Source organism: Roseospira marina, from assembly GCF_014197855.1.
Lineage (GTDB): Bacteria > Pseudomonadota > Alphaproteobacteria > Rhodospirillales > Rhodospirillaceae > Rhodospira > Rhodospira marina.
This window is the reverse complement of sequence record NZ_JACIGJ010000015.1, coordinates 51,956-96,412: the sequence shown is the minus strand read 5'-3', so window position 1 is coordinate 96,412 and position 44,457 is coordinate 51,956. Positions and strand designations below refer to the sequence as shown.

Here is a 44,457-nt window from a genome sequence, read left to right as displayed (position 1 = left end):
GGGGTTGTGCAACCGGCCGCGACGTTCTCGCGGGCCTCCTCGGCGATCCTCTGGGACGGTGCTGCGTTCCAGGCGGTCGGTCCCGACGTGCCCCGCATCGAGGCCGGCGCGCTGCTGATCGAGAGCGCGGCGACCAACACCGCGTACCAGTCCACGGACATGGCCGTCTTCGCATCGAGTTCCAGGTTGTTCACTCGGCTCGAAAGCGCGGGAGTCGGATCCTGGGCTCGGCTGACCGCCGCCACCGACGGCACAGCCCAACTGATCGCCGGCGCCGACGCCATGACGGTCGGGGCGACCTACACGTTCTCGTGCTATGCCCGCGCGGGGACACGCGATCAGATCTTTTTGCAGGGCCGGGAACATCGGTATCCGAAAACGAACTTTGACGTGACATCGGGGACGATCATCTCCGAAGCGTCCGAATACACCAGTGTCATCACCCCGCTGACCGGCGGCGCCTATCGGTGCGCCATCACCTTCGTCGCGGACGCCACGACGCCGTACATTCTCGCGCTCGGGTTCGCGGCGCTGGCCGGGGAATCAGCCGATTTTTACGGCCGGCAGGTTGAGCGCGGGCCGCGGGCCACGTCCCTGATCGCGACCGGCGATGGCGCCGCGACGCGCGCCGCCGACGTCCTGACGTTCACACCCGCGACCACCGGCACCGCGTCCTTGATCGGCACGGCCGCCGACGGCACCGCATACCCGGCGGGCGCCCCTCACATCGTGGGCGTCTCGCCCGGCGTGCCCTGGACCGCTCCGCCCGGCCGCTGGTCGGACGTGTGGGTCATGGAGGCCGCGGTCCAAGCGGGCAATCTTGAATGACCTGGCGAGGGTCCCAATCAAAACGAGTTGGCCCGAATAGTCTCTGGCCTCAATCTGTTGTTGCTGGTACAATACATCAGGTTTGATTTATGGGCGGTGACATGACGACTCCCGAACAGGGCCTGACGGTGTTCCGCACCGAGATCAATGCCCGCATCGAGAATATCGAAAAGTGGTTGGAGCGCGTCACTGTCGCGGTCGAGAAGCTGACGGAGAACCGTGAGCGGATCGTCGTGCTGGAGCTGAAGCTGAAGGCTGAACTAACTCGGCAGGACCGGGAGATCGAGCTTTTGCATCAGGAGATGACGAAGATCGCCGAGGTGTTGGCTAACATCCGTAAGGACAATACGCGTCAGGCGGTCAGCATCGCCAAGCTGGACGTAGTGAAGGGCGGCGCCTTGGCGGTGATTGGCGTAATACTTGGCGGCGTCGTGACCTACTTTGTCAATCTGTGGAAGAGCTGATGTCGCTGTTCGTCACCTGGATTCTCGGTCTTTTCGGAAGACGCTCTATAAAGCTCGTGGGTGCGCTTTTTGCGCTCGTCGCTGTCGTTGCGCTCGTGCTGTACGTGACATCGCTCAGGGACGCGCTCAACGACGCCCAGAGCGCATTCCGCGACGAACGTCGCGCACGCATCGAAGCTGTCGCCCAAAGCGACTTCTGGAGAGCAGAACATGACCAGGCGACCCGGCGCCTTGAGGAGCTAGTGGCCGCCGACCGAGCCAGTCAGGCACGCATCGCGACGCTGACCGGAACCCTTGCACGGCTCGATCTGGAGGCGCCCCGTGATGACCAAGTTGCCGATCGTCTTGGTGCTGCTAATGCCGATCTTAATCGGTTGCTCCACAACGCAACACGTCTCAGCGCCGGAGCTGGTTCCCATTACGCACCCCGAGACTCCCCGTCCGGTGGCGCTGGAGAATGAAACCTTTTCGTTGTCCGAGAATGGGCGATATTGCATGACGCCAGAAAGCGTCCGGATCATGCTCAGGAACAAAGCCGAACTTCTTCGCTGGGTCGAGGAAGCACAGAACATTTTGAATTATTACCAAAGCATGTAGATAGGGCAGGTGCGGCACGGCGCCGCTTAAGAGTCGTGAATTTATTAAGATATATAGCTAATATATTACTTAATAGGGAAGCGGCGAGGGCACGTCCTGCGGTATGTTCCGCTAGTTTAGTCAATTATGACTTATGAGGAAGAAGAGCGATGCGGGATATGGCGAAGGATACTTGGGATCTGTCTGAATTGCGTCCAGAAAGCCCGGCTACTCACGGCGTGACGGTCGCGCCCAATGACGTCGCGGATCTCGCGTTCGTCTCGCGCGCCCTTTACATCGGCGGTCAGGGCGACGTTACCGTCACCATGCTGGGTGGCGAGACCATGACCCTGAAGGCGATCCAGGGCTGGGCGCCGCTGCGCGTGACCCGCGTGATGGCCTCTGGCACCACAGCCACTCATATCGTGGCGGTGTGGTAATGCTCGGCTTCGGTTTCAACGTGAGCGCAGCGGCCGTTCTAGCAACACATGCGCCGATCGAGATCGTCGCGCCGACGCTGGGCGAGGCCCTTGCGGACGTGGCTATCGACGGCACGAGCAGCCTCATGGTTGAGACTACGCCGGCCTTCAAAGGTCTGTTATTGACCTATGCGCTCGTCTTGGCGCCGGCCTGGATGACGATCAACGAAGACACCGGTCGTATTACTGGGATTGCGCCCAATAGGGACGCGACCGGTGTCGTGACGGTGCGAGCAACGAACCGCGCCGGCAGTGTCGAGATTATGTTCAACTACGCCATCATGGCGATAGACATTGTGGCGCCGAGCGGCCACACGTTGAGGACCGGTGCGCCCCGATATGGTGCCTCGACGGCCGTGGCCGTCGAGGTGATGCTGGAAAACGTCGAGATCGGCGCAGCCTGGCGGCTGCATGTGTCCTCGGCCGGCGGTGGCGATCCAATCGTACTGACCGGTACGACGGCAGCCGCGAACGAAATCTTCGACATCGACGTTTCGAGCTTGTCGAGCGGACTATTGACGCTCTCGATAGTCGTGAAGGATGCCGCGGGCAACGAAGCTCTGCCAGTCACCACGACGACGATGCTGGACAAAGTCGGGCCAAGCCTTGTGACGCTTGTGGCCGAAGCGCGAGATTCAACGACGTTTTCGTGGACCGCGTCCGCGAGCGAGACGGGCACGCTGAGGTGGGTGGCGATCCCGGACGACGCGATGACGCCGAGCGTTGAGGAGGTGCTGAGTGGTCAGGCAGCCGGCGGCTTGGCTCCTCTTGCTTCAGGCTCGGCTGTTTTGACGACCGGTTCCAACACGGGCTTCGGAACGGGGCTGCCGTTCGGCCGCAGCGTAGTGCTGGCGTTTGCGGCGCGCGACGACGTGGACAACGCCTCGGCCTTGGTCACGACGGTCAGCGTCGTCATGCCGCCGCCGCCGCCGCCGCCGCCACAGCTTGTGGATCAGGACGTGAATATGGGGGCGCTAACTCGCTCGGACGGCGGAGTGCGGTTGTCGAGCGCGTTGGTCAACAAGGGCGGCCCGATAGAAGGTTGGACACTGAGCGGCGTAGATGCGGACGCTTATCGGATCGACGGCGAGCGTTTGTATCCGGCGAGCACCGGCGGCGTCGCGGACGGACATGTGCTGACCATCACTGCCACGGGGCCGGGCGGCTCCAACTCGGCGACGGTCACGATCATCGCCGTGGGCGCCATGGCGCGCGCCTATTCGGTCGCCTCGGTAAATGCGGCCAGCGCCGCATACGGCGCGGCTCGTGGCGGAGATTCCGTCTTGTTCGCAGGCGGCCTGTATTTGATGGCCGACGGCGGACGTATAAGCCGGTCTGGCGCGCCGAGCGAAGCGAGTAGAGAAAACCCGGTCATCATTGGTGCGCATCCGCAACAAGAGGTTCAACTCACAGGCGTACGTCTCGACCCGGGCGATGCTGGGCCAAACACGTCGCTTTTCACGACGTTCCGTGGTTTGAGTTTTGTCGACGACCTGACGGGTGACGCCGTCGGACGCCCCAGCTTATTGGAGATCGAGGGCTGGGACGTCAGTGTCGAAAGCTGTCTGTTTATCTCGAATTGGCAGGAAAATACGGCACCAAACGCGCGCGTGGCGATTAGAACGATGTCTCGTGCGGATCGCCTTCGGGTTGTTGATTGCGAGTTCGACGGGTGCTTACAAGGCATTAACTTTGAGGGCTATGACGTATATTTTTCATACCTTGTGATGCGGCGAATTTTAATGGACGGCATCTTCGCGGGTATCTGTTCCAGAACGACAATTGAGAACTGCGCAATTGTCGATAAGGCTTTGAGCTACGTGGCGATCGACGTTACGTCGATCCGTCCGAATCCGAATAATCCCGCGAAGACCGATCTTGTTCTGACGAGCGCGGCCGATTTGGGCCGGGCCAAAGGCTGGACGCTTTATGGCCTCAGCGATGGTGCCGGAGCACTGGAAGGTTGGTTCGTCGGTGACAACTACACGCTGAACGGCGACACACTGACTATCTCCTACGACAGTTCGGATCTGCCGCTTAACGCGACCTGTGTCATTCAGGGCGATACCGGCAAATACGGCGATTGTATTCAGTTCGCGTCGCGAGATGTCGGGCAGCAGGACGATGTGACGATACAAGGCTGCTTTCTTGGTCGGGGGCTGGGGCCGAAGTATGTTAGCGGAGGCCGGGGCATTTACGGCGGCTTGACTGACAAGGCTATTCAACTCAGAAAGCGCTGGCGGATCGTGAACAACTTGATCGTTGTGGCGCGAATTTGCGGTCTGTCGGTAGATGACGTGCAGGATTCTACGATCCGTCACAATACGGTCCTCAATCCTCTTGGTGCGTTGCCGCGTGATGGCGTGTCGGACGCGCGAATCATGATCGGCGGGGAGATCTCGGCGAACAACGTTGTTATAGACAATATCGCCAACGGCATTTCCGCGCCAGCGGACACGATTTTGTCGAACAACATCACGCTGCCTCTGGATCGAGATTTCGAACCGACGGTGGCCGATATCGCAGCTTACCAGAGCGTGTTTCGGGGTCCGATCCCGGTCACGAACGGCGGTCTCGACCCGAAAGTCTACCGTCCAAAGTCGGGCCTTACCGCAGGTTGGGGCGCTGTAGAGCCGGCTCGGGTGGACTTGGTTGTTGAGGGGGTTGTGCAACCGGCCGCGACGTTCTCGCGGGCCTCCTCGGCGATCCTCTGGGACGGTGCTGCGTTCCAGGCGGTCGGTCCCGACGTGCCCCGCATCGAGGCCGGCGCGCTGCTGATCGAGGGCGCGGCGACGAACGGGGCATATCATTCCGCGGATACATGGATTCTGTCGTCCAGCTTCGGCACCGTTACCAAAAGTGATGATTTTGGGGTCGGAGCCTGGGCAACGTTGACCACCAACGAAGATAGGAACGCTCAGCTTCTTGGTGCAGCCAGTGGTATGATTGTTGGCGAGATTTATACGTTTTCTTGCTATGCGCGTGCAAAAACACACGATGACATATTTATACAAGGCCGGCAAAAAACTAGTTATCCGAAAGCAACTTTTGATCTAGCAAATGGTATGGTTGCTGAGGAAAAGAAAGAGTACAAGAGCGTTATTAAAAACATGAAGAACGATATTTATCGTTGTTCTATTACTTTTGTGGCCGATACCGCCAAGTTTTATATCCTTACGATTGGGTTCGTGGCAGAAGCGGGGAGTTCTGTTGATATATATGGCCGGCAGCTTGAGCGCGGTTCACATCCCACATCTTTAATCGCGACCGGCGAGGGCGCCGCGACGCGCGCAGTTGACGAATTGACCTACACGCCCGCAACCGATGGTACGGTGCGTCTGGTTGGTACCGATGTCGACGGAGCTGTTTATTCGACTGCTGTGCCGCGGATTGAGCTTCTCACCTCTGGGATGCAGTGGACCGCGCCGGCAGGTCTATGGTCGAACATTTGGGCGGAAATGACATGATGGAGACCCTGTATCTGTGGGCGCCGGATGAGGCCGCGTTGATCGCCGCCGCTGTCGAGGCCCTGCCCGAGCTGCTGGACGGCGACACCTGGGTGGTGCGCAGGCCAGACAGAGAGGTTGGATATCCACGCACAGCGGACGGCGCGGTGATGCTCGATGTGATCGGTATTCAGCCGTGGGAGATCGAGCCAGTTTATGACTCGAATGGCCAGAAGACGACGAGTGGAGTTCGGGCCGCTGGTTTTCACACCAATCTGATGTATCGCGCGACCGGCGAGGCTCGCGCTCAGGCGCTTCTCGTAGCGTTGTTAGCCCGGGGTGGCGAGCAGCGTCATCCGGATACGCCGGTACGCATCTGGGCCGGAATCTAGCGGCAAGTAACGTGGATGGTAGACGTATGACTCAAAAGATCAATCAGAATGGATTGAGCCTCATCAAGCGTTGGGAGGGGTTTCGCCGACGAGCGTACCTGTGTCCGGCTGGTAAATGGACGATCGGCTTTGGTCACACGGCTGGCGTTAAGCGCGGCGATACGGTCACCATGGAAGAGGCTGAACGCCTGTTGAGTGAGGATCTGACCGCCGCCGAGCGGGCGGTTCGCGAGCTGATCAAGGTCGCGCTGACCGAGAATCAGTTCTCAGCTTTGGTGAGTTGGACGTTCAATCTCGGCCGTGAAAATCTGCGCACCTCCACGCTGCGTCGAAGGCTCAATGCCCGCAACTACGGCGCCGTGCCGGATGAGATGCAGCGGTGGAATAAGGTGCGGGATCCAGAGACCGGCGCGTTGGAGGTCAGTTTGGGTCTGGTCCGGCGTCGAGCCTCCGAGGTTGATCTGTGGATGTCGAAGGACGGCACGGTTGCCGAGGACGGCGACATGCCGCAAGCACCCGAGGCGATCGAAATCAAGTCGCTCGCCAAGTCGCGCACAGCCATCGGGTCGGCTACCGCCGGCGCCGGCGGTGCGGGTCTGGTGGCAGACTCCGCGCAGGAAATCATTCAGGCCGCACAGAGTGCCGAGCAGCACATCAACACCGGGACGTGGGTCGGTCTCGTTCTCGGTACCATCATTCTTGTCGCCGCAGGTGTGGCCTTTTACGCACGGATTGATGACTGGCGGAAAGGACGTCGCTGATGATCGGGCCGCCCACGAGGCGGCCTTTTCATTGAACCGGAACCAAATCGACATAGTGCAGGACCGCCATGGCCCGGAAGATTTCCCAGCCCACTCGGGCGCAAAGTCGTGAGCAGAAAAAGATGAGAGTCCGTGACGCGCGCAACGCCGAACCCCTGTTGAGTCTGGTGCGTGAGCAGGAGGCGCGCGAGATGACGAGAGTGAAGCCGAGCCGGGCCGATACCACGGAGTACGCGCCGGCCACGCCGAACCAGGCGCTCTACGACCAGTTTATCACCACGAAGGAGATCGTGTTCGGTCTCGGCGTCGCGGGCACGGGCAAGACCTGGTGGAGCGTCAAGCGGGCCTGCGCGGCGCTCATGAGCGGCGAGATCAGCACGATCGTCTGTACCCGGCCGGCGATCGAGGCCGGCGGCAGCCTGGGATATCTGCCGGGCACCCTGGAGGAGAAGTTCGCGCCCTACTTCCTGCCCGTGCGCGAGGCCCTGGAGCAGTTTCTCGGCTCGGGGCACTACACCTACCTGGTCGAACACGGTCGCATTCAGGTGACGCCCCTGGAGTTCCTGCGGGGCGTTACGCTCAACAACACCTGGGTGATCGCCGACGAGATGCAGAACGCCACGCGGACCCAACACAAGCTGCTGCTGAGCCGGTTCGGCCAAAATTGCAAGATGATCCTGAACGGCGATCCCGAGCAGTGCGACCTGCCGAACATCGGCATGTCCGGCCTGCACGATGCCTGGATCCGGCTGCGCGACGAGACGGGCGTGGGCGCTGTGCATTTCGAGCCCAACGACATCGTGCGCTCGGGGATGTGTAAGACGGTCATTCTGGCCTACCGGCGCCCCGTGCCAGAATCAGCACTGTGCGAAAATCGCTATATGCAAACAGTCGAGAGTGAACGCGCTGGTCTGGAGAGGATGCTCCGGGCCAGCTAACATGGCCGGATGCAATGATTCCTGAAACCGAAACACTGGGTGCCTTTCCGGGCGCCCAACGTTCCGCAGCCGCGTGCGAATACGTGATGATCTCCCGTATTCCACGCGAGCGTCTTGAACCCGAGCGTGTTCTTTTCCAGCACAAGTGGTTCGACTATCGCTTCATGCACCCGACGATGGCGACATCGTACTATGCGCAGTGCTACAAGGACGTTTACAGACGGCTGTTCGCGCGGCACATCGACCGAGACGTCTCGCGTTACGTCGCCGGCATCAAGTTGGGCGATATCTTCGCCAAAACGGATGATGAGAAGCTGCTGAAGTCGCAGTCGGGCACGATCTCGGCCTGCTGGCGCGGCCGGCAAACCGCGGACGCTCTGGGTATTCCGTATCCGCTCTTCATCGAGCTGGCCATGACCAAAGCCCTGAGCTGGCAGCGCAAGTACATGCCGCGGCCGCAACAGCTCTACTCGGATCAGATCATCGAGGCGGTCGAGGGCGGCTGGCAGGAGCGAACCAGGGGCCGCTTCATCATCGCCCAGGATCCGCGTTACCGGCTCAATGCCTGGGCCGGCACGCCCGCACAGATCGCTCATGAATCCTGGGTCTGCACGCAGATCATCCGCCGCAGCCCCGGCACCCAGCTACATCTTCTGGAGCAACATCTGACGGTCGACCCGCTGATCCGCGAGGAGGCGGCGCGCGCTCGGTTCGACGGCGCCCTGGTGAATGAGGCGTTGGGATTGCGCTGAGCAATTTTCCACGCACAGATAAATCAAATATGATTATATACTCAGATGCACGCGCACATCACAGGAGGACGCTATGCGTGACCGAAGTGAACAGAAGCCGGTTGTACCGAAGCCGGCGCGGCCGCGCCCGAAAGCCTGGACCCATCAGGGCGAGCTGAAGGAGTTGATCGGCCAGAAGGTCGAGATCGAGCTGGCGGTCGGTGGCGATCTGCGTCAGCGCGTCGGCTTCTTACTCGCGGCGGACCCCTACACGATCAAGCTGCGGCTTTCCGGAAATCGGACGGGCGAGGTGCGCACGTTCTTCAAGTCGGCGCTTCTTGACTATCGGGTGGTGGAATGACTGAGGCGGCCGCCGTGGCGGAACCGTCCGAGGCGGAGCCCGAGACAGTTCGCTATGAGTTTGGCGAGGAGTTCCAGGCCAAGATCGTCGCGCTGTCGATGCGCGATCCCTCGTTTCTGGCGCGCACGACGGGCCTGGTGCGGCCGGAGTATCTGACGAACGTGGGTTATGCGACCCTGTTTGATTTGGCCGCCACGCACTTCGACAAGTTCAAGGGGCCGCCGGATCGCGCCACGCTGGGTGTGCTGCTGAAGGAGGCCGTCGCCACCAAGAAGATCCGCAAGGACATCCTGGATGACGTCAAGGACGCGGTGCGGGGCGCGTTCACAGCCGATCTGTCCGGCGGCGCGTTCGTCGTCGAGAAGGTCAGTGAGTTTGCCCGTGAGCGTGCGGTCGAAAGTGCCATGCTCAAGTCGCTGGAGCTGCTGGAGCGGCGTGATTTCGGCAAGATCGACCGCCTCATGCGCGACGCCCTTCTGGTCGGCGCGAACGAGGCGGATCAAGCCTATGACTACTTCGCCACGATCGAGGGTCGCACCGAGACGCGCCTGGCCATGGCCGCCGGCACACACGCCTACAACGGCATCACCACGGGCATCGCGGAGCTGGATGCCATCCTCTATCACCGGGGATGGGGCCGCAAAGAGCTGTCGCTGATCATGGGGCCAGCCAAAGGCGGCAAATCGCTCGCCCTGGGCCAGTTCGCCCAGGCGGCCGCGCTGAGCCCCAAAAAGTACAACGTGCTGCTGGTCACGCTGGAGGTGTCGGCGCCGATCTACGCGGATCGTCTGGACTCGGCGCTGTCCGACGTGGCCATGAAGGCTCTCAAGGACAACCCGCACTCCGTTCGTTCCGCGATCGAGAAGGCCCGTGCCAACGCCGGCTTGTTGAAGATCCATGAGTACCCGACCGGCACGCTAAAACCGTCGCAGTTGCGGCGGCTGCTCGAAAACTACCGGGCGCAGGGCATCATCTTCGATCTGGTGGTGGTTGATTACGCCGACATCATGGCGCCGGAGTACCGCTCGGACAACGACATCTCCAACTTTCGCTCAATCTACATCGACCTGCGCGGCATCGCGTCCGAGGGCAACCTGGCCATGCTGACCGCGACGCAGACGAACCGCGAAGGCGCCAAAAAGGTCACATCGTCGATGACGGACGTGGCCGAGGATTTCAACAAGATCCGTACAGCCGACATCGTGATCTCCATCAACGCCACGCAGGAGGAGAAGGACACCGGCGAGGCGCGTCTGTACTTCGCGGCGTCGCGCAACACAGAAGATGGCTTCACGATCCGGATCCAGCAGGATCGGAGCCGGATGAAGTTTATCAAGAAGGTCTTGGGTCGGGAGTGAGCCATGAAGATCGGCGACGGATTCCGATACCGTGGTGACGAGTATGCGTTCGCTACGCCGTTTTTGCGCAGCCGCGGTGCGAAAATAAAAAAATGGCTGCTGCCTACATTCGATGACAGTTCAGGAATGCGAGCTTGGACCAATAAGTCATTCCCGGCGCTCACGCCGTTCGTACTAATCGACATTGAAACGAAGCGCAAAGGCGCCAAGGGTAGGGACTTGGCGGACCTGTACGTGTTCGCACGGGTCGATGACGATGGACGCAAGATGACGGATCAGACCGGCATTCTTATAGCGGACATCAACGAAAAATTCATGAAGGACACGACGGTCGGTCTAACCCTTGGCATCAAGGCGTTCGATGATGAGGGCGAGTACAAGACGGCCGAGCCGACCCGGATCGACGTGGCGGCGGAGATCGCGGCTAATCCAGCCTGGGGCGCGTTCTGATGGGGGACCTTGAGGAGCTGTTGGACGCCTTCGACATCGAGGCGTACCTGGACGCCGAGGGCCTGACCTACAAGATCAGCTCCGGGCAGAGCGGGCAGCAGTTAAACCTGAAGGAGTGCCCGGTCTGTGGTGACACGCGCTGGCGCGCCTACCTGAACGCTGAGACGGGCCTAGGGAATTGTTTCGTCTGTGACGCCACGTTCACCAAGTGGAATTTCGTGCGCGAGCATCTTGGCGGATGCAGCAACGGCGAGATTTTCCGGCACATTCGCGATGCGACGCGCGATCAGGGATGGCGGCCGCGCCGGACGCTCGTCGTGGCAACGGAGAACACGGCCGAGATCAAAATCCCGACCTCAATTCCGCTGCCTCATGAAGGACAGAACCTGATCTATCTGGAGCAACGCGGGTTCGATATCGACCTCGTGCGCGCCTTCGGACTGAGTTACTGCCAGGATGCGTGGTGGAACTACACCAAGGAGGATGGCAGCCGCGGCGGACAGAATTTCGGCGGTCGGGTCATCATCCCGGTCTACGACCTGGACGGAGAGTTGGTGACGTTCCAGGGGCGCGACGTGACCGGCACGAGCGACCGCAAGTACCTGTTCCCCGCGACGCTGCCGGCGACGGGCCGCTTCCTCTACAACGGCCACAACGTCCTGCACACGCGCCGCGTGGTGGTTGGTGAAGGTGCGTTCGACGTCATGGCGCTCAAGAAGGCCATCGACGGTGGGTCGGCGCTGCGCGACATGGTGCCGGTCGGCACCTTCGGCAAGCACCTGTCGGTCAACGACAACGGTCGCGACCAGGTGGGTGCGTTCCTGGCGCTGCGGCGAGGTGGGGTGCGCGAGGTGACGATCTGCTGGGATGGAGAGCAGGCGGCCCTGGAGGCCGCCTGTCAGGCCGCCACGCTGCTGAGCGGCATCGGCCTGGCCGTTAAGATCGCTCTGTTGCCGAAGGGGTGCGATCCGAACGAGGTGCCGTCGGATGTGCTGCGTCAGGCGCTCATTCAAGCCAAGCGCGCGACCGCGGCGCAGATCGTGCGTTGGCGTTTGCGAAATCCCTACAGGAGATAAATCATAAATGATTCATCTCCGCGTGATTCTTGCTATATAAAGTCTGCACGCATGATCACGTCGGAGGACGTAATGGAAATTACCGTTACAAAAACAAAGATGGAGCACGCTAGCGGCACCAAAAGCTATCAGATTTTGGTTGTCGAGGATCGAAATAGTCCAGGACGCGACATCGTATTCGGCAAGCAATGGGGCAAGAAAGGCGCGGCCGGTCAGACCCAATTCGAGATTCACAAGTCTCGGGTCTTGCCACATAAGCGGCAAACCTTGCAGTGTCAGAAAGAAGGGCGCGGCTACGTCGTCAAGAGCAACAGGGAGCAGACCTGCACGTCGATCGCCGAGCTGCGCAACGCCATCGGCGTGCGTATGTGGCGGGACATGTTGGATCCGCTCCTGACGATTTTGCCCGAACACGCCGCGGAGCTGCGCGGCGCCGGCGCCGGCACCGGAAGCTCGGCTCGCTGGGACGAGGATGGAACGTCGCTCGGGCCGGCGGAGAGGGTGCCGCGGCACGCCCAGGTCGAAGCCGAGCTTGAGCGGACGCCGGCGGAGCTGATCGAGGAAAACGCCAATTGGGGAATGTTTTGATGGACACGTTCGTCTACAAGCGCGGCATGTTGGCGCCGCAGAACATGGCGCGCATGACATGCCCTGTCTTTCCACTGGATGTTGAGGTTCGAACCTGCTTCCGGGTCCATGATCTGTTCATGAAGGGCAAGCCGCACCCGAAGCGGGCCGGCTGCAACGCCTGTATGGCCGCCGGCAAATGTCCGGCGCGTCTGATGGTGCAAGAGAGCATTCGGGCGCCACGGCCCGTCTACTTCTCCGAGACGCCGGCGATGGTCACGTTGTCCGACGACATTCTCGAAGATGTCGGCTGCATCGTTGTTTCGTCCAAAATGATAAATCAATTTGGATGTACCTCGAAGGAGGTCGCATTCATCGAAGCCGCGACAACGCCGCGGCACGAGGTGGCTAAGACGAAGCGCCGTCGCGGTGCGGTCCAAGCCCCGAAATCCACTCTCACGCCGCGCCCCGCGCATGACGACGCCCCGGCGGCCGCCGAAACCGGCGACATGGCCGCCGCGGTGACGGCGGCCGCCGTACACATGAAGGAAGCATCTTGATGGATGGTTACATGGTTCACGGCATTCTTGAGGACATCGCCAAGACGTCCTCGCGCACTGAGAAGATCGCCATTCTTGGCCGGCACATGAGCGATCCCGTGTTCAAGCGGGTTCTCGTGGCGGCGTACGATCCCTTCGTGACCTATGGCCTCACCCCGCCGAAGTGCGTCGGCGCCGGCCCGCAGTCTCTCACGATGGATTCGAAGTTTTGGACCGTGCTGGAGCAGTTGGCGAGCCGGACGATCACCGGGAACGCGGCGCGCGACCTGGTGCAGGAATGGCTGCTCGATGTTCTCGACGAGCCGAGCAGCAAGGTCGCGACCATGATCTTGAACAAGGATCTGCGGTGCGGCATCACGGCCAAGTCCATCAACAAAGTGGCGCCGGGCATGATCCCGGAGTTCACCGTCATGCTGGCGCACAAGTTCGAGGATAAGCGCATCAAGACGTGGCCGGTCGCTGTCGAGCCCAAGCTCGATGGCCTGCGAACGGTCATTGTGGTGAACGACGCCGATGTTCAGTTCTTCTCGCGCACCGGCAAGCCGTTCGCCGCTCTCGATCACCTGGCGCCGGTGATCCTGGCGACGCTGAACAAGGCGCGTGCGGTCCTGGACGCGCCGGACTGTCCGCTCGATGAGAAGCGGCGCGAGGCGTTCTCGCGCATGTTGGGCAAGCATGGTCTCTCGGTCGTGCTGGACGGTGAGGGTGTCGCCGGCACGTTCAACGAGACGACGGGCGCGCTGCGGCGAAAGAGCGAGGCCGCGAGCGACACCGTGCTGAACCTGTTCGAGGTGCTGCCGCGGCGCACGTTCATGGCGAACGACGTCGTGCCGCTTCCCTACACGCTGCGGCGCGCCTTCGCTGAATGGGTTCTGATGCACGCGCCGGAGAATGGGCCGCTGCGCCTGGTGTCGCGCTACCTGGCCAACTCGCCGGCCGAGATCCAATCCTTCTATCAGAGCTTCCGCGATCGGGGCCTTGAGGGCGCCATCGTCAAGCCGATGAGCGAACACTATCACAAGAAGCGCCACTACGGCTGGATGAAGATCAAGGCGCAGGAAACTCTCGATCTGCGCGTCATCGGTGCGTTCGAGGGAACGGGCAAGTACGAGGGCCAGCTCGGCGGTTTGATCGTCGATCACAGCGGCGTGGCGGTGCGCGTCGGCGGTGGGTTCTCGGATGAGGAGCGCGTGCGTCTGTGGGAACGGTTCCAGGCGGACGATGAGCGCGGTCTGACGGCGGATCCGCTGACTGAGGCGTTCGCGACGGAGGCGTTCGCGAAGGGTTGCACGGCCCTTGGCCATCTGATCGAGGTCGAGTATCACGAGAAGACGCCGGACGGCTCTCTGCGGCACCCCCGGTTCGTCGACTTCCGCGACGACAAGGACGATCTATGGAAGGAGGCGGCGTAATGCTGGATCTGGGGCCGATCGAGAGCCGACTGCGACGAGCCGAATATGCTCGTCGCAGTCGATCGGCGGCCGCGCGGAACCTGTCATGACGCAAGCATCTCACTCCATGCCGACGCGCCCGCTGATGGGCTGGCGCACATGCCCCAGTTGTGGCGGAGCCGGTCGCGACGGGGTACTCGGCTTCGCGACCTGTGAATACTGCGGTGGGATCGGTAAGGCCACCGCGCCTCTTCATAGATCGCGTCCGCGCGGCCGGAAAGTTCGCTCCTGGACAGAATGGGCCACGCTCTGCACGTCCTGTATCCCCAACATCGGTCTTTTGGTGGCGGAGGTTAAGCGTCTTCGAAACGAAAATGAGACGCTGCGAAAACAAAAGGCGCTCAAATAAGTATTGCGCTCCGCGTCTTTGCTTGCTATAGTCTTTCTTCCCTGATCAAGGTCAGGGCCTCAGTGTTCTCCGTATATGTGCAATGGGCGGCCTTTGGGCCGCCCTTTTTATATGAGATTTTTGTAGGGTTCGATTTCTTTAGCGGTCGCCACGAGCCCGCATTTACGTAAAGCGTCGAGGTATTGATCGGCGTGTTTCGGCGGGTTCTTGAGACGCTCTCGTATCGTTCGAACAGCTTCGAGAAAAAGGCTTTTGCTTAGGTGAAATTGGTCAACCAGGAAGGCGTCGGGGTGACGCGCTTCCAAATCCCATTGTGCCAGAACGTCGGGCGGGAAATCGCGGAGATTGTTCGTGACGATCAGATCGGCACGACCCTTGATGGCCGCAGCCAGAACGTGCCGATCGTTCTCGTCAGGCAGAACCAAGCCCTCGATCAGAGGTTCGAAGCCGGTGACGCGCGCGTCTCGCGCGTGGGACTCCAGCATCTCGCGGGTTCGGTCGAGAACAGCCCGGGTCAGATCCGGCCGTCCTCGCAAAACCGCCGTGATCCATTCCTCATGAACGGTGTCGGACCACCTCGGTCTGAAGAGGTCCGACACCGCAAGTTCCATGAGAAGATCCCGCATGGGCGCGGGAAATAGGACGCACGCATCCAAAAAGGCCGTGAACTGATTCAAAACTCAGTATCCCATGTTGTATTCCTGGGCTTCGGCGGCCAGCGAATCAAGCACGGCGCGTCGGGCGGCGTCGTCCCTTTTCTTATAGTCTATGATGTCCTGGCAACGCAGCCTGCGGTGCCTTCCAACTTTTCGGTGCGGAATCTCTCCCTTGTCGATCAGGTTGTTGAGATAGGGCCTGGATACGTTCAGCAAGTCGGCGGCTTGTTGGGTGGTGAGTTCGGCATCCAGCGGAACGAGGGTAACGGCACGGCCGGCGGCCATGTCGCCCAGGATGTTGACGAGCAGGTCGAACGCCTCGATCGGCAACTGGACGGCGCTCTCTTCGTCGCCTCGGCGTACCGAGAACTCGACCGGCCCCGTCTCGTGAATGATGGATGCAAGAGCTTGCCCCGACGCCCGAGCGAGGTCGATATCCTCGGCCGTCGGCGGGGAAATGTGAGCTAGTGCGTTCATGTGCCTCTCCCTGCACACGGTGACTTTCGCCGGGCAACGATCTTACGCCTCGAAAATTCGGTTTTCAAACGCAATTAACGAAACCAACGCAACGAACGCAGCACGCTTAGAAGTCCACCAGCTTCTCGTGAACCTCGCTGTTTGCCTCAATGTACTTCTGGGTTGTCGCGAGATTCTGATGACGCAGCAGCACCTGCACGTCACGAATGGAACCGCCGGGCGTCTGCATGGCGCGGCGTGCCGCGAGGGTGCCGAAGGTGCGCCGGCCGCTGTGTGACGAGCAGCCCGTCAGCCCCGCCTTCCGGTAGAGCCGATAGAACAGATAGCCGATGGCGTCGGCGCGCATGTGATAGGGCTCGTCGAGCGGCGCCGATCGCGTCGTCTCGCCGGCGCTGGTGCCCCGCCCCGTCGCGGCCGCCTCGGCGCGCTCAGACAGAATGAGCGGCCAGTTCGGCAGACCGGGCGATTTCTGGAGCAGATCGAAGAGAGCTTGACGCAGCTCGGGGTGAATCGGGATCCGGCCGCCGCTGCCCTGCTTGCAAATCCGGTCCTCCAGATTGATGTGCGTGCCGACGTCGCCCGAGGGACCTAGGACATGTCGACGCTTGAGACCGGCGATCTCCATGCGCCGCAGGCCGGCGCGGACGGACAGCAGCACCACGACGCGATCTCGGTGCGGGTAGCGCGAGCCGGCACAGGCGTCGAGCAGCGTCGGGAGATGACGCTTAGGATCCAGAATTTGCGCTTGGCGACCTTGGCGGGCCATTGACACGATCCTCTCGCTTTGGCGCCGCGGTTCGATTGGGCCTCAAACTGAGCGCATAAGGGACATTATGCGCTCAGTCGTGCGAATCCTAGCATTTTGCGCACGTTCTCGACGCTATAGACGCGCAGCAGTGCACGCGCGTATAACGAATTAGCGAAAGCACGAACTCGCGCTTTGACGCGCTGGCCGTCGTCACGTTCGTGCCCTTTCTTGTCGCTATATGGTATAAGCGCCCGTATGTGGGCCAGGAAGCTCTTCCACGATCGCCCGGACTATAGAGCCCGCGCAATCGCCAAGCTCGGGATTTGGAAGATACCGACGCTTCTGACGCACGATCCAGGATTTGGTCGAGAGTCTGCATCGCGACGTCACGGAATTGAGCGCGCTCAGCCTGCTGACACGCTCGGGCGGCCAGATCCGGATACCGAATAGCGCACTCAATGTCCGGCTCACTCTGCACAGCGTCGGTAAGGTCCAAGCCGTACTCGTTCTGTTCGCCGACCTTCTGTCTCGGAGCGACGAAAATGCAGTCTGCGACTCGGAACACCGCACTGGGGCGAAAGTTGCCCACAGACTCGCCTTGGAACTTTCCGACGCATCGATTTATCCACAGGGTGAGTTTGGACCTTACCGACGCCACCTTTGGACCTTACCGACGCGACTCGCGGTTATCCACAGGCGAATCGAGTTATCCACTGGAACTTACCGACACTGTTCCATTATAGGAAAAACCCTAATAGTACCGTCGGAAAGGTCCAACTGGACATCTCGACCTGTGGATGTTTTGCTTTTGAGGGTTTGCTAGGGCGGAGATTGAAAAAATGGGTGAGATACACAACCTCATCCTCTTGCACGGGCGTCATGCCGCGAAGGACATGATCGACCTGGAACAGAGACATTTGGTAGATCCGGCAGCGCGAGTTCTGGCAGACGAACACCGGAGCCTCAATCTGATCTATTCCGGTTTCTCGCAAACCTCGCTTCCCCTGCGCACACCCAAGGAAACCGTGTGGCGACGCTCTGGGGCCAACGTAACTCTACTGATCGAGTCCGGCATGGAAGAGGACGGCGAGACCCCGGTGGGTCTGCCGGCCGGCGCCAAAGCGCGCATGATACTGATCTATCTCCAGACCCGCGCCAAGCAAACCAACAGCCGCCGCGTCGAATTGGGCCGGTCCATGGCTGAGTGGCTTCAGAACATGGGCATCGCCGCCGGTGGCAAGACCTACGCCGAGGTTCGGCGTCAGGCTCGCCGCATCAGCGCCTGCAAGCTCACCTTCTTCCTGACGACGGAATCCGGCGGCGTTCAAACCCAGCTTCGGCACAATGGCGGGTTTGTCGATGATGAAATCCTCATGACCAGCTCCAATCCGCGTCAGCTCGTGCTGTGGAATGAAGAGGTGGTTCTCAACGAGATGTTCTATCGCAGTCTTTTGCAGCATCCTGTGCCGCTGCTTGAGGCCGCCGTGCGGGTCTTGGCTAGCAAACCAATGGCCCTAGACATCTACTGTTGGCTCGCATGGCGGCTGCATATTCTTGACGAGCCACTGAGTCTATCCTGGTCTGCGCTGTACGGTCAGTTTGGTGGCGGCATGAGCCTGCTGCGTCAATTTCGCCCCGAGTTTCAAAGGAACTTGGAACACGCCCTGGCAGCTTATCCCGAGGCCAACGTCACGGTTCAGCCGGGCGGCATCGTGCTGGCGCCGAGCAGATCGCCGATTGATACGAAATCCTATAAGGCGGCCAAAATTTTATAACTTCCCGCTGTTCAAGTGCGACGCGGGCGGTATATCTTTGATAGATCAAGTTTGACTCAACGCTTGCTCTGGATAAAAACCCAATGTACGTTGATCAAACAATCATACGTGATTAAACAGAAAGGAGAGAGGTCATATGCCCGGTTTAGAAGCTCATCCGGCGGGTGATCCGTCGAAGACTCGTATTGCGCATTTTTTGGATGAGCGACTGACGAATCTCCAGGGTGTCAAGACGCAGCGGCAGATCGCGAAGGAGCTGGGCTATGACCGCGCGAACATCGTCAGTATGTTCAAGCGCGGGGACGCTAAAATTCCCCTCGATCGACTGCCGGCACTGGCGCGAGCCATTGATGTCGATCTCGCGCATCTTTTGCGACTTGGTCTTGAGCAGTATTGGCCCGCCGATGATCGGGCGTGGTACGAACTGAACAGCATCATGAAACGTGTCGTATCCGAAAACGAAATGGCCATCATTGAGTACATCCGCACCGTTTCCAATGAAGGAAACCCGGCGCTGGATGACGATGTGCGCCAAGGTCTCAAGGAGGTCTTTTCGTCCAAGTGACTACCCATTCCTGTCAAACAGAGCCGAGGGTATTTTCGACCCTCGGCTCTCCGTCGTGAGTGAGGACTAAATGGAGACTAATACGGTGACAGAAACTCGCCGGATCGAGGAAACGCCTTCGGATAAGGCGTTCGCACTGGAAGGAAACCTGACGAATAAGCAGGTGGCAGTGAGTAATTGGACGCGGTTGGTGTGGGGGCTCGACCCCGACGGTGAAGAGGTCCAGATTTTGTACGGGCCGTTCGAACCTGCCGTTGTTGTAAGGTAAATCAAATTTGATTAACAAGAGACAGTCGGAACGCTCGCATTTCCATCTGTCTCTTGTTTTACTTGATAAATCAAATCTGATTAGAGGCTGCAATGAATCAAGACATTATTACACTGCGCGACGCCTGCACACAGGTCACACAGTTGCTCGCGGGCAGGGGAATTATCGTCACACAGCGCGGTCTCTCGGCGTATGTCGAGACGGATGCACGCACGCTTAAACCGAAGCGCGTCAACATCCCGTTCATCCCGGACAACGCCACCGAAGCGTTGATCCTGGGTATTCAGGGCTTCATTGACCACGAGGTTGCGCACATTCTTTTCACGGACTGGTCGGTCGTGAAAGAAGCGGGCGAAATTAACAAGCGGGTCGGCGTCCTGCACAACGTCGTCGAGGACACGTTCATCGAGCGTATGATCTGGCGAAAGTTTCCAGGAAGCGCCTACAACCTCGAAAAGCTTCACGGTTTCTTCATCGAGCATTTGACAAAGCCGGCGCTTGAAAAGGCGTGCAGCCACCCGAAGAAGGTTCTGTCCGTGTTGCTGGTGCCGGCGATGCGCGCCTGGGCCGGTCAGCGCGCCTTCCAGGCGTTTCTCGATGAAGAGGATCGCTGGTCGCTGATCACCGATCCGGTCGACCGGATCGGTGATCTAAAACTTGATGTGCCGAAGATCCGAGCCTCGCGAGAGGCGCTCGATCTAGCCATCAAGATCGACGAGGCGCTGAACACGCCTCTCGAAGCGCAGCCGGAGTTTAGCATGGAGGGCGAAGGCGAAGGCGAAGGCGAAGGTGAAGGCGAGACTGGAAAAAAGCGCAAGGAGCCGGACAAGAAGGCAGACGACGAGAAGGAGCCGAAGACCGAATCTACCGATAGGCCGATGTCCGAGCCGGATAGCGAAGGCGAGCCCAAGCCCAAGTTCGAGTCGGATGAGGGCGCCGACGAAACTGACACCGGTGGCGATGCGGATGAGGGCGCGGACGAAACTGACACCGGTGGCGATGCGGATGAGGGCGCGGACGAAACTGACACCGGTGGCGATGCGGATGAGGGCGCGGACGACGGCAGGAAGGGCAAGACGCCGACGACCTGGGCCGACGACCTCGACGCTGAGAGTCTGAAGGGTATGGACTTCGACGAGGGCGCGTCAAAGATCATCGGCGACGCCGCTGCCGACGCCGCCGCCGCCGCCGAATACCTGATCTACACGCGCGATTGGGACCGGACCGAGACGTTCAGTTTTTCGGAGCATGCGTTCAAGGACGTATGGATGACGCGGCTGGATGACGAGACGCGCTCGATGGTCGGCGTCATGCAGAAGGACATCGAGCGGCTGATGGCCGCGCGCAGCCAGATCACGCATGTGCCGGGCTACCGTAGCGGTCGCCTTCACAGTGCCAGTCTACATCGGCTCGCGACGAGGGACACGCGCGTCTTCCGGCGCCGGCAGGAGAATCGGTCGATGGATACCGCGGTGTCGCTGCTGGTCGACTGTTCCGGGTCGATGCGTGGCCCCAAGATGAAGATGGCGATGGACGCGGCCTATGCTCTGTCGCAAACGCTGGAACGCGTGAACGTCCGGCACGAATGCTTGGGTTTCACGACAGACGGGTTTGGTATAGCACGACACCGGGGCCTGTCCGGGACGCTGCTTGAAGCGGAAGAGAAAAAAGCAGGGCGCCATTTTTCGCGCATTGAGCCTCTGTATATGCCGATCTTCAAAGGGTTCGAGGATCGTCTGACGGCCGAGGTTCGACGCCGTTTCGCGGCGGCGCCGCATGTCTGCGGTCTCGCCAACAACGTCGACGGCGAATGCGTGGAGATCGCCGGTCAGCGGCTGCTCAAGCAGCGGGCCAGTCGCCGCGTTCTGATCGTGCTGTCGGATGGCGCACCGTGCGCCCAGGGCAGTTCTTCTGATCAGATTCGCCATCTACGGAACACGATCAAAAACCTAAGCGTGGCCGGCGTCGAGACGGTGGGTATCGGCATCATGTCCGATGCCGTCGAACACTTCTATCCGAAGCGCGTCGTGTTGGACACGCTGAGTGCGCTGCCCAGCCAGGTGATGAAGGAGCTGCGCGCGATACTCCTGCAAGGGTAAATCAAAATTGACTTGATGACCCGTCGTGTGTCGCGTAAAACATACATAGTCGCTCGCACACGCGACAGGGTGTAACGCACGGAGAATACAGGGAAATGTCGGGCAAAATTTTGTGTCAGGTCTGCGGCGCCAAGGTACATATCATCAAGAAGCATCTCGCGGATTGCCACCCGGAGTGGGACGTCGCGCGGTACATGCGGGAGTACCCGGATGCACCACTGTTCAGTTCGCAGGCTGAAGAGTTGGTCCGTCGCCGTCGCGCCGAAATGAAGACCTCGGCGGCTGAGGCGATCGACGACACGGTGGTTGCCATGCCAACGCGCAGTCGCGACACCAAGCAGAAGATGCACGAGCTGTTCGGCTTCGGTGAAGTGCCGGGCGCACTCAACGCGCGCGGCGGGTCGATCATGGTCACGCTCAAGGGGTCGAGCAGCTACGATGACATGATCCCGGCGCTCGATCCGAACTACGTGTTCGAGCTGGACCTGACCAAGACGGTTCTCATGGCGCTGGAGCTGAACATGGCCACCTATTTGTGGGGCTATCACGGCACCGGCAAAACCTCGTCGCTGCGCAACATCTGCGCCGTCACGCGGCGGCCCTGGGTACGCGTCCAGCACACTATCAACACCGAAGAGGCGCACATTGTCGGGCAGATGCTCGCGCGCGATGGCTCGACCTACTTCGAGCCGGGTCCGCTGACCCTGGCAATGAAGTACGGTTGGGTCTACTGCGCCGACGAGTACGATTTCGCCATGCCCGCCGTGCTGTCGGTCTATCAGCCGGTGCTTGAAGGCGAACCGCTCTACATCAAGGAGGCGCCGGCCGAATGGCGGCACATCGAGCCGCATCCGGACTTCCGTTTCGTCGCGACCGGCAACACGAACGGCTGCGGTGACGAGACCGGCCTCTACCAGGGCACGCAACTCGGCAACGCCGCCAACTACAGCCGCTTCGGCGTGACCGAAGAGGTTGTCTACATGACGGCGGATATCGAGGCGGCCATCGTGACGAGCCAGGCGTCGATCAACATCAAGGATGCCAATAAGATCGTGGACTTCGCCAATCAGGTGCGCGAGGCGTTCAAGGGCGGTCGCGTCAGCTCCACGATCAGTCCGCGTGAGTTGATCAACGCCGGTCGGATCGGCCTAGCGCGCGGCTCTAACTGGCGCGCCGGTCTCAAGCTGGCGTTCATGAACCGGCTGTCGCGCGTCGACAAGGAAACGATCGACCAGTTCGCGCAGCGTGTGTTCGGCTGATGAAGGCTAAGATCACCGAGGATCCGCTGGACCCAAAGGCTGTCGAACATCTTGTGAACACGCTCGCCTGGCGCGTCTCGCGGCGGATGACCGCTGCGGGCGCGCGCCTCGTCGAGAGCGCCGACATTCGTCAGGAGATTTGGATCGCCTGGACGAGGGCGCGCGACAGCTACGATCCGACCTCTAAGGTTCCGTTCGGTGCCTACTTTTGGCGCGGTGCCATGCGCCACATGAATCAGTGGTGCCGACAGATGGAACAGACGGACGTCAAAATTTTTGGTTTGAGCCTGGACGATCAGCTCACGGACGACGCCTCGTTGCACGAGGTCGTGGAAGACACGAGCGTCGTGTCGGCCGAGGAAAATGTCCGTCTGAGCGAGCGCCGATCGCGCGTGTTGGCGAAACTCTCACCTTTGGCGCGACGCTTTTTGGAGCTGCTGGAGAGCCCGCCGCCCGAGCTGTACGCCGAGATCCAGGCGCTGCAAGACCGCATGGCGTGGGCGCGCGAGCGGAAGGTTCGCGGCGGCCGCGGCAGCACCACCACGCGTGTCACCACGGCCTTTGTTGCAGACGTGATGGGCCTGGATCGCATGACCCGGCGCACCGTCTACAGGGAACTTGAGTCTTGGAAAAGTAGGTAAATCAGAAATGATGGTAGACAGCTCCCTTAGACCAGGCTGTTACGGCAGCGTCGTGGCGTTCGATGCGCGTGCGCCCGAATGCGCCTCGTGTCCGTTCGCTGAGGCATGTGGGCCGCTGTCGGCCAAGCATCGCAAGGTGCTGTACGAGCGCCTGGGTATTGCTGATCTGCCGGGTGTCGGGGCCAAGCGGCCGAAGCGGAAGGTGGAAGAGCCGAGCGGATCGCGCGCGCTGATGCCGGCCCTGCCCCGCAAGGTTCAGGCGATCGTTGATCGGATCGCCGAGAAGGGTGTCGACGTCGGCGGCGAGTTGCGCGCTGGTCGGAACCCCTTCAGCCGCAACTCCTTGAAGATCGCGGCGCATCTGCTGATGCGCCTGGACGGCGGCTTTGATCGCGACACGCTGCGCACCTGCCTTCAGACCAAGCTCGACTGGTCGGAGAAGACGGCGCGTGCCCATGTCACACAGACCTTTCACCTGATGCCGGCGCTTGGCGTGGCCGAGGTACGCAATGGTCGGCTGGTGAGGACGTTTGATAAATGAGCGCAACAGTCCATTCGATGCTCGCCACGCGGTCGCACTTCTCGCTGGGCGAAAGCACTCTCACGACTGAGGCGGTGCTCGACGAGGCGAAGCGCGTCGGTGCCACGGCCATTGGCTTGATCGACACTATGTCGATCTCGGGCATGATCGACGTGTCCAATCGCTGCACCAAAGAGAGCATCACGCCGATCATCGGCTGTCGGCTGCGCCTGGTCGACGACATCACCTGGCGCCGGGTGCGCGGCGAGAACAAGACGAAGGCGCCGCCGGAATATTGGATCACATGGCATGTGCTGTCGGCGGCAGGTCTGACGGCGCTGTATCGGCTGCTGACCAAGGCCAACGACGCGGAGCATTTCTACGAGACCGCCAAGCTGCTCGTCTCTGACGTGATCGGCGCGCTTTCAAGCGTGACAATGGATGACGTCGCAATCGTCACAAGCGACGTCTACAGCGTCGTGGGTCATGAGAACGCTGCTGAGATACTGCGCGACATGATCGACGCGCTGAGCGTCGAAAACGTCTACCTGCAACTCACGCCGATCGACCTGCCGTACTACGACGCCATGAACATGCGCGCGCTTGCGCTGGCGAAGGAGCTGGGCGCACCGACGCTGGTCGCGCGGCCCGTGCTGTATCCGAAAGACGGCGCCGATGTCCAGGAGGTCCATCAAGGCATTCTCCGGCGCACACAGATCACGGACGTCTGGCACTGGTCCAACGTCGAGCGCGGGCTGTACGCGCTGACGGACATTGAGCTGGGCCGTGAAACGGCCCGCACCATCAAGCGACTGCGCGAGCGATATGAGGGGGAGGTGCCCGTAAGCACTTGGACGGAGGGGCTGCGCAACACGGCGCATCTGGTCGAGCGGGTCACGTATCGCTGGGCGAAGTCGCCTGTCAGCTTGCCCAAACTAGTCGAGGATGAACCGAAGGCCGTTCTGGCCGCCTGCAAGGCCGGCTGGAGCGAGAGGTTTGGTCGGCCGGTGTTTGGACACCGGCCGGACGCGGAGGCGCTGGAGCGGCTCTATAAGCCCCGTCTGGCCTATGAGTTTCGAGTCCTGCGCGATCTCGGATTCTGCGGCTACTTCCTGCTCGTGCAGGATCTGGTGCGCTGGGCCAAGGACAGCGGGATCCGCGTGGGGCCTGGACGCGGATCGGTCGGCGGCTCCTTGATCGCCTATCTGATGGGCATCACCGACTGCGACCCGATCCGCTTCGACTTGCTGTTCGAACGGTTCATCAACCCGGAACGTAGCGATCTGCCCGACGCCGACCTCGACTTTATGTCGGCGCGACGGCACGAGGTCATCCAGTATCTCGCCGACAAGTACGGCACCGATCGCGTCGCCGGCATCAGCAACTACGGCCAGCTCAAGGGAGCCTCGGCGCTTCGCGACGTGGGGCGCATCTGCGGGCTGAGCGAGCGGGACTATGCCTGCTCGAAGCTGGTGCCGAAGGAGCATGGTCAACCGATCGGTCTCACGGAGGCCGCAGACCAGGTTGGCGAGATCGCGGCGTTTCGTGACGCGAATGCCGACGTCTGGACGGTCGCCACGTCGCTCGAAGGCGTGATGCGCAATCTCGGTCGCCATGCCGCGGGCGTCGTGGTTGCCGGCTGCGATCTGACGGAGCGCGCGGTCGTGGAGAGACGATCGGGCGAGGCGACGGTCAATTGGGACAAGCGCATCGTTGAGGATCAGGGCCTGGTCAAGATGGACATCTTGGGTCTCGAAACCCTCGATGTCGTCGCACGGGCGCTCGACTATATTCGTGAGCGTCACGGCAAGCGCATCAATCTGATGGCCATCCCGCTCGATGACGAGGCGGTGCTTCAGGCGTTCGCCGAAGGTCGTACGGTCGGCGTGTTTCAGTTCGAAAGCGGCGGTATGCGCCGTCTGCTCAAGAGCCTGGGCGCGGAAGGCATCACCTTCGAGGATTGCGTGGCCGCGACCGCCCTGTACCGACCCGGTCCGATGGATTCGGGCATGATGGACAGCTACGTGAACCGCAAGGCGGGCACGGAGGATGTCCTGTACGAGCATCCGAAGATGGCCGACGCCCTGAACAAGACCTACGGCGTGATGGTCTATCAGGAGCAGGTCATGCAGATCAGCCGGGACCTGGCTGGCTTCTCGATGGCCGAAGCCGACAAGCTCCGCAAGGCAATGGGTAAAAAAGACCCCAAGCTGATGGCGGAGTATCGCGACAAATTCGTCGAGGGCTGCGATGCGCAAGGCACCTTCGATGAGACGCACGCCGGAGCCCTGTTCGACAAGATCGCGGCGTTCGCCGGCTACGGTTTCAACCGCAGCCACTCGGTCGAGTACACGCTGATCTCCTATCAGTCGATGTGGCTGAAGGTGAACTATCCCATTGAGTTTATCGCAGCCTGTTTGTCGTTGATGAAGGAGGACAAGCTGCCGGCACTGCTGGGCGAGGCGGAGCGGCTGGGCATTGAGGTGCTGCCGCCGAACATCAACCAGTCGTCCGGCAAATTCGAGATCCTGACCGACACGACGCTGCTAATCCCGTTCAATCGGATCAAGGGCATCTCGGACAATACGACGAACGCCATTCTGGAGGCGCGCGCCGCAGGTCCGTTCACCTCGGTCGAGGATCTGATCGAGCGTGTCGAGCGGCGCAAGTGCAACATCAAGCACCGCACGTTACTGGAGGATGTGGGTGCGTTCGCCGACATCGTGCCGGGCAGCCTAGCGGCGCGCCATCCTGACCGCATTGCACGGCAGAAAGAGCTGATGCCGGGGCTGGTCAACGCCATCGTGCCGATCCGGCGCGAGATGACGGTCGACACCGACGGCCGCCGTCAACTCGGTCGTCTCGTCAAGATGTATCAGGACGAGGGGTTGGGCCTGGTCAAGCCGTACCTCGGGCGTGACGCGCGGTTCATGGTCATCACCGACGCGCCGACGAGCGGCGAGGAGCGCGTCGGATCCTTCGCGCACTCGGAAAGTTTCACGTCGATAGCAACGGCACTCGCGGAGGCGGGCTTGGCGCGCAACGACGCCTATTGGACGGGGCTTCTCAAGCGCCCGAAGACGGGGTCGACCATTCCACATGAGAACATCGAGACGTTCTGGCCGATCCTGGCTCAAGAGATCGCGATCCTAAAGCCGCCGGTGATCTTGCTGTTGGGCAACGCCGTCGTTCGACGCTTCGTGCCCGACATCAAGGGCGCGGTTGTCGATCACGCGGGCAAGGTCGTCTACGACAAGAAAACCGACACCAATATCATCGTCGGTTTCAACCCCGGTCAAATCTGGTTCGATCCGTCCAAACAGGAGGTTTTGGACACCCTGTTCGCGCAGGTTTCAGAAATTCTGTGAAGGTAAATCAGATTTGACTGTAATCCCATCGCAAATGCGCTATATTGAAACTGTCAAACACACACGAGGAGATACATCGTGTCGGATGAGAAAAAAGGTGCGGCTGTAAAGTCTTACGTTGATCCCGAGCAGATCAACAAGGACGTTCAGATCAATGGCACTGATCTGAATAATGCGTTTTTGGAACAGAGCAGCTTGCTGGTGCACTACGGCGTGCAGGCCGGGCGCGCCGCGCATCAGGTCGACCGCGTCAAGCAGCTCCAGAAGCTCGCCGAAGCGCAGATCGACAAGGAGGTCCGTGAGCAGGCGTCCGACGAGGGGCGCAAGATTACCGAAAGCGCCATCACGGCGCAGATCACCGCGCATCCGAAGATGGTCCAGCTCGCCAAGATGCTGAGCGAGGCGCGGCTTCAAGAAAGCCTCGCCGACGTCGCCGTTGAGAGCCTGCGGCACCGGCGCGACATGCTCGTTCAGCTCGGAGCCCAGGCTCGCACCGAGATGCAGGGTGAAATCCGGGTCGCAATGGGCGAGGCCCGTGCAGCCGAGGAGAAGGCGGTGCGCGACCGGCTGCCTGGAAAACTGCGCGGGGCCGCCGGCACGTCGGGCCAGGAAGCGGCGTGATGCGTTCGATCTGGTGGAGCATTCGCTGGTCGCACGTCTGGCTGGCGCGTCACCTTGGGTCTTGAGCGGCGAGCCGGTGGCGTACATCGGCTTCAAAACGGTCATGGGCGAAGACGGCGTGGTGACGATCTTCACTCTTGGCCCGCTCGCCGCGCTCCGTGTCGTTCGAACCAAGACCAAGTAGGAGAAATTAGCGCAATCGCGAATTAGCGAAAAAACGCAAACGCGAATGCGCTATAATAGTGTCGTCTGATACGTCAGGCAGATCGACAGATGGGCACAGTCCCGAGCAGTCAAGGAAAACAGATACATGGCTATGAGTCCCGCACTTCTTGAGCGCATGAAGGCTGCCAAGCAGAAACATCAGCGCGGCGGCTACACGCCGACCAAGAAGATCAAGGAAGGCAAGACGAAGGTTCGCATCCTTCCGAACCCCAATCCCGAAAAGCCCTTCTGGCACGACCTTGGCCTCCATTGGGTCAAGGCCGAGAAGGACGGCAAGCCCCTCGCCGTCACCGGCTGTCACGACCACACCTACGAGACGCCGTGTCCGGTCTGCGTCGCGCTCGATCGGGCTCTGACCGCGACGTCCGACGACGATCAGGTTGCGGTCCTGAAGGAGTGCAAGGCGCGCAAGGAGGTCCTGGTCAACGCGCTCATTCGTGACGGCGCCGACGCCTCCGACGATCCGGTCGTTCTCAGTCTGACTTCCACCACCTTCTCTGCCATCGCTTCCATGATGGAGGAGTACGCGGACGAAGACGGCTTCGACAGCACCGATCTGGAGAACGGCATCGACCTGGTGATTGAACGCACCGGCAAGGGCCTCGACACCAAGTACACCGTCATGGCCTCGCGCAAGTCAACGCCGGTGCCGAAGGGCGTCATGGATAAGGTGGTCGACCTGGGCGAGCTGGTGAAGAACGAGTTCTTCAACAAGGAGACCAAGGCGCTCAATGCGATCCAGGAGATGTCTGGCGTGCCGGTCGTGGGCTATGCCAGCAAGACCATGCTGACCGGCCCGGGCAAGATCGTCGACGCCGAGGGCGACATCGAGGTCGACGAACCGGCACCGGCACCGGCTCCGAAGGGCGCGGGTACGCCGAAGGCCACGCCGAAGGCCACTCCGAAGGCCACTCCGCCCGAAGATACCGATGACGCGCCGTTCGACATGGACGACGACATGGCAGACATTCTCGCCGCTCTCGACGACTAACCTTCGACGCAAAGAGGACGGTGTTGCTCAGCGATGCCGTCCTCTTTGTCTCCGCAGTATGGAGGGTATCATGTCGGACGGGTATGTCCTGATCGACGGCAATTCGATCGGGTTCGCGGCACAAACGTCGCACAAGCTGTCGGCCGGCGGCAGCGATACGACGGCGATCTTCGGCGTCATCCGATCGGTGCGGCAGTTCGCCGCACAGTACGGCGCCACGCGGCGCCTGATCGTCCTGTGGGACGGCAAGGGTTGGCGCCACACGGTCTATCCTGAGTACAAGGCGCATCGCAGCAAGCCGGCCGTGACCGCGCACGAGAAGGCGCAGCGCGCCGCTCGCGACAGCTACAAGGCGCAGAAGAAGGACATCATGCGCGGTCTTAGCCTGATGGGCGTGGACCAGGTGATTGCGGCGAACATGGAGGCGGACGATCTGGCTGCCATCCTGACCGACCGCTATCGCAAACAGGGCAAGCGCATTCTGCTGATCTCCGGCGACAAGGATTGGCTCCAACTCGTCGGCAACAAGGTCGCGTGGTTCGACCCCATTCGCGGCAAGATAATCACGGCCGGTACGTTCAACGAACACACCGGCCTCGTCAACACGCGCCAGTTCGTCGAAGAAAAATGCCTCATTGGTGAGCCGGGCGATCTCGGTCCCGGTTCCGGCGTCGGCGGCATCGGCGCCAAGAAGGCGCGCGATCTGCTGGAGCGGTTCGGATCTGTTGGTGGCTTTCTCAACGCCTGGATGGACGGCTCGCTCAAGGACGAGAAGTTGCCGAAGGCGTTCCGCGACTTCGCCGATGAGACGCTGCCGGGCCAGAGCATCTTCGAGCGCAACAAAACCTTGGTTGACCTGCGCACATCGGCGCGGCCGAGCATCGTTGGACTGCGCGTCATCAAGGGCGCGCCGGATCGCGATGCGTTCACGGAGTTCTGCGGCGCCTTTGCTTTCCAATCCATTCTAAAGGATCTCGACGGCTTTTTGGAGCCGTTCGAAAACGCGCAGAAGGAGGCGGCATGACTAAGCAAATCGACCCAACAGGTCGGCTGGAAGAGTTGGTCAACACGCTCGCCTCCAGCCTCGACCGCCTGGCCGAGCACAGCGAGCGTCACGCTGCGACGTTGGGCGAGGACAGCGTGCGGCGCGCGGTGTTCTTCCTGCGCGAGCGCATGGGCGACGTGGAGACCCGGATGTTTGTCGCCGGCACGTCGCGCGTCAAGGATGTCTTCCGCGCGAACGACGCCTCGCTGGATTGTCTGGCTGAACCAAAGCCCATGGCGGAATCACAGGCATCTGCGGTCCCGGTTCAGCGTGCTTCGATGTTGTCGAAAGGCGGTCGACTGGTAGGAACCGCGCGGCCGGTCGACAACGACGGCGTGAGCTTCATCGAAGAGGATTGAATGGGCATGAGCATGACAGATTTGGCCAAGGAGATGGAGACGTTCATCGGCGGCAACGACGCGCCGGCCGAGGTTCGCTCCTTCATCGACACGGGATTCCCGCCGCTGAACCGGGTTTTGTCCGGACGCTACGACGGCGGCTTCCCGCGTGGACGCATCATCGAGATGTTTGGACCGCCCTCGTCCGGCAAGACAGCCATCGCGACGATGGCGTCGATCAGTGCGCAGCGGTTCGGCGGCATCGCTGGTTTCTCCGATCACGAACGTTCGTTTGCGGATCGACTGGCGCGCGCCTTGGGGCTCAACACGACGCCTGGCTCCTGGATCTACAAGAAGCCGCGCACGTTCGAGGACAGTATCAGTCTGTGCATCGCCGTCGCGGAGCGCGTGCGCGAGAAAAGGCTGATCGACCCGGACGCGCCGATCTTCTGGACCTTCGACAGTTTGGCCACGATGGTTCCGAAGTCGAAGATGGAGAAGTCCGTTAGCGGCTACGGGATGCACGACAACACGGCGCTCGCGCGGGCGACGTCGGCGGTGTTTCCGGCCTTCGATCAGTTCTGCGACGAACTGGGCATCACCGCGCTGTTCCTCAATCAGATGCGAACCAAGCCTGGCGTCGTCTACGGCGATCCGACCACGACGCCAGGCGGTGACGCGCCGAAGTTTCATGCCTCGATTCGTATCCAGCTTGGCGCGCGCAAGATCAAGTCCAAAGGCGGCGACGACGTGTTGGGCCAGGAGATCGGCGCCAAGGCTGTGAAGAACAAGATCACGCGCCCGTTTCAGACCGCCGCCTGGCGTTTCATGTTCCAGTCGGACGGCTCCGGCAAGTTCGACACGGTGGGTTCGCTGCTCGACTTCATGGCCAGCAACAAGCTGATCGAAGCGTCCGGCTCGCGCATCCAGTGGGACGGGAAAAACCTGTATCGCTCACAGGTTGTTGAGTTGATCGAGCGTGAGGGCCGCTACGACGAGTTGGTCGCCATGTTGCCGGAGGTGGACGATCCGGTCGTGGAAGTTCCTGAAGGTAAAGAGGGCGGCTGGGAAGAGCCCGCCGCGTAACGGAGATGACGATGCCTAAGAAAATCACCAAATCGCAGTTCGATAGCGCCCTCGTTGGGCGCGTGAACCGCATCGGCGGACTGCTCCAGGAGCAGCTTGCCACGATCACGGCCAACCCGGAGTACCTGACGTCCGACGTGGCCGAGCAGATGACCCAGTTTCTGAACGAAGCCGTCACCGCATTCGATACTTCCGTGGCGGCCATCATGGACGCGCCGAAGGTCACGGCGATCGGCAGCTTCAGTCTGAGTACGGTGCGCGGCGACGGCATCAAGCGCGTTCGCGGCGAGAACGCGCGTGCGCTGGCGCAGGAGCTGATCGAGCGTAAGGCCGCCGGCGAGGTCATCTCGGACGAAGACATGATGCGGCTGCCGGCCAATTGGCAGAAGGCCGTGCAGGACGGCACGATTGAGACGGCGCGCTCGGCCGCAGCCGAAGCCGTGTTTGAAGACATCACGTTGGTAACGCCCGAGCTTGGGGCGGAGCCGGAACCTGAGCCGGAGCCCGAGCCGGAACCCGAGCCGGAGGCGGAAGTGAAGGTTGAGCCGCCCAAGCCGAAGAAGAAATCCTCGATCGTCTATGCCGAAGATGAAGAGGATGAGACGCCCGCGAAGATCGACGATGTTCCGGATGATCTGGACATCAACGAATTGCTGGACGCCCTCGACTGATGGAGATTTGGCGGGAATATAGTTCCCGCCCGTGTTCCCGCCTTTTTTCTGTCAGTATAGATCAATCAAATCTGATTGAGAGGCAGACATGATCTTGCAGACCGGGCTCTTGGGCACCTTGAATATTCGACTGCGCGAAGCGCCGTTCGGGTTGTTCGAAACCCTTCGGACGCAGGACGCACGGGTCGCGGCCTTCAACATCGAGCGCATCATGGAGGGGTTCCGGCGCGAGCGACACTTTCGGGTCGAGCCTGTCGATGTCGTCCTGTTCAAGGACTTCACGTTCAAGGTGTCCGGCTTTGTCACGCACATGAATGGTGGCTATCAGACGCGGTGGGTCATCGACGTTGTGTCGGAGATCAACCCCACGCTCAACGTGGTCATGTCGAAGTTGAAGCAGAGCTTGGATGCGCTTGATCCCGGAATCGTGGTGTTCATTGACGACAATCTCGACGGTCTGTGCGCCGAGGCAGTGAACGCTTATCGCCGCCAGGCGCTTGCGGAGATCGAGGCACTGCGTGGGACGCTTCATGGCATCGAGCGCGTTCTGAACGCGCCGGTGCCGGTTATGAGCGAATCTAACATGGGAGATGCGGCATGACGGACGCAATGGATGCTGCCGACGTGATGGATCTGGCGGGCAAGAACATGGTGACGCTGGCGCTGACAAGCGCGCAGCGCGACGCGCTGCTGGGCAGCTTGAACCTGCTGCACAAGGCCCTCAAGGACGGCACCTTGAATTGTGAGATCGAGACCGTCGTGACCAACTATGGCGAGAACGCCCTGCCGACGCCCGATGAGATCGACGGGTTGGCCGAGGCTATCAATGGCGGCTCGGCCGACGTGACCCTCAAGGTCACAACCGCCATTCGCGCGGTCAACGAGGTGACGATCGCCATGCTGTGTATGGCCGATGATGCCGATGATGTGATTCAAACGTCGTAAATCGCTAATGCGCTAAAAAGCGATTTCGTGTAACGTGGGTATAGACCGTTTGAGAGGATGGCTATGCCCACGTTTGAAACAAATCTGCGCCGCGTTCGTTTGACGGAAACGGGTCGGTGGACCCTGATGACGCCCAAGGATCGTGAGCGCGCCCTGCACCTGTGCGACTTTTGCGCCATCAATTCCATGTGCATCACGCACGCGCGCCTTGCGGAGATCACGGGCGAGCTAGAGACGAAGGCGGTAATCGCGGAATGTCCGGGCTACCGCCCTCACCTCGCCTTCCGGGACGCGGTAGGTCTGGATGCGCGGTTCAACACCGTGCGACTGGGCAAGGCATGGATGAATCGGCTTCAGATCGGTCGCACCGTCACGCTGTGGAACAGCGTGCGCGACGTCTTCATTGGCGAAGCTATCGTGATTGGTCTGCGCACCATGCACTGGTCGAAGCTGACCGACGAGATCGCCCAGCAGAACCACACGCAGCTCGATACGCCGGTCGTCGGCGCCCAGGATCGTCTGTTCGAGGTTTTGCGACGCGGCTACGGTCCGCAGATGATGACGGTCGACCGTCAGGTGACGATCATCGACCTGGAGAGAACCTATGAGACGGAAGACGCCGCCGACTGGCGTGACGGTTGAACCAATGAAGACAGGGCGCCGCGTTGTCGGCGCCCTTTGGCGTTGGCCCAAGGGCACGCTGGTCTTCGTCATGGAATCTCGGCTGCGCGATGTGCGCCGTCAGGGTGAACGGAGCATCGCGGCCGCCTTGAGCAAGGGCGTGGCGTGCTGGAGTATCCATGAGGAGATTCTGATGGCGCTGCGGGCCAAGGGCGTTCACCTGGTGGTCGTGCGGGTCAAGGAGACCGGCGAAAAGTTCCTGGTTCACCTGAGCGCCTTTTGGGATCGCGCGGTCATGATCCGCGCCGGCAGCTACCGAATGGTTCCTATTCAGAATTTTGCACGCCGTCCGCGCGCTACAAAAATAAATCAGGTTTGATTGTTTTCTTGTGCAACCCCGCTGTGTGTCTGCTATATAAAGTGCATAAGTCAATTCTGACGTATCGCGCAACGGAGAGATGATTATGGATGGTGGCGTGATTGTGGCCGAAACGACCGAAGCTGAAGGTGAAACGATCGGCGAGTCGACCGGTGTCGTGGTTCTGGAGAGTACTGATCTTTTTAAAAAGATCGACGATCGCGGCGTCGTGTATTTCGATCTTGCGGGTCGGTATATGAATGGTGTGGTTCGCCGGGCCTTGAATGAAACCATGTCCAGTCGGCGGATCAATGAGTACGAGTTGCGGTTTCCGATCGACCTGCTGGCGAAACACGTCAAGACGATCGAGAACGAGATCGCCGATGTTGAGTTTACCAACCCTGAATACCGTAAGCACGCCGCTTCGTTTGTCGGCGCACTCAAGGTGTTCGAAAAGGAGTTGAAGGAGCGTCAGAACCAGCGGTTCGAGCGCGGTGAAATCGAAAATGACGATATGCACGCCTTCTTCGAGAAAGGCTGCGAGGTCTGGTACGTTCAGAAGGGCAAGCGCGTCGGCGGAATTGTCGAGGACGTCGAGTTCACCGAGGGGTGGCTCTTGCGATATTGGACGCTCAAGCTCCGTGTTCTCGCCGCGATCAACGGCAAGATCGAAGAGGCGACGACTGACTTCGTGGTGCCGGCGTTTGATCGGATGCTGATTAGCGATCTGAGGCTCCACAAGATCGACCCCGAGACCAAGGCGATGTTGCAGACTCGTGGCGAGAAATTCGCAACGTTCTGCGAGGGCGCCGTGTACGCCGCCTACACGGGCAATCTGGTTCGGTCGTCGTACTTTGCTGATCGTTCGTATCGGGCGACCGGACGGGTCATGATCGACGTGCGATCCTTCAGGCAGATGGAACCGGACGGATGGCGTAACGAGCTTCGGGCTTTGGACGTTGAGACGATCGAATCGGACTCGAACACTGACGCCGTGGGAATCGACACCAGCGAATACTGGCGGTGCTTGCCCACTCTTCATGGCTTCTCGTTCGCCTGTAAGCAGTGGGGCCGCCTGGACATCGACGATCTGCGGGAGATCAAATTCCGCGAAGACGCCTACGACAAGCTCGTTCTGGACGAACAGGACAAGAAGCTGATCGAGGTCTTGGTGCGGAACGGTCAGACCGGCTTCGAGGACGTCATCGAGAGCAAGGGTGGTGGCACCATCTTCCTGCTGCACGGCGAACCGGGCCGAGGGAAGACGTTGACGGCCGAGGCGGTGTCGGAGCTGTTGCGCCGGCCTCTCTACACTATTTCGGTCGGTGAATTGGGCACTGATCCGCGGGCTTTGGAAGTGTCGCTTCGCGAGATCCTTGACGTTGCGATGACGTGGAACGCCGTCATTCTGCTGGACGAAGCCGACATCTTCCTGGAGGAGCGCGACGAGAAGGATATCGTTCGTAACGCGATGGTCGGCGTGTTCTTGCGCCTTTTGGAGTATCACCAGGGCGTGATGTTCCTCACGACCAATCGTGTGCGGAACATTGACCGCGCGTTCTATAGCCGCGTTTCGTTGGCGATCCGCTTCGGCGCCATCGACAACGAGTGGCGCAAGAGGGTCTGGGGCAATCTGCTGCTGGCGGCCGGGCTGGACCATATCGACCCGGACGTTTTGGCGCACTACGACCTCAACGGCCGGCAGATCAAGAGCGCAATCCGGCATGCGCAGGCCCTGGCGCGAAGCGAGGACATCGAGCCAACGATCCGGCATATCGAGCGGTTCGTGGAGCGGGCACGGCGCTTCGAACAGGACATCCAGAACTCCTAGTTCGAAAGGTTGCGGCGCCTGGCGCGTGTTAGGCGCCGCAACACCGAAATGATAAATCAAATCTGATTGGAAATGCGCGATGATCCCCTACTCGATCTCGTCCGATCATCACTGCCACAACTGGTCGGCGTTCAGCGAGACCACCGAGGGCGGCGTCAACTCGCGGCTCTCCACGATCCTGAAGGAGCTGACCCGCCAGGCCGATGAACTGCTGGAGCGCGGCGGGACCATGATGTTCCTGGCCGGCGATCTGTTTCACGTCCGCGGCTCGGTCGATCCGAGCGTGCTGAACCCCGTCGTTGAGACCATTCGCGGCATCGTGGATCGGGGCGTTCAGATTCACGCCATTCCCGGCAACCACGACCTGAAGTCCAACGACACGACGGAGCTGGGCAACGCCATTCAGGTGTTGTCTACGATCGAGGGCTTCACCGTGGTCACGCGACCGACGGCCGTCGACGTCGACGATCACGTCGTGTTCATGGTCCCCTGGCGCGCCACGCTGGAGGCCCTGCGCGAGAGTGTAAACACGATCCCGGCCGAGCAGCGTCGAGGCGCTGATCTGATCATCCACGCGCCGATCAATGGCTCGCTGCCTGTGGCGTTCGACAACGCCCTGGATCCGAAGGAGATCGGCGACATCGGCTGGGGCTTCCGGCGCGTCTTCAGTGGGCATTTTCACAATCACGCCTGTCTCGGGCACGGCGTGTTCTCGATCGGCGCTACGACGCAGCAGACGTGGCGCGATATCGGCAGCAAGGCTGGTTTCCTGATCGTCGACGACGAGGTGACGTTCCGGGCAAGCCGGGCGCCGTCGTTTATCGAGATCACCGAGGTTGATGCGGCCGATGAGGACGAATTGACTCTGACGGTCGACGGCAACTATGTCCGCGTCCGCTTCGAGAGCATCAAGCCCGCGCAGGAGAAAGAGCTGCGTCAGATCCTGATGGACAAGAAGGCGCAGGGCGTCGTGATCCAGGCTGTGCGGGAAACAGCCACCGTCGCGCGCGCCGGGGCCAGCGTCTCGGCCGGCGCCTCAATTGAGACGTCGGTGCTCGATTTCGTCGCCATGCTCGACTACGAGGACAAGGCCGCCGTCACCTGTCTAGCCGAGGAAGTCTTGATCAAGACGCGCGAAAGCCTCGCGCGCGCTGACTAATCCATTCGCTATGCCATCGCGAATTCGCGAATATACGAATTCGCTAATTCGCGATGGCACGAAGACACGAGGAGAGCAACATGGGTGATCTGTTCACCGTCCGCATGGAGCGGAAGCGCATCATCTACACCTACGACGACAAGGGCGCGCGGGTCGGTGAGCGCGTCGAGATGATCCAGGAGACCTACGCTGGGCTCCCCTTCGTCACGGCGCAGGGGTACAAGGAGCGCCACCCGGACGCGAATGTGATCGTGACGAAGGCGGAGCGCAACGATCGGTCGCGCGTCCGGGTCGGCGCTTCGGCCGCGTCACGTCATCAGAAGCCCAATAGCCGGACGGATCGTCCGGCCGCGTCACGTCATCAGAAGCCCAATAGCCGGACGGATCGTCCGGCCGCGTCGCGGCCAGCTTCGGTCGATGGCGGCAGCTACGCCGATGCGATCAACGCCGAGATGCGAGCGATGGAGAAGCGGGCATGAGCGAGCGAAAGGCAAAGTTCACCGCCCTCTATGAGGTTCCCACCACGTTCGGCTGGAAGGAGGTTCGCCTCATCCATCTTCAGCTCGGCTCGATGGACAAGGCGTGGGAGGTGGCGCCGCGGCTGGGCGACATTCTCTGGCCGAACAAAGACGCCAGCCTTTTGTGCATGTTGCGCCGGCACCGGCAGGTCGAAGCGATCCACGAGATGTTCGCGCGTTCGCCGTGTCATCGAATGGCGCCGCACGATGTGGAGATGCTGACGGTGGCCGACTTGAGCATCGCGGGCAAGACCAAGCAGCGCCTGCGTGCGGCGGGGCTGACGAAGGTTCTTGGCCGTCGCCGTCCGCAGCCGGCCGGATCGGGCCGTCCGCGTCGCAGCGAGGCGGCTGAAGTGGGAGCGAGCCGATGAAATTCACGGATATGGTCATCCAGAATTTCCTCACGATCGGCGAGGCCACGATCGGGCTCGACGACGTGGGTTTGATGCTGATCCAGGGGGTCAACGACGATGACTCGTCGGCCGACAGCAACGGCGCCGGCAAGTCCTCGATCGCCGATGCGCTGTCGTGGTGTCTCTTCGGCATCACGGCGCGCGGCGTCACCGGCGACGGCGTGGTCAACCGCACCGTCGGCAAAGAGACGTGCGTCCAGCTCGATGTGAAGGATGGGGAGGACATCTACCGGATCATCCGCCATCGCAAGCACAAGACGGGCAAGAACGCGGTCCATCTGCTCAAGCTGGACGGGACCGGCGCCAGTACCGATCTGACGAAGGGCACGGACAAGCTGACACAGGCGGAGGTCGTGCGCGTCATCGGCTGCTCTTACGAGGTATTTCGGGCGGCCGTGTACGCCGCCCAGGAGCAGATGCCTGATCTGCCGGCGCTGACTGACAAGCAACTCAAGCTGCTGGTCGAGGAGGCGGCCGGCATCACGCTGCTGGAGCAGGCGCATGACACCGCGCGCGCCGTTCTGGTCGCGGAGCGCGCCCAATTGTCGGAGGTGGAGCGCGACCTTGCGCGCCTGAATGATCGTCTGGAAATTGTTCAGTCAAATCTGATTGGAGCCGAGCGCCGGCAGGAGGTGTTCGAACGCGAGCGCGCCGCGCGCGTCTTGGCGGCGCGCGAGTTGGCGAAGGCTGCGGCGGGTGAAGCGAAGACGGCTGCGCGCGCGGCTGAGGTCTATGATCCGACCGAACTGGCGGCGCAGCTCGCGGAGGTCGACGCCAAGATCGCCGGTCTTGAAGGCGAACGGCAGCGCGAGCGCGAGCTGGCCGATGACGCCGCCAAGGCTGATCGAACCGCCGGCATCGAACGCTCCAAGCTCACGCGCCTGGTCGACGAGGTGCGCGCGACCAAGGCGCGTCTGACCAACACGGAGGAGCTGGTCGGTACCCCGTGCGGCGAATGTGGCAAGACCTACGAGACGGGCGATCTGACCGAGGTGCGCGCGCACCTCGGTCAATCCCTGCACGACGTCGTTGCGCGCTGCAAAGCACAGAAAACAGTCGCGGATGACGCACAGACGCGCGCTCAGATGCTCGCTGATGCGTTGGAAGAACATCGCGCGAGCATGACAAGCGTTGCAGCGTTGAACGCGCAGCGTGACGCTCTGAGACGGGATATCGACGCACGCGCCGCGCGGTTGAGTGAGGTCGCGCGGCACACCGAGCAGGCGCGCAAGTATCTGACCGACGCCGAGACGCGCAAAACCGAGCCTAATCCGCACGACGCCGAGGTGGCTGAGCAGACCGCGCTGATCACGGCGCTGACCGAGAAGATCAACGCCATCAAAACAACCGCCCTGCCCGCCGGCCAGAAGAAGGTCGAGGTGGCCGAGCAGGTCGTGCGTGTCTATGGACCGGGCGGCGTCCGCGCCCTCATTCTCGACACCGTGACGCCGTTCCTTAACGAGCGCACGGCGCGCTACCTCGGCACGCTGACCGATGGCCACGCCCAGGCCACATGGTCGACGCTGACGCGCACGGCGAAGGGCGAGCTGCGGGAGAAGTTCACCATCGACGTTGTACACGCCGCCGGCGGGGACTCCTTTGCGGCGCTGTCTGGCGGCGAGAAGCGCAAGGTGCGTGTCGCGTGCGCCCTCGCCCTTCAGGACCTGGTGGCGAGCCGCGCGACCAAGCCGATCGAGCTGTTCTTTGGCGACGAGATCGACGACGCACTCGATAGCGCCGGTCTGGAACGTCTCATGGGCATTCTGGAGGAGAAGGCGCGCGAACGCGGCACCGTCATGGTGATTTCGCATCGGTCTCTGCGCGACTGGATCTCGCAGGTGCTGACGGTGCGCAAGCACGGCGGCTTGGCGAGTGTCGAATGGGTGACCTGACGCGCGCCGTCGCAAAAGTGCTATATTGTATCAATCAGAATTGATTGAGGTTGCGATGAAGACGGCGATGGATGCGTTGGCGGAATACCTGTGCGAGACGCTGCCGATCGATCAGGTGTTGGAGCTGGTTGGGCCGCGCACGGTCACGGCGGTATGCCCCAACAAGACGATCATTCGCGCGCCGCTCAGCGGCAGCGAGGAGTTCTTTCTGGCCAGTGTGCGGGGCTACAAGACGAACGACGTGATGTTCCGGCTCACGCCGGTCGACCAGCAGGCGTACTCGTACATCGAGGTTCCGGGGTTCCAGTTCTTCGACATGTTCAAGAGCGCGCATGAGTTTATCGAAAAACATGCGAACAGCAATTTCGGCGCGCTCAAGGCGGATTTCAGAAAAAAGGAGAAACAAAAGTGCGCACGCGCCAAAAAGGAGGCGGCAGAACAGAAGCAAAAGAAAGAAGCGGTTGAGAAGGAAGGTTATATTGAAACAGCCGAATGGGGTTCCTGGTGATGCGTGAATTGAGAATTGTCGGTGTCGATCCGTCACTCTGCAACACGGGCGTTGCCGTGACGCGCCTTCTGTTGCCGTCCATGGAGATCGTGGTCGACGATCTGATTCTGATCGCGACCGAGCCCGTGGCGAGCAAACAGGTGCGTCGGAACTCCGATGATCTGCGCCGCGCGCAGGAGATCAGCCGGGGCATTCGTAAGGCGGCGGACGGTGCCGCTCTCGCCATGGCGGAAATTCCCCAGGGGGCGCAGTCGGCGCGGGCCGCCTGGGGTCTGGGCATCGCACTTGGTCTCATGACGACGTTCGACATGATGGGTGCACCGCTGATCCAGGTGCAGCCACTTGAGACCAAGCTGGCGTCGGTCGGTTCCAGGACGGCATCGAAGGCGGAGATCATCAAGTGGGCGGTCGCGACCTATCCGGAGGCCCCATGGATCCGGCACAAGTCGGGCGGCGCGATGAAACTGACGAAGAAGAACGAGCATCTGGCGGATGCTCTGGCGGCCATTGAGGCGGGCATTCTGACGACGGAGTTTCGTCAGGCTTTGGCACTCATGGGCGGCATTATCCACGCCGCGTAACCCTGCGCAGCGTTGAACGATTCCCGCTATATGTAGTGTGAGCATGGGTTTCAGAGGCAACAGCTTCCGTCAAGACTGGTAAGTCAGAATTGATTGATCTAAGATCGTTGCCTTTCCCCGATCAGACTATGTGGAGACAATGAATGTCCGCTGTGACCGCCGTCGTTGAGCTGGAGACCCCGGCGCGCGACTATTTTCCTGGAATGGGCCAGGCCGTCGCTGATCGCACCGTGAACCGTCGCATGTTCACGGATGCCGTCAAGGCCCGTCTGGGTAGCACCGTCGCCCTGAATCCGAAGGACCCCCTGCTTCAGCGCATGACGTCGGCCGCCATGTACAGCGGCATCACCATTACTGAAGACCCGAGCGCCGCGTTCATGACGGCGATGCCGGAAACCCGCGTGGAGACCTGGGCTGAGGTCGCGGATCGCGTCGCTCTGGGCAACACCTCTCTGCTGCGCACGACCGATCAGGCCGCGACCGAAGAGGTCGAGCGTCTGTCGATGCGCCACCATCTGCGGCAGGGCTCGCTGCTGATGAGCGGCCGGCACCTTCAGCATGGCGACGAGACCCAGGCGGGCCGCCCGCAGGAGGTGTTTACCAACTGTTCTACCGCCGTCATGCGCTGCCTGAATTTCCGGCTGCTGTTGAATGGCTCCGGTGTCGGCGGCTGCTACGACGACGCGCTCGTCACCGCGGCCGACATGAACGATATGCCGATCGTGGTGCCGGTCATCGACCACACACACGCCGACGTGCAGTCGGGCCGGATCGCCGGCTATCTGACGGGGCGCGAGGCTAAGCATCTGTATGCCGGCTCGATCATCAAGCGGCACACCGTCGCGGACAGTCGCGAGGGCTGGGCGCGCGCCATTGAGATCATCGAGCGCATGGCGTTCCAGAAGAAGCGTCACGTCGTGCTGCTGCTGGACTTCTCCGACGTGCGCGGCTACGGCGAGCCGATCCGCGGGATGCAGAACCGTCCGGCGTCCGGCCCCGGCCCGCTCATGCAGGCGGTTTCGAACATGGCGCGCCTGCGCGATGCCGGTATGCCGACCTGGCGCGCGGCGATGTATGCCGACCACTACTTGGCCGACTGTGTGCTGGTTGGTGGCGCACGTCGCGCGGCGCGCATGGCAACGAAGACCTGGCGCGACGTGACCGTCGTCGAGTTCATCGGCGTCAAGCGCGGTGGCTTCCTGTGGAGCGCCAACAACAGCGTGACCATCGACGACGAGTTCCGCATCGCGGTCGAGAAAGTCGCGGCCCTGGTGCGGACACAGGGGTTCGGTGACGAAGCTTTGGAGGTCGAATGGCAGGTCGATTGGCCGCAGTTCAGCAACTCCATCGAGATGTGGCTCAGCAAGGCGGTTTTGGACAAGACCATCACGGGCCTGGAAGCTCATGCTTGGCGTGTGTTCATGGCGCTGGCGGCCGCATCGTACTTCGACGGCACCGGCGAGCCCGGTCTGATCATGGTGGACCGGCTGAACCGGAACGATGATGGCTTGAAGGCGTATCTGGACGGTTCGTTCGTCACGTTCGGTGGCGAGGATGGTCTGGAAGAGGCGACCCGGCCCCTGGCGATCGAGCTGGCCAAGCGCGTCCTGGCGATGCCCTACAAGTTCATCGTCAATCCCTGCGGCGAAATCTCTCTGCTGATGCTCGGCGGCTATTGCGTGATCGCCGACGTGGTGCCCTTCCACGCACAGAGCGACGCCGATGCGGAGAGCGCCTTTCGCACGGCGACCCGCGCCCTGATCCGCACAAACACCATGCGCAGCCTGTACCGGCGCGAGGTCGCGCGCACCAATCGCATCGGCGTCGGGATCACCGGCCTGCACGAGTGGATCTTTGCACGCTTCGGGCTCGGCTTCCGCGACATCGTGGCGGAGGATCCGTCTGGCGCGACTATGATCGACGCCAACGGGCAGACGATGGTGCGCCCGCATCCGGACGCGCTGCCGATGTGGATGATGCTGGCGCGGTTCGCGCGGGCCGTTCAGGACGAGGCGGACGCCTATTGCGCACGCCTCGGCGTGAACACGCCGCACACATTGCGAACCATCAAGCCTGCTGGCACAACGAGCAAGCTCTTTGGATTGACGGAAGGCGCCCACCTTCCCGCGATGCGCGAGTATCTTCGCTGGGTTCAGTTCCGCAACGACGATCCGCTGGTCGAGACCTACCGCAAAAGTGGCTATCCGGTGCGGGAGCTGCGCACCTATTCGGGCACCACGGTCGTTGGATTTCCGACGCAGCCGGCCATCTGCCAGCTTGGTATGGGCGACAAGCTGATTACGGCCGGTGAGGCCGGCATGGAGGAGCAGTACCGCTACCTGCGCCTGCTGGAGACGTTCTGGATTCGGGGCGTGGATGAGGCCATGCAGGTACTGGCGGACGATCGCGGCAACCAGGTCAGCTACACCGCCAAGTACGAGCCGGCCGTGACGGATTTCAAGACGTTCGTGGCGACGATGATGGACGGTCAGTTCAAAATCCGCTGCTGCTCGGTGATGCCGCAGATCGACACGACCGCGTTCGAATACCAGCCGGAACAGGCCGTCACGAAGGCCGAGTTCGAGATGATCGCCCAGGCGATCCAGCGCGCCATGCAGGAAGATGTCGGCCTGGAACATGTGGACTGCGCCTCGGGCGCCTGCCCCGTGGATTTCAACACCGATGCCGAGATCGAGGGCGGCCTCAAAGACCAGTCGCTGATCGACGCCGCTGCGGACGCCGCGGACGTCGAGTTCATGATCTATGCCAAGCCGGAGTGTGGCTGGTGTACCAAGGCCAAGGCGCTGCTGGACGACATCGGCGCGTCTTACGGGGTCGTGACCATCAAGACGGCCGAGGTGCAGCGCGCGTTCTTTATCCGTCGCGGCGTGCCGGCGGATGGCTGGACCTTCCCGAAGGTTTATGCGCGAACGCCGACGGGTGAAGTGCTGATCGGAGGTTACGAGGATCTGGCCGCGCGTCTCGGGGCGTAGATTCCGCGTGCCTGAAACGAAAAGTCAAAATTGATGTAACACGGGGAGCGGCAACGCTCCCCGCAGGAGACCGAACATGGGACTTGGTGCGGCAATGACGGGTGGAAATCCGAAGCGCGGCCGAGTGCCGAACGACTTTTACCCGACCCCGCCGGACGTCACGCGCGCCCTGCCGGCCGTCGAGGCTCTGCCGAACATCATCTACGACCCGGCCTGTGGTGACGGGGCCATGCTTGATGTGTTCAAGGCCCTCGGCTTCAAGACAATCGGATCGGACATCGAGCCGCGCGGCGCGATGATCAATGCCAAACGACAGGATTTTCTGACGGTGAGGGGCACGCTGCCCGAAACCGTCGCGATCGTCACCAATCCACCCTTCAAATTCGCGGCTGAGTTCGTGCGCCAGGCCCACGCCCTGCGCTGCACCAAGCTGTGTCTCGTGCTGAAGGGCACCTACTGGCACGCCGCGCGTCGTCAGGCGCTGTGGAGCCTGTGGCA

General features: G+C 61.3%; 46 protein-coding genes (1 of these 46 running past the window's edge). 43 read left to right on the top strand and 3 right to left on the bottom strand.

Annotated features, from left to right (window positions below; genetic code table 11):
* The 16 genes from GGD82_RS16740 to GGD82_RS16665 all read left to right on the top strand — a co-directional run.
* The coding region (locus GGD82_RS16740) for a phage head spike fiber domain-containing protein (RefSeq protein WP_184013308.1) at window positions 1-828 on the top strand (828 nt) is incomplete at its 5' end.
* A gap of 101 nt (window positions 829-929) precedes the next feature.
* Window positions 930-1,292, top strand: a complete 363-nt coding sequence (locus tag GGD82_RS16735; protein ID WP_150063526.1) for a hypothetical protein — start codon at window positions 930-932, stop codon at window positions 1,290-1,292.
* A complete protein-coding gene (locus GGD82_RS16730; RefSeq protein ID WP_150063527.1) occupies window positions 1,292-1,753 on the top strand; it encodes a hypothetical protein in 462 nt (153 codons plus the stop codon). The genes GGD82_RS16735 and GGD82_RS16730 overlap by 1 nt, the downstream gene beginning before the upstream one ends.
* Before the next feature lie 294 nt (window positions 1,754-2,047).
* On the top strand, window positions 2,048-2,308 hold the full coding sequence (locus GGD82_RS16725; protein ID WP_150063528.1) for a spike base protein, RCAP_Rcc01079 family: 261 nt from the start codon (window positions 2,048-2,050) through the stop codon (window positions 2,306-2,308).
* Window positions 2,308-5,814, top strand: a complete 3,507-nt coding sequence (locus GGD82_RS16720; protein ID WP_184013307.1) for a phage head spike fiber domain-containing protein — start codon at window positions 2,308-2,310, stop codon at window positions 5,812-5,814. Before GGD82_RS16725 ends, GGD82_RS16720 begins: the two co-directional genes overlap by 1 nt.
* A complete protein-coding gene (locus GGD82_RS16715; RefSeq protein WP_150064149.1) occupies window positions 5,811-6,185 on the top strand; it encodes a hypothetical protein in 375 nt (124 codons plus the stop codon). Before GGD82_RS16720 ends, GGD82_RS16715 begins: the two co-directional genes overlap by 4 nt.
* A 26-nt stretch (window positions 6,186-6,211) precedes the next feature.
* Window positions 6,212-6,946 carry a lysozyme gene (locus tag GGD82_RS16710; RefSeq protein ID WP_150064150.1) on the top strand — a complete coding sequence of 245 codons (735 nt, stop codon included), beginning with the start codon at window positions 6,212-6,214 and terminating at the stop codon, window positions 6,944-6,946.
* Window positions 6,947-7,068: 122 nt separating this feature from the next.
* Window positions 7,069-7,884 carry a PhoH family protein gene (locus tag GGD82_RS16705; protein WP_170284492.1) on the top strand — a complete coding sequence of 272 codons (816 nt, stop codon included), beginning with the start codon at window positions 7,069-7,071 and terminating at the stop codon, window positions 7,882-7,884.
* A 14-nt stretch (window positions 7,885-7,898) separates the two neighbouring features.
* Window positions 7,899-8,636: a hypothetical protein gene (locus GGD82_RS16700; RefSeq protein ID WP_150064152.1), complete on the top strand. Its 738-nt coding sequence runs from the start codon at window positions 7,899-7,901 to the stop codon at window positions 8,634-8,636.
* A gap of 73 nt (window positions 8,637-8,709) precedes the next feature.
* Window positions 8,710-8,976, top strand: a complete 267-nt coding sequence (locus GGD82_RS16695) for a hypothetical protein (protein ID WP_150064153.1) — start codon at window positions 8,710-8,712, stop codon at window positions 8,974-8,976.
* Window positions 8,973-10,334, top strand: coding sequence for a DnaB-like helicase C-terminal domain-containing protein (locus GGD82_RS16690; protein ID WP_150064154.1), 1,362 nt, complete (start codon window positions 8,973-8,975; stop codon window positions 10,332-10,334). The genes GGD82_RS16695 and GGD82_RS16690 overlap by 4 nt, the downstream gene beginning before the upstream one ends.
* A 3-nt stretch (window positions 10,335-10,337) precedes the next feature.
* The gene (locus GGD82_RS16685) at window positions 10,338-10,784 is read left to right on the top strand and encodes a thioredoxin domain-containing protein (RefSeq protein ID WP_150064155.1); all 447 of its coding nucleotides are present in this window, start codon (window positions 10,338-10,340) and stop codon (window positions 10,782-10,784) included.
* Window positions 10,784-11,860, top strand: a complete 1,077-nt coding sequence (locus GGD82_RS16680; protein ID WP_150064156.1) for a toprim domain-containing protein — start codon at window positions 10,784-10,786, stop codon at window positions 11,858-11,860. Before GGD82_RS16685 ends, GGD82_RS16680 begins: the two co-directional genes overlap by 1 nt.
* A gap of 72 nt (window positions 11,861-11,932) precedes the next feature.
* Window positions 11,933-12,448, top strand: coding sequence for a hypothetical protein (locus GGD82_RS16675; RefSeq protein ID WP_184013306.1), 516 nt, complete (start codon window positions 11,933-11,935; stop codon window positions 12,446-12,448).
* Entirely contained in the window at window positions 12,448-12,987 is a 540-nt protein-coding gene (locus GGD82_RS16670; protein ID WP_150064158.1) for a hypothetical protein, read from the top strand. Before GGD82_RS16675 ends, GGD82_RS16670 begins: the two co-directional genes overlap by 1 nt.
* Window positions 12,987-14,399, top strand: coding sequence for an ATP-dependent DNA ligase (locus tag GGD82_RS16665; RefSeq protein WP_150064159.1), 1,413 nt, complete (start codon window positions 12,987-12,989; stop codon window positions 14,397-14,399). Before GGD82_RS16670 ends, GGD82_RS16665 begins: the two co-directional genes overlap by 1 nt.
* A gap of 495 nt (window positions 14,400-14,894) precedes the next feature.
* Here GGD82_RS16665 and GGD82_RS16660 read toward each other — a convergent pair whose 3' ends face one another.
* From GGD82_RS16660 to GGD82_RS16650, 3 genes are all read right to left on the bottom strand, one after another.
* Window positions 14,895-15,464, bottom strand: a complete 570-nt coding sequence (locus GGD82_RS16660; protein WP_150064160.1) for a PIN domain-containing protein — start codon at window positions 15,462-15,464, stop codon at window positions 14,895-14,897.
* Window positions 15,465-15,467: 3 nt separating this feature from the next.
* Window positions 15,468-15,920: a helix-turn-helix domain-containing protein gene (locus GGD82_RS16655; RefSeq protein ID WP_150064161.1), complete on the bottom strand. Its 453-nt coding sequence runs from the start codon at window positions 15,918-15,920 to the stop codon at window positions 15,468-15,470.
* 106 nt (window positions 15,921-16,026) lie between these two features.
* Entirely contained in the window at window positions 16,027-16,686 is a 660-nt protein-coding gene (locus GGD82_RS16650) for a tyrosine-type recombinase/integrase (RefSeq protein WP_150064162.1), read from the bottom strand.
* 821 nt (window positions 16,687-17,507) lie between these two features.
* On the opposite strand from GGD82_RS16650, the gene GGD82_RS16645 reads away from it, so the two are divergent.
* The 27 genes from GGD82_RS16645 to GGD82_RS16515 all read left to right on the top strand — a co-directional run.
* Complete coding sequence (locus tag GGD82_RS16645; protein ID WP_150064163.1) at window positions 17,508-18,443, top strand: replication protein RepA; 936 nt, start codon at window positions 17,508-17,510, stop codon at window positions 18,441-18,443.
* A 136-nt stretch (window positions 18,444-18,579) separates the two neighbouring features.
* Window positions 18,580-19,008, top strand: coding sequence for a helix-turn-helix domain-containing protein (locus tag GGD82_RS16640; protein ID WP_150064164.1), 429 nt, complete (start codon window positions 18,580-18,582; stop codon window positions 19,006-19,008).
* A 360-nt stretch (window positions 19,009-19,368) separates the two neighbouring features.
* Complete coding sequence (locus GGD82_RS16635; RefSeq protein ID WP_184013305.1) at window positions 19,369-21,375, top strand: cobaltochelatase CobT-related protein; 2,007 nt, start codon at window positions 19,369-19,371, stop codon at window positions 21,373-21,375.
* A gap of 95 nt (window positions 21,376-21,470) precedes the next feature.
* Window positions 21,471-22,634 carry an AAA family ATPase gene (locus GGD82_RS16630; protein ID WP_150063439.1) on the top strand — a complete coding sequence of 388 codons (1,164 nt, stop codon included), beginning with the start codon at window positions 21,471-21,473 and terminating at the stop codon, window positions 22,632-22,634.
* Window positions 22,634-23,275, top strand: coding sequence for a sigma factor (locus tag GGD82_RS16625; protein WP_150063440.1), 642 nt, complete (start codon window positions 22,634-22,636; stop codon window positions 23,273-23,275). The genes GGD82_RS16630 and GGD82_RS16625 overlap by 1 nt, the downstream gene beginning before the upstream one ends.
* 7 nt (window positions 23,276-23,282) lie before the next feature.
* A complete protein-coding gene (locus GGD82_RS16620; protein WP_150063441.1) occupies window positions 23,283-23,816 on the top strand; it encodes a hypothetical protein in 534 nt (177 codons plus the stop codon).
* Between the two features lie 17 nt (window positions 23,817-23,833).
* Entirely contained in the window at window positions 23,834-27,163 is a 3,330-nt protein-coding gene (dnaE, locus tag GGD82_RS16615) for a DNA polymerase III subunit alpha (protein WP_170284398.1), read from the top strand.
* A gap of 78 nt (window positions 27,164-27,241) precedes the next feature.
* The gene (locus tag GGD82_RS16610) at window positions 27,242-27,784 is read left to right on the top strand and encodes a hypothetical protein (protein ID WP_150063443.1); all 543 of its coding nucleotides are present in this window, start codon (window positions 27,242-27,244) and stop codon (window positions 27,782-27,784) included.
* 13 nt (window positions 27,785-27,797) lie between these two features.
* On the top strand, window positions 27,798-27,968 hold the full coding sequence (locus GGD82_RS16605; protein ID WP_184013304.1) for a hypothetical protein: 171 nt from the start codon (window positions 27,798-27,800) through the stop codon (window positions 27,966-27,968).
* A 126-nt stretch (window positions 27,969-28,094) separates the two neighbouring features.
* Complete coding sequence (locus GGD82_RS16600) at window positions 28,095-29,000, top strand: T4-gp32 family ssDNA-binding protein (protein ID WP_150063444.1); 906 nt, start codon at window positions 28,095-28,097, stop codon at window positions 28,998-29,000.
* Window positions 28,939-30,024: a PIN domain nuclease gene (locus tag GGD82_RS16595; RefSeq protein ID WP_150063445.1), complete on the top strand. Its 1,086-nt coding sequence runs from the start codon at window positions 28,939-28,941 to the stop codon at window positions 30,022-30,024. The genes GGD82_RS16600 and GGD82_RS16595 overlap by 62 nt, the downstream gene beginning before the upstream one ends.
* Window positions 30,021-30,404 (top strand): hypothetical protein, encoded by a 384-nt coding sequence (locus GGD82_RS16590; protein WP_150063446.1) that lies wholly within the window; start codon window positions 30,021-30,023, stop codon window positions 30,402-30,404. The genes GGD82_RS16595 and GGD82_RS16590 overlap by 4 nt, the downstream gene beginning before the upstream one ends.
* 6 nt (window positions 30,405-30,410) lie before the next feature.
* Entirely contained in the window at window positions 30,411-31,469 is a 1,059-nt protein-coding gene (locus GGD82_RS16585; RefSeq protein WP_170284399.1) for a RecA family protein, read from the top strand.
* 11 nt (window positions 31,470-31,480) lie between these two features.
* Complete coding sequence (locus GGD82_RS16580) at window positions 31,481-32,140, top strand: hypothetical protein (protein ID WP_184013303.1); 660 nt, start codon at window positions 31,481-31,483, stop codon at window positions 32,138-32,140.
* Between the two features lie 88 nt (window positions 32,141-32,228).
* Window positions 32,229-32,741: a hypothetical protein gene (locus tag GGD82_RS16575; protein ID WP_150063448.1), complete on the top strand. Its 513-nt coding sequence runs from the start codon at window positions 32,229-32,231 to the stop codon at window positions 32,739-32,741.
* On the top strand, window positions 32,738-33,085 hold the full coding sequence (locus GGD82_RS16570; protein WP_150063449.1) for a hypothetical protein: 348 nt from the start codon (window positions 32,738-32,740) through the stop codon (window positions 33,083-33,085). Before GGD82_RS16575 ends, GGD82_RS16570 begins: the two co-directional genes overlap by 4 nt.
* A 63-nt stretch (window positions 33,086-33,148) precedes the next feature.
* Window positions 33,149-33,727, top strand: coding sequence for a hypothetical protein (locus GGD82_RS16565; RefSeq protein WP_150063450.1), 579 nt, complete (start codon window positions 33,149-33,151; stop codon window positions 33,725-33,727).
* Window positions 33,690-34,085, top strand: a complete 396-nt coding sequence (locus tag GGD82_RS16560; RefSeq protein WP_221240816.1) for a hypothetical protein — start codon at window positions 33,690-33,692, stop codon at window positions 34,083-34,085. Before GGD82_RS16565 ends, GGD82_RS16560 begins: the two co-directional genes overlap by 38 nt.
* A gap of 85 nt (window positions 34,086-34,170) precedes the next feature.
* Window positions 34,171-35,895, top strand: a complete 1,725-nt coding sequence (locus tag GGD82_RS16555) for an AAA family ATPase (RefSeq protein ID WP_170284400.1) — start codon at window positions 34,171-34,173, stop codon at window positions 35,893-35,895.
* 79 nt (window positions 35,896-35,974) lie between these two features.
* Window positions 35,975-37,054 carry a metallophosphoesterase gene (locus GGD82_RS16550; RefSeq protein ID WP_150063453.1) on the top strand — a complete coding sequence of 360 codons (1,080 nt, stop codon included), beginning with the start codon at window positions 35,975-35,977 and terminating at the stop codon, window positions 37,052-37,054.
* An 80-nt stretch (window positions 37,055-37,134) separates the two neighbouring features.
* The gene (locus GGD82_RS16545) at window positions 37,135-37,533 is read left to right on the top strand and encodes a hypothetical protein (RefSeq protein WP_150063454.1); all 399 of its coding nucleotides are present in this window, start codon (window positions 37,135-37,137) and stop codon (window positions 37,531-37,533) included.
* Window positions 37,530-37,943, top strand: a complete 414-nt coding sequence (locus GGD82_RS16540; RefSeq protein ID WP_150063455.1) for a hypothetical protein — start codon at window positions 37,530-37,532, stop codon at window positions 37,941-37,943. Before GGD82_RS16545 ends, GGD82_RS16540 begins: the two co-directional genes overlap by 4 nt.
* The gene (locus tag GGD82_RS16535; protein ID WP_150063456.1) at window positions 37,940-39,877 is read left to right on the top strand and encodes an AAA family ATPase; all 1,938 of its coding nucleotides are present in this window, start codon (window positions 37,940-37,942) and stop codon (window positions 39,875-39,877) included. The genes GGD82_RS16540 and GGD82_RS16535 overlap by 4 nt, the downstream gene beginning before the upstream one ends.
* Window positions 39,878-39,932: 55 nt before the next feature.
* Window positions 39,933-40,385 (top strand): hypothetical protein, encoded by a 453-nt coding sequence (locus GGD82_RS16530; protein WP_150063457.1) that lies wholly within the window; start codon window positions 39,933-39,935, stop codon window positions 40,383-40,385.
* Window positions 40,385-40,966, top strand: a complete 582-nt coding sequence (locus GGD82_RS16525) for a hypothetical protein (protein ID WP_184013302.1) — start codon at window positions 40,385-40,387, stop codon at window positions 40,964-40,966. Before GGD82_RS16530 ends, GGD82_RS16525 begins: the two co-directional genes overlap by 1 nt.
* 143 nt (window positions 40,967-41,109) lie before the next feature.
* On the top strand, window positions 41,110-43,959 hold the full coding sequence (locus GGD82_RS16520; protein WP_150063459.1) for a glutaredoxin domain-containing protein: 2,850 nt from the start codon (window positions 41,110-41,112) through the stop codon (window positions 43,957-43,959).
* A 76-nt stretch (window positions 43,960-44,035) separates the two neighbouring features.
* Window positions 44,036-44,457, top strand: partial view of a TRM11 family methyltransferase gene (locus GGD82_RS16515; RefSeq protein ID WP_150063460.1) — the 5' portion only. The gene runs 154 nt beyond the window's last position; only the first 422 of its 576 coding nucleotides appear in the window; the start codon lies at window positions 44,036-44,038; its stop codon lies beyond the right edge, outside the window.

What these genes read in the sequence shown, in the direction of transcription:
- GGD82_RS16655 (WP_150064161.1), bottom strand. Translation starts at nt 15,920, where the DNA reads ATGAACGCACTAGCTCACATTTCCCCGCCGACGGCCGAGGATATCGAC.
- GGD82_RS16600 (WP_150063444.1), top strand. Translation starts at nt 28,095, where the DNA reads ATGGCTATGAGTCCCGCACTTCTTGAGCGCATGAAGGCTGCCAAGCAG.
- GGD82_RS16725 (WP_150063528.1), top strand. Translation starts at nt 2,048, where the DNA reads ATGGCGAAGGATACTTGGGATCTGTCTGAATTGCGTCCAGAAAGCCCG.
- GGD82_RS16540 (WP_150063455.1), top strand. Translation starts at nt 37,530, where the DNA reads ATGAGCGAGCGAAAGGCAAAGTTCACCGCCCTCTATGAGGTTCCCACC.
- GGD82_RS16720 (WP_184013307.1), top strand. Translation starts at nt 2,308, where the DNA reads ATGCTCGGCTTCGGTTTCAACGTGAGCGCAGCGGCCGTTCTAGCAACA.
- GGD82_RS16705 (WP_170284492.1), top strand. Translation starts at nt 7,069, where the DNA reads ATGAGAGTCCGTGACGCGCGCAACGCCGAACCCCTGTTGAGTCTGGTG.
- GGD82_RS16580 (WP_184013303.1), top strand. Translation starts at nt 31,481, where the DNA reads ATGCCTAAGAAAATCACCAAATCGCAGTTCGATAGCGCCCTCGTTGGG.
- GGD82_RS16535 (WP_150063456.1), top strand. Translation starts at nt 37,940, where the DNA reads ATGAAATTCACGGATATGGTCATCCAGAATTTCCTCACGATCGGCGAG.
- GGD82_RS16650 (WP_150064162.1), bottom strand. Translation starts at nt 16,686, where the DNA reads ATGGCCCGCCAAGGTCGCCAAGCGCAAATTCTGGATCCTAAGCGTCAT.
- GGD82_RS16565 (WP_150063450.1), top strand. Translation starts at nt 33,149, where the DNA reads ATGCCCACGTTTGAAACAAATCTGCGCCGCGTTCGTTTGACGGAAACG.
- GGD82_RS16595 (WP_150063445.1), top strand. Translation starts at nt 28,939, where the DNA reads ATGACGCGCCGTTCGACATGGACGACGACATGGCAGACATTCTCGCCG.
- GGD82_RS16560 (WP_221240816.1), top strand. Translation starts at nt 33,690, where the DNA reads ATGAGACGGAAGACGCCGCCGACTGGCGTGACGGTTGAACCAATGAAG.
- GGD82_RS16710 (WP_150064150.1), top strand. Translation starts at nt 6,212, where the DNA reads ATGACTCAAAAGATCAATCAGAATGGATTGAGCCTCATCAAGCGTTGG.
- GGD82_RS16670 (WP_150064158.1), top strand. Translation starts at nt 12,448, where the DNA reads ATGGACACGTTCGTCTACAAGCGCGGCATGTTGGCGCCGCAGAACATG.
- dnaE (WP_170284398.1), top strand. Translation starts at nt 23,834, where the DNA reads ATGCTCGCCACGCGGTCGCACTTCTCGCTGGGCGAAAGCACTCTCACG.
- GGD82_RS16585 (WP_170284399.1), top strand. Translation starts at nt 30,411, where the DNA reads ATGAGCATGACAGATTTGGCCAAGGAGATGGAGACGTTCATCGGCGGC.
- GGD82_RS16570 (WP_150063449.1), top strand. Translation starts at nt 32,738, where the DNA reads ATGACGGACGCAATGGATGCTGCCGACGTGATGGATCTGGCGGGCAAG.
- GGD82_RS16525 (WP_184013302.1), top strand. Translation starts at nt 40,385, where the DNA reads ATGCGTGAATTGAGAATTGTCGGTGTCGATCCGTCACTCTGCAACACG.
- GGD82_RS16695 (WP_150064153.1), top strand. Translation starts at nt 8,710, where the DNA reads ATGCGTGACCGAAGTGAACAGAAGCCGGTTGTACCGAAGCCGGCGCGG.
- GGD82_RS16645 (WP_150064163.1), top strand. Translation starts at nt 17,508, where the DNA reads ATGGGTGAGATACACAACCTCATCCTCTTGCACGGGCGTCATGCCGCG.
- GGD82_RS16635 (WP_184013305.1), top strand. Translation starts at nt 19,369, where the DNA reads ATGAATCAAGACATTATTACACTGCGCGACGCCTGCACACAGGTCACA.
- GGD82_RS16735 (WP_150063526.1), top strand. Translation starts at nt 930, where the DNA reads ATGACGACTCCCGAACAGGGCCTGACGGTGTTCCGCACCGAGATCAAT.
- GGD82_RS16730 (WP_150063527.1), top strand. Translation starts at nt 1,292, where the DNA reads ATGTCGCTGTTCGTCACCTGGATTCTCGGTCTTTTCGGAAGACGCTCT.
- GGD82_RS16675 (WP_184013306.1), top strand. Translation starts at nt 11,933, where the DNA reads ATGGAAATTACCGTTACAAAAACAAAGATGGAGCACGCTAGCGGCACC.
- GGD82_RS16555 (WP_170284400.1), top strand. Translation starts at nt 34,171, where the DNA reads ATGGATGGTGGCGTGATTGTGGCCGAAACGACCGAAGCTGAAGGTGAA.
- GGD82_RS16620 (WP_150063441.1), top strand. Translation starts at nt 23,283, where the DNA reads ATGATGGTAGACAGCTCCCTTAGACCAGGCTGTTACGGCAGCGTCGTG.
- GGD82_RS16625 (WP_150063440.1), top strand. Translation starts at nt 22,634, where the DNA reads ATGAAGGCTAAGATCACCGAGGATCCGCTGGACCCAAAGGCTGTCGAA.
- GGD82_RS16530 (WP_150063457.1), top strand. Translation starts at nt 39,933, where the DNA reads ATGAAGACGGCGATGGATGCGTTGGCGGAATACCTGTGCGAGACGCTG.
- GGD82_RS16630 (WP_150063439.1), top strand. Translation starts at nt 21,471, where the DNA reads ATGTCGGGCAAAATTTTGTGTCAGGTCTGCGGCGCCAAGGTACATATC.
- GGD82_RS16665 (WP_150064159.1), top strand. Translation starts at nt 12,987, where the DNA reads ATGGATGGTTACATGGTTCACGGCATTCTTGAGGACATCGCCAAGACG.
- GGD82_RS16700 (WP_150064152.1), top strand. Translation starts at nt 7,899, where the DNA reads ATGATTCCTGAAACCGAAACACTGGGTGCCTTTCCGGGCGCCCAACGT.
- GGD82_RS16680 (WP_150064156.1), top strand. Translation starts at nt 10,784, where the DNA reads ATGGGGGACCTTGAGGAGCTGTTGGACGCCTTCGACATCGAGGCGTAC.
- GGD82_RS16690 (WP_150064154.1), top strand. Translation starts at nt 8,973, where the DNA reads ATGACTGAGGCGGCCGCCGTGGCGGAACCGTCCGAGGCGGAGCCCGAG.
- GGD82_RS16590 (WP_150063446.1), top strand. Translation starts at nt 30,021, where the DNA reads ATGACTAAGCAAATCGACCCAACAGGTCGGCTGGAAGAGTTGGTCAAC.
- GGD82_RS16550 (WP_150063453.1), top strand. Translation starts at nt 35,975, where the DNA reads ATGATCCCCTACTCGATCTCGTCCGATCATCACTGCCACAACTGGTCG.
- GGD82_RS16520 (WP_150063459.1), top strand. Translation starts at nt 41,110, where the DNA reads ATGTCCGCTGTGACCGCCGTCGTTGAGCTGGAGACCCCGGCGCGCGAC.
- GGD82_RS16685 (WP_150064155.1), top strand. Translation starts at nt 10,338, where the DNA reads ATGAAGATCGGCGACGGATTCCGATACCGTGGTGACGAGTATGCGTTC.
- GGD82_RS16640 (WP_150064164.1), top strand. Translation starts at nt 18,580, where the DNA reads ATGCCCGGTTTAGAAGCTCATCCGGCGGGTGATCCGTCGAAGACTCGT.
- GGD82_RS16545 (WP_150063454.1), top strand. Translation starts at nt 37,135, where the DNA reads ATGGGTGATCTGTTCACCGTCCGCATGGAGCGGAAGCGCATCATCTAC.
- GGD82_RS16715 (WP_150064149.1), top strand. Translation starts at nt 5,811, where the DNA reads ATGATGGAGACCCTGTATCTGTGGGCGCCGGATGAGGCCGCGTTGATC.
- GGD82_RS16575 (WP_150063448.1), top strand. Translation starts at nt 32,229, where the DNA reads ATGATCTTGCAGACCGGGCTCTTGGGCACCTTGAATATTCGACTGCGC.